The 54,900-nt window shown below is 55.9% G+C and carries 55 protein-coding genes and 1 pseudogene (1 of these 56 running past the window's edge); 27 read left to right on the top strand and 29 right to left on the bottom strand.

What is annotated here, in order from left to right; translation table 11 throughout:
- Window positions 1–585, bottom strand: the 5' portion of a protein-coding gene (azoR, locus tag F3J26_RS07215) for an FMN-dependent NADH-azoreductase (RefSeq protein ID WP_008459208.1). Its footprint begins 21 nt before the window's first position; 585 of the gene's 606 nt are visible here — the first part of the coding sequence; it begins with the start codon at window positions 583–585; its stop codon lies beyond the left edge, outside the window.
- A gap of 213 nt (window positions 586–798) precedes the next feature.
- Here azoR and hrpA point away from each other — a divergent pair, with 213 nt between their 5' ends.
- Window positions 799–4,698 carry an ATP-dependent RNA helicase HrpA gene (gene hrpA / locus F3J26_RS07210; protein ID WP_166992741.1) on the top strand — a complete coding sequence of 1,300 codons (3,900 nt, stop codon included), beginning with the start codon at window positions 799–801 and terminating at the stop codon, window positions 4,696–4,698.
- Window positions 4,699–5,387: 689 nt separating this feature from the next.
- Here the strand turns inward: hrpA and F3J26_RS07205 are convergent.
- Window positions 5,388–7,685: an FdhF/YdeP family oxidoreductase gene (locus tag F3J26_RS07205; RefSeq protein ID WP_166992738.1), complete on the bottom strand. Its 2,298-nt coding sequence runs from the start codon at window positions 7,683–7,685 to the stop codon at window positions 5,388–5,390.
- 186 nt (window positions 7,686–7,871) lie between these two features.
- On the opposite strand from F3J26_RS07205, the gene F3J26_RS07200 reads away from it, so the two are divergent.
- The 9 genes and pseudogenes from F3J26_RS07200 (at window position 7,872) to cybB (ending at window position 15,491) form a co-directional block, all read left to right on the top strand.
- Entirely contained in the window at window positions 7,872–8,414 is a 543-nt protein-coding gene (locus F3J26_RS07200; protein ID WP_008459201.1) for a GNAT family N-acetyltransferase, read from the top strand.
- A gap of 397 nt (window positions 8,415–8,811) precedes the next feature.
- Window positions 8,812–9,063, top strand: a complete 252-nt coding sequence (locus F3J26_RS07195) for an HTH domain-containing protein (protein WP_008459199.1) — start codon at window positions 8,812–8,814, stop codon at window positions 9,061–9,063.
- A gap of 106 nt (window positions 9,064–9,169) precedes the next feature.
- Complete coding sequence (locus tag F3J26_RS07190; protein WP_166992735.1) at window positions 9,170–10,819, top strand: EAL domain-containing protein; 1,650 nt, start codon at window positions 9,170–9,172, stop codon at window positions 10,817–10,819.
- 164 nt (window positions 10,820–10,983) lie between these two features.
- Window positions 10,984–12,678 (top strand): methyl-accepting chemotaxis protein, encoded by a 1,695-nt coding sequence (locus tag F3J26_RS07185; RefSeq protein ID WP_166992732.1) that lies wholly within the window; start codon window positions 10,984–10,986, stop codon window positions 12,676–12,678.
- Between the two features lie 124 nt (window positions 12,679–12,802).
- Window positions 12,803–13,081, top strand: coding sequence for a VF530 family DNA-binding protein (locus F3J26_RS07180; RefSeq protein ID WP_166992729.1), 279 nt, complete (start codon window positions 12,803–12,805; stop codon window positions 13,079–13,081).
- Between the two features lie 2 nt (window positions 13,082–13,083).
- A pseudogene (gene fos / locus F3J26_RS22575) lies at window positions 13,084–13,482 on the top strand (fosfomycin resistance glutathione transferase); the annotation flags it as partial.
- Entirely contained in the window at window positions 13,474–13,929 is a 456-nt protein-coding gene (locus tag F3J26_RS22775) for a GNAT family N-acetyltransferase (protein WP_166992996.1), read from the top strand. The pseudogene fos and the gene F3J26_RS22775, both read left to right, overlap by 9 nt.
- Window positions 13,930–14,015: 86 nt before the next feature.
- On the top strand, window positions 14,016–14,810 hold the full coding sequence (locus tag F3J26_RS07170; protein WP_166992726.1) for an ElyC/SanA/YdcF family protein: 795 nt from the start codon (window positions 14,016–14,018) through the stop codon (window positions 14,808–14,810).
- A 144-nt stretch (window positions 14,811–14,954) separates the two neighbouring features.
- Complete coding sequence (cybB, locus tag F3J26_RS07165) at window positions 14,955–15,491, top strand: cytochrome b561 (protein WP_166992723.1); 537 nt, start codon at window positions 14,955–14,957, stop codon at window positions 15,489–15,491.
- 10 nt (window positions 15,492–15,501) lie between these two features.
- On the opposite strand, the gene F3J26_RS07160 is transcribed toward cybB, so the two are convergent.
- Entirely contained in the window at window positions 15,502–16,398 is an 897-nt protein-coding gene (locus F3J26_RS07160) for an AraC family transcriptional regulator (protein WP_166992720.1), read from the bottom strand.
- 124 nt (window positions 16,399–16,522) lie between these two features.
- Between F3J26_RS07160 and F3J26_RS07155 the strand changes: the two genes are divergently transcribed.
- Entirely contained in the window at window positions 16,523–17,410 is an 888-nt protein-coding gene (locus tag F3J26_RS07155; RefSeq protein WP_166992994.1) for an SDR family oxidoreductase, read from the top strand.
- 41 nt (window positions 17,411–17,451) lie between these two features.
- Here the strand turns inward: F3J26_RS07155 and F3J26_RS07150 are convergent, their stop codons facing one another.
- From F3J26_RS07150 to F3J26_RS07130, 5 genes are all read right to left on the bottom strand, one after another.
- Window positions 17,452–19,719, bottom strand: a complete 2,268-nt coding sequence (locus F3J26_RS07150; protein WP_166992717.1) for a TonB-dependent receptor domain-containing protein — start codon at window positions 19,717–19,719, stop codon at window positions 17,452–17,454.
- A gap of 90 nt (window positions 19,720–19,809) precedes the next feature.
- Window positions 19,810–21,918 (bottom strand): S9 family peptidase, encoded by a 2,109-nt coding sequence (locus F3J26_RS07145; protein WP_166992714.1) that lies wholly within the window; start codon window positions 21,916–21,918, stop codon window positions 19,810–19,812.
- A gap of 81 nt (window positions 21,919–21,999) precedes the next feature.
- On the bottom strand, window positions 22,000–22,788 hold the full coding sequence (tolA, locus tag F3J26_RS07140) for a cell envelope integrity protein TolA (protein WP_166992711.1): 789 nt from the start codon (window positions 22,786–22,788) through the stop codon (window positions 22,000–22,002).
- A 6-nt stretch (window positions 22,789–22,794) separates the two neighbouring features.
- Window positions 22,795–23,667 carry a ChaN family lipoprotein gene (locus F3J26_RS07135; protein ID WP_166992708.1) on the bottom strand — a complete coding sequence of 291 codons (873 nt, stop codon included), beginning with the start codon at window positions 23,665–23,667 and terminating at the stop codon, window positions 22,795–22,797.
- A 209-nt stretch (window positions 23,668–23,876) separates the two neighbouring features.
- Window positions 23,877–24,674, bottom strand: a complete 798-nt coding sequence (locus tag F3J26_RS07130; RefSeq protein WP_166992705.1) for an SDR family NAD(P)-dependent oxidoreductase — start codon at window positions 24,672–24,674, stop codon at window positions 23,877–23,879.
- Window positions 24,675–24,791: 117 nt separating this feature from the next.
- Between F3J26_RS07130 and F3J26_RS07125 the strand changes: the two genes are divergently transcribed.
- Both F3J26_RS07125 and F3J26_RS07120 read left to right on the top strand, forming a co-directional pair.
- Window positions 24,792–25,736: a helix-turn-helix domain-containing protein gene (locus F3J26_RS07125; protein ID WP_166992991.1), complete on the top strand. Its 945-nt coding sequence runs from the start codon at window positions 24,792–24,794 to the stop codon at window positions 25,734–25,736.
- A gap of 71 nt (window positions 25,737–25,807) precedes the next feature.
- On the top strand, window positions 25,808–26,347 hold the full coding sequence (locus tag F3J26_RS07120) for a dihydrofolate reductase family protein (protein ID WP_166992702.1): 540 nt from the start codon (window positions 25,808–25,810) through the stop codon (window positions 26,345–26,347).
- Window positions 26,348–26,446: 99 nt separating this feature from the next.
- Here F3J26_RS07120 and F3J26_RS07115 read toward each other — a convergent pair whose 3' ends face one another.
- From F3J26_RS07115 to F3J26_RS07105, 3 genes are all read right to left on the bottom strand, one after another.
- The gene (locus tag F3J26_RS07115) at window positions 26,447–26,758 is read right to left on the bottom strand and encodes a hypothetical protein (RefSeq protein WP_286180195.1); all 312 of its coding nucleotides are present in this window, start codon (window positions 26,756–26,758) and stop codon (window positions 26,447–26,449) included.
- Between the two features lie 157 nt (window positions 26,759–26,915).
- Window positions 26,916–28,283, bottom strand: coding sequence for a PepSY domain-containing protein (locus tag F3J26_RS07110; RefSeq protein WP_166992699.1), 1,368 nt, complete (start codon window positions 28,281–28,283; stop codon window positions 26,916–26,918).
- A gap of 76 nt (window positions 28,284–28,359) precedes the next feature.
- Window positions 28,360–28,749: a DUF2946 family protein gene (locus F3J26_RS07105; RefSeq protein ID WP_166992696.1), complete on the bottom strand. Its 390-nt coding sequence runs from the start codon at window positions 28,747–28,749 to the stop codon at window positions 28,360–28,362.
- Between the two features lie 260 nt (window positions 28,750–29,009).
- Between F3J26_RS07105 and F3J26_RS07100 the strand changes: the two genes are divergently transcribed.
- Window positions 29,010–29,285 carry a metal/formaldehyde-sensitive transcriptional repressor gene (locus F3J26_RS07100; RefSeq protein ID WP_008459160.1) on the top strand — a complete coding sequence of 92 codons (276 nt, stop codon included), beginning with the start codon at window positions 29,010–29,012 and terminating at the stop codon, window positions 29,283–29,285.
- 28 nt (window positions 29,286–29,313) lie between these two features.
- On the top strand, window positions 29,314–30,432 hold the full coding sequence (locus F3J26_RS07095) for an S-(hydroxymethyl)glutathione dehydrogenase/class III alcohol dehydrogenase (RefSeq protein ID WP_166992693.1): 1,119 nt from the start codon (window positions 29,314–29,316) through the stop codon (window positions 30,430–30,432).
- 74 nt (window positions 30,433–30,506) lie between these two features.
- On the opposite strand, the gene katG is transcribed toward F3J26_RS07095, so the two are convergent.
- The 3 genes from katG to F3J26_RS07080 form a co-directional block, all read right to left on the bottom strand.
- Window positions 30,507–32,681, bottom strand: coding sequence for a catalase/peroxidase HPI (gene katG / locus F3J26_RS07090; RefSeq protein ID WP_166874122.1), 2,175 nt, complete (start codon window positions 32,679–32,681; stop codon window positions 30,507–30,509).
- Window positions 32,682–32,944: 263 nt separating this feature from the next.
- Window positions 32,945–33,502: a spermidine N1-acetyltransferase gene (speG, locus tag F3J26_RS07085; RefSeq protein WP_008459155.1), complete on the bottom strand. Its 558-nt coding sequence runs from the start codon at window positions 33,500–33,502 to the stop codon at window positions 32,945–32,947.
- Window positions 33,503–33,567: 65 nt separating this feature from the next.
- A complete protein-coding gene (locus F3J26_RS07080; RefSeq protein ID WP_008459153.1) occupies window positions 33,568–33,966 on the bottom strand; it encodes a DUF1283 domain-containing protein in 399 nt (132 codons plus the stop codon).
- Between the two features lie 103 nt (window positions 33,967–34,069).
- Here F3J26_RS07080 and F3J26_RS07075 point away from each other — a divergent pair, with 103 nt between their 5' ends.
- The gene (locus F3J26_RS07075; protein WP_008459149.1) at window positions 34,070–34,396 is read left to right on the top strand and encodes a YnfA family protein; all 327 of its coding nucleotides are present in this window, start codon (window positions 34,070–34,072) and stop codon (window positions 34,394–34,396) included.
- Window positions 34,397–34,474: 78 nt separating this feature from the next.
- Here F3J26_RS07075 and ydfG read toward each other — a convergent pair whose 3' ends face one another.
- Entirely contained in the window at window positions 34,475–35,224 is a 750-nt protein-coding gene (gene ydfG / locus F3J26_RS07070) for a bifunctional NADP-dependent 3-hydroxy acid dehydrogenase/3-hydroxypropionate dehydrogenase YdfG (protein WP_008459146.1), read from the bottom strand.
- A 135-nt stretch (window positions 35,225–35,359) separates the two neighbouring features.
- Here ydfG and dcp point away from each other — a divergent pair, with 135 nt between their 5' ends.
- Window positions 35,360–37,408: a peptidyl-dipeptidase Dcp gene (gene dcp / locus F3J26_RS07065; protein WP_166992690.1), complete on the top strand. Its 2,049-nt coding sequence runs from the start codon at window positions 35,360–35,362 to the stop codon at window positions 37,406–37,408.
- Between the two features lie 233 nt (window positions 37,409–37,641).
- Here the strand turns inward: dcp and F3J26_RS07060 are convergent, their stop codons facing one another.
- Both F3J26_RS07060 and F3J26_RS07055 read right to left on the bottom strand, forming a co-directional pair.
- The gene (locus tag F3J26_RS07060) at window positions 37,642–38,298 is read right to left on the bottom strand and encodes a methyltransferase (RefSeq protein WP_166992688.1); all 657 of its coding nucleotides are present in this window, start codon (window positions 38,296–38,298) and stop codon (window positions 37,642–37,644) included.
- A gap of 98 nt (window positions 38,299–38,396) precedes the next feature.
- On the bottom strand, window positions 38,397–39,065 hold the full coding sequence (locus tag F3J26_RS07055; RefSeq protein ID WP_008459139.1) for an epoxyqueuosine reductase QueH: 669 nt from the start codon (window positions 39,063–39,065) through the stop codon (window positions 38,397–38,399).
- Window positions 39,066–39,167: 102 nt separating this feature from the next.
- On the opposite strand from F3J26_RS07055, the gene F3J26_RS07050 reads away from it, so the two are divergent.
- Window positions 39,168–39,719, top strand: coding sequence for an AAA family ATPase (locus F3J26_RS07050; RefSeq protein WP_166992685.1), 552 nt, complete (start codon window positions 39,168–39,170; stop codon window positions 39,717–39,719).
- 32 nt (window positions 39,720–39,751) lie between these two features.
- Here F3J26_RS07050 and F3J26_RS07045 read toward each other — a convergent pair whose 3' ends face one another.
- A complete protein-coding gene (locus F3J26_RS07045) occupies window positions 39,752–40,141 on the bottom strand; it encodes an acyl-CoA thioesterase (protein ID WP_008459134.1) in 390 nt (129 codons plus the stop codon).
- Window positions 40,142–40,258: 117 nt separating this feature from the next.
- Between F3J26_RS07045 and F3J26_RS07040 the strand changes: the two genes are divergently transcribed.
- Entirely contained in the window at window positions 40,259–40,447 is a 189-nt protein-coding gene (locus tag F3J26_RS07040; protein ID WP_008459131.1) for a YdiH family protein, read from the top strand.
- 43 nt (window positions 40,448–40,490) lie between these two features.
- Here the strand turns inward: F3J26_RS07040 and F3J26_RS07035 are convergent, their stop codons facing one another.
- Window positions 40,491–41,114 (bottom strand): LysE family translocator, encoded by a 624-nt coding sequence (locus tag F3J26_RS07035; protein WP_008459129.1) that lies wholly within the window; start codon window positions 41,112–41,114, stop codon window positions 40,491–40,493.
- A 79-nt stretch (window positions 41,115–41,193) separates the two neighbouring features.
- Window positions 41,194–42,057, bottom strand: a complete 864-nt coding sequence (locus F3J26_RS07030) for a LysR substrate-binding domain-containing protein (protein ID WP_166992682.1) — start codon at window positions 42,055–42,057, stop codon at window positions 41,194–41,196.
- An 88-nt stretch (window positions 42,058–42,145) separates the two neighbouring features.
- Between F3J26_RS07030 and F3J26_RS07025 the strand changes: the two genes are divergently transcribed.
- The 3 genes from F3J26_RS07025 to F3J26_RS07015 all read left to right on the top strand — a co-directional run bounded on the left by F3J26_RS07025 (window position 42,146) and on the right by F3J26_RS07015 (window position 45,053).
- Window positions 42,146–42,601 (top strand): multidrug/biocide efflux PACE transporter, encoded by a 456-nt coding sequence (locus tag F3J26_RS07025; RefSeq protein ID WP_166864233.1) that lies wholly within the window; start codon window positions 42,146–42,148, stop codon window positions 42,599–42,601.
- 102 nt (window positions 42,602–42,703) lie between these two features.
- A complete protein-coding gene (locus F3J26_RS07020; RefSeq protein WP_166992679.1) occupies window positions 42,704–44,122 on the top strand; it encodes an aldehyde dehydrogenase family protein in 1,419 nt (472 codons plus the stop codon).
- 1 nt (window position 44,123) lies between these two features.
- The gene (locus F3J26_RS07015) at window positions 44,124–45,053 is read left to right on the top strand and encodes an AraC family transcriptional regulator (RefSeq protein ID WP_166992676.1); all 930 of its coding nucleotides are present in this window, start codon (window positions 44,124–44,126) and stop codon (window positions 45,051–45,053) included.
- Here F3J26_RS07015 and tam read toward each other — a convergent pair.
- Complete coding sequence (gene tam / locus F3J26_RS07010) at window positions 45,050–45,808, bottom strand: trans-aconitate 2-methyltransferase (RefSeq protein ID WP_166992673.1); 759 nt, start codon at window positions 45,806–45,808, stop codon at window positions 45,050–45,052. The two genes, F3J26_RS07015 and tam, sit on opposite strands and share 4 nt — an antisense overlap.
- A gap of 66 nt (window positions 45,809–45,874) precedes the next feature.
- On the opposite strand from tam, the gene F3J26_RS07005 reads away from it, so the two are divergent.
- Window positions 45,875–46,165 (top strand): hypothetical protein, encoded by a 291-nt coding sequence (locus F3J26_RS07005; RefSeq protein ID WP_166992670.1) that lies wholly within the window; start codon window positions 45,875–45,877, stop codon window positions 46,163–46,165.
- Window positions 46,166–46,204: 39 nt separating this feature from the next.
- On the opposite strand, the gene ydfZ is transcribed toward F3J26_RS07005, so the two are convergent.
- Window positions 46,205–46,408 carry a putative selenium delivery protein YdfZ gene (gene ydfZ, locus F3J26_RS07000; protein ID WP_039296773.1) on the bottom strand — a complete coding sequence of 68 codons (204 nt, stop codon included), beginning with the start codon at window positions 46,406–46,408 and terminating at the stop codon, window positions 46,205–46,207.
- 270 nt (window positions 46,409–46,678) lie between these two features.
- On the opposite strand from ydfZ, the gene F3J26_RS06995 reads away from it, so the two are divergent.
- Both F3J26_RS06995 and F3J26_RS06990 read left to right on the top strand, forming a co-directional pair.
- Entirely contained in the window at window positions 46,679–47,581 is a 903-nt protein-coding gene (locus F3J26_RS06995) for an alpha/beta hydrolase (RefSeq protein WP_166992667.1), read from the top strand.
- A gap of 148 nt (window positions 47,582–47,729) precedes the next feature.
- Window positions 47,730–47,987, top strand: a complete 258-nt coding sequence (locus tag F3J26_RS06990) for a MafI family immunity protein (RefSeq protein WP_008459113.1) — start codon at window positions 47,730–47,732, stop codon at window positions 47,985–47,987.
- A gap of 45 nt (window positions 47,988–48,032) precedes the next feature.
- Here F3J26_RS06990 and F3J26_RS06985 read toward each other — a convergent pair whose 3' ends face one another.
- The 3 genes from F3J26_RS06985 to ftrA all read right to left on the bottom strand — a co-directional run bounded on the left by F3J26_RS06985 (window position 48,033) and on the right by ftrA (window position 49,806).
- The gene (locus F3J26_RS06985; RefSeq protein WP_008459111.1) at window positions 48,033–48,392 is read right to left on the bottom strand and encodes an RcnB family protein; all 360 of its coding nucleotides are present in this window, start codon (window positions 48,390–48,392) and stop codon (window positions 48,033–48,035) included.
- A gap of 192 nt (window positions 48,393–48,584) precedes the next feature.
- The gene (mgtS, locus tag F3J26_RS06980; RefSeq protein WP_008459108.1) at window positions 48,585–48,680 is read right to left on the bottom strand and encodes a protein MgtS; all 96 of its coding nucleotides are present in this window, start codon (window positions 48,678–48,680) and stop codon (window positions 48,585–48,587) included.
- A gap of 121 nt (window positions 48,681–48,801) precedes the next feature.
- Window positions 48,802–49,806 carry a transcriptional regulator FtrA gene (ftrA, locus tag F3J26_RS06975; RefSeq protein ID WP_205246361.1) on the bottom strand — a complete coding sequence of 335 codons (1,005 nt, stop codon included), beginning with the start codon at window positions 49,804–49,806 and terminating at the stop codon, window positions 48,802–48,804.
- A gap of 65 nt (window positions 49,807–49,871) precedes the next feature.
- Between ftrA and F3J26_RS06970 the strand changes: the two genes are divergently transcribed.
- Window positions 49,872–50,261, top strand: coding sequence for a rhodanese-like domain-containing protein (locus F3J26_RS06970; RefSeq protein WP_166992661.1), 390 nt, complete (start codon window positions 49,872–49,874; stop codon window positions 50,259–50,261).
- Here F3J26_RS06970 and F3J26_RS06965 read toward each other — a convergent pair.
- A complete protein-coding gene (locus F3J26_RS06965; protein WP_166992658.1) occupies window positions 50,258–51,001 on the bottom strand; it encodes a sulfite exporter TauE/SafE family protein in 744 nt (247 codons plus the stop codon). The genes F3J26_RS06970 and F3J26_RS06965 overlap by 4 nt on opposite strands.
- A complete protein-coding gene (locus F3J26_RS06960) occupies window positions 50,994–51,353 on the bottom strand; it encodes an antibiotic biosynthesis monooxygenase (protein ID WP_166992655.1) in 360 nt (119 codons plus the stop codon). Before F3J26_RS06960 ends, F3J26_RS06965 begins: the two co-directional genes overlap by 8 nt.
- Before the next feature lie 75 nt (window positions 51,354–51,428).
- Here F3J26_RS06960 and F3J26_RS06955 point away from each other — a divergent pair, with 75 nt between their 5' ends.
- Complete coding sequence (locus tag F3J26_RS06955; protein ID WP_008459096.1) at window positions 51,429–52,109, top strand: ArsR/SmtB family transcription factor; 681 nt, start codon at window positions 51,429–51,431, stop codon at window positions 52,107–52,109.
- A 103-nt stretch (window positions 52,110–52,212) separates the two neighbouring features.
- Here the strand turns inward: F3J26_RS06955 and F3J26_RS06950 are convergent, their stop codons facing one another.
- Entirely contained in the window at window positions 52,213–53,130 is a 918-nt protein-coding gene (locus tag F3J26_RS06950; RefSeq protein WP_166992652.1) for a bestrophin family protein, read from the bottom strand.
- A gap of 124 nt (window positions 53,131–53,254) precedes the next feature.
- The gene (locus F3J26_RS06945; RefSeq protein WP_166992650.1) at window positions 53,255–54,793 is read right to left on the bottom strand and encodes a methyl-accepting chemotaxis protein; all 1,539 of its coding nucleotides are present in this window, start codon (window positions 54,791–54,793) and stop codon (window positions 53,255–53,257) included.
- Between the last annotated feature and the right edge of the window lie 107 nt (window positions 54,794–54,900).

Genomic DNA, 54,900 nt, shown 5'->3' with positions numbered 1-54,900 from the left:
GATAGCCGCTTTCGCGTCAGTCTGTGCTTTAGCCGCTACTTCCGGGCCATAGCCAAAGCCTTCAGCAAACACGTAATTCACGTCGGTGATCCCGATGAAGCCCAGGAACACGTTCAGGTAAGGCACCAGCAGATCGGTTGGGGTGTCTTTGTGGATCCCGCCGCGGCTGGTCACAACCAGAGCACGTTTACCGGTTACCAGGCCTTCAGGGCCTTTCTCGGTGTAGCGGAAGGTCACGCCAGCGCGAGCCACCAGGTCGAAATAGTTTTTCAGCTGGGTAGGGATGTTGAAGTTATACATTGGCGCGTTGAAGACAATCACGTCGTGCGCTTTCAGTTCGGCAATCAGTTCATCAGACAGCGCCAGAGCTTCCTGCTGACGTGGGGTCAGCGCGGCATCGGACGGGCGCAGAGCACCGACCAGTTCACCATCCAGCACTGGAATTGGGTTTGCTGCCAGGTCACGAACGGTGATTTCGTCAGCGCTGTGTTTTTCACGCCATTGTTCAACAAAATAGTCGGACAGTTGGTTGGACTGAGAGTAACCTGCCAGGATGCTGGATTTCAGAACTAATACTTTGCTCATGGGGTGATTCCTTAGTGTTTGGTCAGTCGGACAGTGTGCCCGTTCGTTAGGACTTACTGTATTCACAATCCGATGACAGAGATAGCGCAATATATCGAACCCTATATTCGAATTTATTGAACAAGGCGCTCGAAATCGGGGTGTGGTAAAATAGCGGAAATTGACGCCGTGACTTATCCGGTTGTGCCCGGTAGCGAAATAACGATAGATAAAATGGAAATGACAAAACCCTCGCTGTCCTCTTTGTTCGCCCGTCTTGACGGGCTGATGCTCCGCGACAGACAACGCTTTTCTCGCCGCCTGCACGGCGCGAAGAAAATTAAAAATGCTGACGCTCAGCAGGCCTTATTCGACACGCTGGCCGCAGAAATTGACGCCGCAGCGGGCAAAGTACAGCTGCGTGAAGCCGCGCGCCCGGCGATTACCTACCCTGAAAATCTTCCGGTCAGCCAGAAGAAACAGGACATTCTGAACGCCGTGCGCGACCACCAGGTGGTGATCGTGGCGGGTGAAACTGGCTCCGGCAAAACCACTCAGCTGCCAAAAATTTGTATGGAGCTGGGGCGCGGTGTTAAAGGGCTGATCGGCCACACACAGCCTCGCCGTCTGGCGGCGCGTACCGTGGCTAACCGTATTGCGGAAGAGCTACAAACCGAACCCGGCGGCTGCGTAGGTTATAAAGTGCGTTTCTCCGACCACGTCGGCGACAACACGATGGTCAAACTGATGACGGACGGGATCCTGCTGGCGGAAATTCAGCAGGACAGGCTGTTGATGCAGTACGACACCATCATCATCGATGAAGCGCACGAACGCAGCCTGAATATCGACTTTCTGCTGGGTTACCTGCGTGAACTGCTGCCGAAGCGGCCCGATCTTAAAATCATTATTACCTCGGCGACTATCGATCCGGAGCGTTTCTCGCGCCACTTCAATAACGCGCCAATTATCGAAGTGTCAGGCCGCACTTACCCGGTGGAAGTGCGCTATCGCCCGATGGTGGAAGACAATGAGGATGTCGATCGCGATCAGCTGCAGGCGATTTTCGACGCGGTGGATGAGCTGGGCCACGAAAGTTCGGGCGATATCCTGATCTTTATGAGCGGCGAGCGTGAAATTCGCGACACCGCTGATGCGCTATCTAAGCTCAACCTGCCGCATACGGAAATTCTGCCGCTCTATGCGCGTCTGTCCAACAGCGAGCAGAACCGCGTTTTCCAGGCGCACGTCGGGCGGCGCATTGTGCTGGCGACCAACGTCGCGGAAACCTCGCTGACGGTGCCGGGGATTAAATACGTTATCGACCCAGGTACGGCACGTATTAGCCGCTACAGCTACCGCACTAAGGTTCAGCGCCTGCCGATTGAGCCCGTGTCTCAGGCTTCGGCCAACCAGCGTAAAGGCCGCTGTGGCCGCGTATCGGAAGGGATCTGTATTCGTCTTTATTCCGAAGATGATTTCCTGTCGCGCCCGGAATTTACCGACCCGGAAATTCTGCGCACCAACCTGGCGTCGGTCATTCTGCAAATGACGGCGCTGGGCCTGGGGGATATTCAGGCGTTTCCGTTCGTAGAGGCGCCGGACAAGCGCAACATTCAGGACGGCGTGCGCCTGCTTGAAGAGCTGGGCGCCATTACCAGCGATGAAGACCATAGCGTTTACAAACTGACGGCCTCTGGCCGCCAGCTTTCGCAGCTGCCCGTCGATCCGCGCCTTGCCAAAATGGTGCTGGAAGCGCAGAAATTTGGCTGCGTGCGTGAGGTGATGATCATTACCTCCGCGCTGTCGATTCAGGATCCGCGCGAACGGCCGATGGATAAACAGCAGGCATCTGACGAGAAACATCGCCGCTTCCACGACAAAGAGTCTGATTTCCTGGCCTACGTGAATCTGTGGAATTACCTCGGCGAGCAGCAAAAAGCACTCTCTTCGAACCAGTTCCGCCGCCAGTGCAAGCTGGACTTCCTCAACTACCTGCGCGTCCGCGAATGGCAGGATATTTACACCCAGCTGCGCCAGGTGGTGAAAGAGCTTGGCCTGCCGGTGAACAGCGAGCCGGGGGACTTCCGCTCGGTGCACTCGGCGCTGCTGACGGGGCTGTTGTCCCACATCGGGCAAAAGGACACGGAAAAGCAGGAATACACCGGGGCGCGCAACGCCAGATTTTCCATCTTCCCTGGCTCGGGCTTATTTAAAAAGCCGCCGAAGTGGACGATGGTAGCCGAGCTGGTGGAAACCAGCCGCCTGTGGGGGCGCATTGCCGCCCGGATAGACCCGGAGTGGATTGAGCCGCTGGCACAGCATCTGATTAAGCGCTCCTACAGCGAACCGCACTGGGAGAAAGCCCAGGGCGCGGTAATGGCGCAGGAAAAAGTGACTCTGTATGGCCTGCCGATTGTGGCGGCGCGGAAAGTGAATTACAGCGATATCGATCCGGCGCTGTGCCGTGAGCTGTTTATTCGTCATGCGCTGGTTGAAGGCGACTGGCAAACCCGTCACGCGTTCTTCCGCGATAACCTCAAGCTGCGGGCGGAAATCGAAGATCTGGAGCATAAATCCCGCCGCCGCGACATCCTGGTGGATGACGAAACGCTGTTTGAGTTTTATGACCAGCGCATCGCCCATGATGTAATTTCCGCACGCCACTTCGACAGCTGGTGGAAAAAGACCAGCCGCGAAACGCCGGATCTGCTGAACTTTGAAAAAAATATGCTGATCAGGGAAGGCGCGGAGCAGGTCAGCAAGTTGGACTATCCGAACTTCTGGCATCAGGGCAACCTCAAGCTGCGGCTGACCTATCAGTTTGAACCAGGCGCTGACGCCGACGGCGTGACGGTGCATATCCCGCTGCCGCTGCTGAACCAGGTTGAAGAGTCTGGTTTTGAGTGGCAAATCCCTGGCGTGCGCCGCGAGCTGATTATTGCCCTGATCAAATCGCTGCCGAAGCCGGTGCGCCGCAATTTTGTGCCGGCCCCGAACTATGCGGAGGCGTTTTTAGGCCGGGCTACGCCGCTGGAACTGCCGCTGCTGGACAGCCTGGAGCGCGAATTCCGCCGCATGGCGGGCGTCACCATAGACCGGGAAGACTGGCACTGGGATCAGGTACCCGATCACCTAAAAATGACCTTCCGCGTGGTGGACGAGCACAACAAGAAGCTCAAAGAGGGCAAAAACCTCAGCGAGCTGAAAGGCGGCCTGAAGGATAAAGTGCAGCAGACGCTGTCCGCCGTGGCGGATGACGGCATCGAGCAGAGCGGGCTGCACATCTGGAGCTTCGGCTCGCTGCCGGAAAGCTATGAGCAGAAACGCGGCAATTACCGGATGAAAGCCTTCCCGGCGCTGGTGGATGAAAAAGAGAGCGTGGCGATTAAGCTGTTTGATAACCCGCTCGAGCAGCAGCGGGCGATGTGGCGCGGGCTGCGCCGTCTGCTGTTGCTGAACATCCCGTCACCGGTGAAATATCTGCACGAAAAGCTGCCGAACAAAGCCAAGCTGGGTCTTTATTTTAACCCGTACGGCAAGGTGCTTGAGCTTATCGACGACTGCATTTCCTGCGGTATTGATAAGCTGATTGCGCAAAACGGCGGGCCGGTCTGGAGTGAAGAAGGCTTTGCCGCGCTGCACGAGAAAGTGCGCGCCGAGCTGAACGACACGGTGGTTGAGATTGCTAAGCAGGTGGAGCAGATCCTCACGGCGGTGTTTAACATCAACAAACGGCTGAAAGGGCGCGTGGACATGACCATGGCGCTTGGCCTGTCGGATGTTAAGGCGCAGATGAGCGGCCTGGTCTACCGAGGTTTTGTCACCGGCAACGGCTATAAACGCCTGGGCGACACGCTGCGTTACCTGCAGGCAATCGAAAAACGGCTGGAAAAAATGGCTATCGATCCGCACCGCGATCGCGCGCAGATGCTCAAGGTGGAAAGCGTGCAGCAGGCCTGGCAGCAGTGGCTGAACAAGCTGCCGCCGGCCAGCCGCGAAAACGAAGAGGTGCAGGAGGTCCGCTGGATGATCGAGGAGCTGCGCGTCAGTTATTTTGCTCAGCAACTTGGGACCCCGTACCCGATTTCCGATAAGCGTATTTTGCAGGCCATGGAGCAGGTCGCACTTTGAATTTCGTAGTATCCCGTATGTATGTAAGCAACGCGACTTTTCCGTTCACCTTTAGAGCCGTTTTCCTTGCAAGCTAAGCAAACAGTGAACGTGTCAGGGGGCATTACGCCATGCCCCCTGACAACCCCCGGCGCCCGGCGAGCTCATCGCCGCTGAAGCGGTAAACCCACCGGCTATCACCCAAACATTCGGGGTCGTTCGCGATTCGTTCCCGACGATCGCTCTCTTTCGCTGTTCCCGACAGCTCAACCCCGCCTGAGTTGGGTCATAGCCGGGGGCGATGAGAGCCGGGGACAAGGGCGTGGCTGTGAGACTTGCCGCAACGTTAACGTTCCGTGTGGCTGCGGGTATAAAGCGAGGCACGGTTCCGGCTTAAATCGCCTTCGTTTTCTCTCCGACTGGCCAGGGTCCGGGCGTCGGGAACGGCCGGAGGCTGAGAGCGTCGGGAACGCATCTCAGCCGACCCAGGACTGGGAGATAAAACGGAGGTCTGCCGCTTCAGCGGTCGATTTATTTGGCCGGGAGTCCGGGGTCTCGGGGGAATGACGGTGATTCCCCCGAGACGTTCACTGGTGCGGTGGTTACAGATAAAACAGGGCTGAAAGTGAACGGAACTTAAGCTGAGCCATCATGGAGAATATCTGTCAGCAATATCTCCTCCCTTGCGGGAGAGGGAATGGGATATCCGATCAGGCAATACGCTGCGTATGCTCCGCTTCGCTGCGGGTGATTTTCACCGGCACGGATTTTGACGTCGGCGTGCCCGTCCCGTCCCCGACGCTGCCGAGCGGCACCAGCGGGTTGGTTTCCGGGTAATAGGCCGCGAGATTACCACGCGGGATATCATAGGCCACCAGCTTAAAGCCGCTAACTTTACGGGTGATACCGTCATGCCAGATGGTTTCTATATCAACCTTATCGCCATCGTTCAGACCGAGCTCACCCATATCATCAGGATGAATAAACAGGATTTCACGCTGGCCGTACACGCCGCGATAACGATCGTCGAGGCCGTAAATCGTGGTGTTGTACTGGTCGTGAGAGCGCAGCGTTTGCAGCGTGAACGGGGCTTCCACACCTTGCCACAGCGAATCCGGCAGCGGGGCATTGCTGAACTCAGCCTTGCCGCTTGGCGTATTAAAGCGCAGTTCTGCCGCCGCGTTGCCAAGGTAGAATCCCCCTGGCTCTTCGCAGCGCTGATTGAAATCTTTAAAGCCAGGTAATGTGGCGGCGATGTGATCGCGAATCAGGTTGTAGTCGTCGGCCAGCGCCAGCCAGTCCAGTTTGCTTCTGCCCAGAACGGCATCAGCGATGCTGGCCACAATCGCGGTTTCAGAGCGCTGGGTGTCCGCAATCGGCTTGCCGATGCCTTCGGAGGCGTGAACCATGCTAAAGGAGTCTTCGACGGTGACAAACTGGCGGCCAGAAACCTGCATGTCTTCTTCGGTACGGCCAAGCGTCGGCAGGATCAGCGAGGCTTTACCCGGCACCAGATGGCTGCGGTTCAGCTTGGTGCTGATGAACACGGTCAGGCCGCAGCGGCTGATGGCTTCTTCCGTGCGCGGGCTGTCCGGCGCCGCAGCGGCGAGGTTGCCGCCAAGCGCAATCAGCACTTTGATTTCGTCGCGCAGCATCGCAGCCAGGGCTTCAACGGTATTGTGGCCATGTTCGCGCGGAGGCGTAAAATCAAAGTGTTTGGCCAGGTTATCGAGCAGGCTTACCGGCGGCTTTTCATCGATCCCCATCGTGCGGTTACCCTGCACGTTACTGTGGCCGCGCACGGGGCAAAGTCCCGCACCCGGACGGCCTAAATGGCCGCCCAGCAGCTGCAGGTTAACGATTTCCCGCACGGTATTCAGCGAGTGTTTGTGCTGGGTGATGCCCATAGCCCAGGTGAAAATCACCCGCTTTGAATGCTGCCAGATAGCCGCGGCGTCGCGAAGCTGGAGTTCGCTCAGGCCGGACTGCCGGGTAATTTTCTCCCAGCTGGTTTCATCGATGGCGGTAAACCAGGCTTCAACGCCGTAGGTATGGGCATCGATAAACGCCAGGTCGAACACGCCGTCTTCACCATCGGTGATGAGGCGACGATGGGTTTCCAGCAGGGCTTTTGCCATGCCGCGTACCGCCGCCATGTCGCCGCCCAGATTTGGCTGGTAGTAGTTGGTGCTGATGGTGCCCGCCAGCGGGGTGATCACTTCCAGCGGTTTTTGCGGATCGGCGAAGCGTTCCAGGCCGCGCTCGCGCAGCGTATTGAAGGTGACTATTTGCGCCCCGTTTTCTGCCGCATGGCGCAGGCTGTGCAGCATTCGCGGGTGGTTGGTGCCGGGATTCTGACCAAACACAAAAATGGCATCGGCTTTGTCGAAATCATCCAGCCGAATAGTGCCTTTCCCGACGCCGATACTGCGTTTTAGCCCGCTGCCGCTGGCTTCATGGCACATGTTTGAGCAATCCGGGAAATTGTTTGTACCCAGCATGCGGCCAAAAAGTTGATAAAGATAAGAGGCCTCATTGCTGGCGCGGCCGGAGGTGTAAAGTTCAATCTGGTTGGGGTTATCCATCGCCTGAATATGTTGCGCAATCAGGCTAAGCGCGCTGGCCCAACTGATAGGCTCGTAGCGATCGGTTTGTGGATTGTAGCTGAGCGGTTCAGTCAGGCGGCCCTGATATTCAAGGAAGTAGTCGCTTTGCTGATAGAGTTTGCTGACGCTGTGCTGGGCAAAAAAATCGCTGTCGATAAAGCGGCGAGTCGCTTCCCAGGTGACGGCTTTGGCGCCATTTTCGCAGAAGCTAAAGGTGCTTTTGTTATCATCCCCCCAGGCGCAGCCCGGGCAATCAAAGCCTTTGGCTTTGTTCATGCGCATCAGGTTGCGCAGGTTTTTCAGGGCATGTTTGCTGTCGATGACGAAGCGGGTGGTCGCTTCGAGAGAACCCCAGCCGCCCGCTGCGGCCTGGTAAGGCTTAATCGCCGATTTGAATTTCATATGGCAGGTGTCACTTGTTATGGTTGATTGCGCAATAACACAGATGAGTTGCTTACCTTTAGTTTACTCCTGATTAACATTTGTGGAAGCGCTAACGTCAATCGGCCATCAACGAAACGGCCAGGATTCACGGCAGCAGGCTGTTAAAATGCCTGGCATTAATGCCAATCAATGAAGGGAATACTGATGTTGTATGCCAGTGATATTAGGGATATTGAAGAGCTGCAGCGCGTTGAGACAGCCGCTGCGCACCGCTTTCTTGCCGTGCCTGAACTGGCTTTTTTAGCCTCCGCTGGGGTAACGAGCAAGCAGACACACGCCTCTGCCATCGAAAATAAGCTCGCCTGGAAGGTCGTCGGGAGCGACGGCAGGATCCAGGGTTTTTGCTACTGCGAGCGGCACGAGGATTCGCTTTATCTGGCGGAGATATCTACCCACCCGGATTTTCAGCGTCAGGGCGTAGGGGCTATGCTGCTGGCTGAGGTCAAACGCATGGGGCAGGCGCTTGGCGTAAGCCAAATCACGCTGACAACTTACAGAGATGTGAGCTGGAATGGCCCCTGGTATGTACGCCACGGTTTTGTCGTTATAAATGATGCGGAGTTAACGCCGGCGCTTGCTTGCTGCCTTGCGCACCAGCGCGAAGAAGGCCTGATGATTTTACCCCGTTGCGCAATGCGGTATTTACTCGGGGAGGGGAAGCCCCCGGTCGGTAAACCATTTTTGTAGCCGCGTGAGCTGGCGGATGTGGTAGCCGATGGCCAATTCTTCGTACAGCGTCGAGGGAGGCGTCAGCGGCGCGACATCGGGTCTGCCGCTCAGGATGGCCCGTCGTGCCTGACGCCAGGCCCGTTGTTTCATCTCAATTTCATCTGGCCTTGTTACCCGATGTTTACTCACGGTCATAGTCTGCCTACTTATTGTGAGGCGCGATTATACCCTGCAAAGCCGTCAATATGTTGTCCGATCTCCACGTGTGTTAATTTTCGTTCAAAAAAATCTAGTCTTGTCATAATGTTGCGTAATAATTACCCAGCAGACGCGCGATATATTCTGTCAATGGCTGACACGACCTGTCATTTGTTCGCGCTAACATTCCTGACACCGACTTGCAGGAGAAACACCCATGACCCCCCCCGAAAAAAGCACGCAGCTTGCCAACAGAATTGCCGGTATTTTTTGTGAAATGCTGAGCTGTGAGCGCGTGTCCCGCCATCAACTGGCCAGTAAATTTGGCGTAAGCGAACGGACGATATACCGGGATCTCCGGCGGCTAAGCAACTATGTTTATCATGTGGGGGACGATCAGTATGCCCTCAGCCTGGAAGTCACCCAGCAACTGGAAAACTATCTGCAACGAGTGAAGCGGGAAAAATGATCGGCTACAGGCGATAACGGGCTTAAAGCTTCGTGGCTCCGCCGCCGATAATGCGATAAATTATTCTTTTTATTAATAAAATAACCACAATTAACTCAAGGGTAAGATGCGTACTGAAAGCTTAACTGATATCGCCTATCGTCACTTTGTGGAGAGCGTAAAAGATTACGCTATCTACATGCTGAACGTTGATGGCACCGTAGCCACCTGGAACGAGGGGGCGCTGCGAGCGAAGGGATATCTGCGCGAGGAGATTGTGGGGCAGTTTTTTGGCGTTTTCTACAGCGATGCGGAGCAAAAAAACGGGCTGCCCGAGCGTAATCTGAATATCGCACTTAAAAATGGAAAATTTGAAGGGGAAGGCTGGCGCTATCGCAAGGATGGCAGCCGGTTTTGGGCTCATGTGGTGATTGATGCCATCTATGATGAGCATCACACGTTGTTGGGCTATGCCAAAATTACGCGGGATATTAGCGAGCAGAAGGTCGTGATCGACAAAATCTCGTGGCTTGCTCGCTACGATGCGCTGACCGGGCTCCCTAACCGAGTCGAATTCTTCAGTTTTGTGGAGAAACTGTTCGCTGAGTCTGACTATAACCACATTGCTATTTGCACGGTTGATCTCGATAAATTCAAAGAGATCAACGATACCGAAGGGCATCTGGTGGGTGACCAGCTTTTGCAGCGGGTTTCGTCCTCAGTGCTTAAAGCGATGGAAAAAGATGAGATAGTTGCCCGCTTTGGTGGCGACGAATTTGTCGCCGCGAAGCCTTACAACCACGACGACGAACTGCGTAATTTCACCGAGCGCTTGCACAGCTGTTTTGTCGGCAAACAGATTTTTGCCCACAGCGAAATTACCGTTAGCGCCAGTATCGGCGTGGCGGTTTACCCGGATGACGCCACGGACATCAATACGCTTATCAGCAATTCAGATCTGGCGATGTACCGTGCCAAAGCTAATCTGGATAACAAGATCTGCTGGTATGAAAAAGACATGGACGAAAAAACGCGGCTGCGTAACCTGATGGCCGCGGATATTCGCCGTGGGATCAAAGAAGGGCAGTTCTTCATTCATTACCAGGAGAAACGCTCGCTGAAAGATAAGGCGATTACCGGCTATGAAGCGCTGCTTCGCTGGAATCACCCGGAGCAAGGACTGATTCCCCCTGATGAATTTATCCCTATTGCCGAGGAAAGCGGGGCCATTGTTCCGCTGGGCTATTGGGTGATTGAAACGGTATGTAAAGAGTCGCTTGCCAACAAGCTGGACAAAAAAATCTCGATCAATATTTCTCCAGTGCAGCTGCGTAATCTCAGCTTTATCGACAATGTCCGTGACATTCTCATGCGAACGGCGTGGCCAATAACGCTGCTTGAGTTTGAGGTGACGGAGACGGCGTTCATCATTAATAAAAAGCTGACGTTTAATATCCTGCATCAGTTCCAGAAAATGGGGATCAGCATTGCGCTGGATGATTTTGGTACCGGATATTCTTCTTTGAGCACGCTGCGGGAGTTCCATTTTGACGTTATTAAACTGGATCGCAGCTTCCTGACAAACGTTGAAAGTAACTTCCAGGCACGTTCCTTCGTTCGGGCGATCATTTCGCTCGGCAACTCCATCAATACGCCGCTAATCGCCGAAGGAGTGGAAACCAACGAGCAGCTACGTATTCTGGAGGAAGAAGGGTGTACCGAAATTCAGGGCTTCCTGTTTGGACAGCCGGTTGATATCAAAAATATTCATCGCTGAAAGGGCGGGCAGAATAGCGGCTGGCGCAAACCTGTGATCCACTTAACTCTCCGGGACTTCTGTGAGCTTCATTAACGCAAATCTGTGACGTGGCGCGTAATGTTTTTCCGCGCCGGGGCCGATGACCTTTGAAGGGAATTCCCCATACAAAGAGAGTCACGGACATGTCGATAAAAACTCTGACCCCACAAAACGGCGTGCGCTTCTGGCATCACATCCGGCTGGTGCCGCTGTTTTCCTCTATCCTCGGCGGCATTCTGCTGCTGTTTGCGCTATGCATCGGTTTCGCCAGCTATTTTCTCATTCAGAGTGACCGTGCGCTTCAGGACGTCACCGAAGAAATCCAGGTGCGAATGGGGCTGGCGGACAGCGCCAACCACCTGCGTACGGCACGTATCAATCTGATCAACGCCGGAGCCGCAAGCCGCGTGGCGGATATGGATCAGGTTAAGCAGAACGTGGCCAATGCCGAAGGGCTTATCAAACAGGCGCAGGCTGGCTTCAGCGCCTATATGGCCCGCAAGGTAAAAACGCCGGCAGACCAGGCACTGGACAAAGTGCTGCAGGATGATTTTGCGGCCTATCTCGAAAAAGGGATGAAGCCAATGCTGAAGTTCGCCAAAAACGGCATGTTTGAGGCGATCATCACCCATGAAAGCGAAGTGGTGCGCAAGCTGGACGGCGATTACGATGCCAAACTGCAGCAGGCCGTCAATATTCGCACCGACCGCGCAAACGCCCTGAGAGAACAGGCCGACAGCCGCACCCGCACCAGCGTGGCGTTGATGGCCGGGGCCTTTGCGCTGGCGCTGTTTATGACGGTGTTCACCTTCATCATGCTACGTCGCGTGGTGATTGGGCCGCTGCAGCGCGCCGCGAAGCGCATCGAGCACATCTCCGGGGGTGATTTGACCCTGCCAGCAGAGGCGACCGGCAACAGCGAAATTGGCAAACTCAGCCAGCACCTGCAGCATATGCAGCAGCAACTGGTCAGCACAGTCAGCACGGTGCGCGAAGGTGCCGAGGCTATCTATCAGGGCTCGAGTGAAATTTCCGCCGGCAATACCGATCTCTCTTCCCGCACCGAGCAGCAGGCGGCGGCCATTGAACAGACCGCCGCCAGCATGGAGCAGTTGACTGCCACGGTGAAACAAAACGCCGACAACGCCCACCACGCGACAAAGCTTGCGGAAGATGCCTCCCAGAAAGCCAGCGACGGCGGGCGTATTGTATCGGGCGTGGTCAGCACCATGGACAACATTTCAGCCAGTTCGAAGAAAATCTCTGAGATCACCGCGGTGATTAACAGCATCGCTTTCCAGACCAACATTCTGGCGCTGAACGCCGCTGTGGAAGCGGCAAGGGCGGGGGAACAGGGGCGAGGTTTCGCCGTGGTGGCAAGCGAGGTGAGAACGCTCGCACAGCGTAGCGCCCAGGCGGCAAAAGAGATCGAGGAGCTTATCAGCGAATCCGTGTCGCTGATTGACAGCGGCTCCCGCCAGGTGGCGCAGGCTGGCACCACGGTGACCGGAATTGTGGAGGCCGTCCGCCGCGTGACCGATATTATGCTGGAAATTGCCGCCGCTTCGGATGAGCAAAGCCGAGGCATTCAGCAGGTTGGGCAGGCGATACACGAAATGGATAACGTCACGCAGCAAAATGCCTCACTGGTGGAGGAGGCGTCAGCCGCCGCCGTTTCTCTGGAAGAGCAGGCCGCTCGCCTGACGGAGGCGGTCGGTACCTTCCGGCTGACGACAAGCTTCGCCGCTGCGCCGCAAAAACATCCCGTTATTTCTTCTCCAACATCTGCCCCGCCGCGCCCGGCGACGGCGTCTGCCGATAACTGGGAAACTTTCTGATTTACCTCTCGCGGCTCAGCAATGGGCCGCCTCTCACTTCTTTTAGTTTCGCTCCGCACGCTGTTGCGCCATGCCTTTAGAATCAGTAAGGTGTGCGCAAATTGACGAAATAGCCGGAAAAAACATGAGTTCAAAAGATCCGCTGCACGGCGTGACGCTTGAAGCGTTGCTTAACGCTCTGGTCGAACGTTACGGCTGGGCCGAAATGGCGCGGCAGGTAAATATCAACTGCTTTAAAAGCGATCCCACCATTAAGTCCAGCCTGAAGTTCCTGCGCCGTACGCCCTGGGCGCGCAAAGAAGTGGAAGAGATGTACATCGCCTCTCTGGATGAGCCTGAGACCGAAAACGACTTACCTGCGGACAGCCCCTGGGCTAACTGGCAGGCCAAAAATAAGGAATAATCATGCTAACCGGCCTGAATCACCTGACGCTTGCGGTGCGCGATCTGGCGCGGAGTCTGGCGTTTTATCAAAGCCTGCCGGGCATCAGGCTGCATGCGCGCTGGGACGCCGGGGCTTATCTTTCCTGCGGTGACTTATGGCTGTGTCTTACTCTGGACGCAAAGGCCGGTGAGCGGCCCGCGCATTATACCCACTACGCGTTCAGCGTGAGCGCAGAGGCCTTTCCCCGAACGGTTAAGGCGCTGGAACAGCAAGGCGCGCGGGTCTGGAAAGACAACCGCAGCGAAGGGCATTCCTTCTACTTTCTTGACCCGGACAACCACCAGCTTGAGCTGCACGTCGGGGATTTAGCCAGTCGGCTTACGGCCTGCCGGGCAAAACCTTATCAGGGTATGACTTTTCAGGGCGTTGGCCTGACGGTGCGGCATGCCTCGCTGGAGGAGATCCTCGCGCTTTACCACCGCCTGCCCGAATTTGATGATTGTAAAAGCGTGGCGGATCTTCAGACTCGTCTCGCAACGAACCAAACCAGCCAGCTTATCGCCTGTGTCAACGGCGTTCCCGCCGGGTTTAAGCTCGGCTACGCGCTCGGTGAGACGGCGTTTTACAGCTGGCTCGGCGGCGTTTTACCTGAGTTCAGGCGGGACGGCGTCGCTCAGGCTTTACTGGTCGAGCAGGAAAAATGGGCGATGGAACAGGGCTTCTGCACGCTGACCGTGAAAACTCGCAACAAATTTTGCGGCATGCTAATGATGCTGCTTAAAAACGGCTATCAGCTTATTGAGATTGAGCCGAAGGGCGACCCGGACGATTACCGCCTGCTGCTGCGCAAGTCGCTGGCAGCCTGAAACAGCCCTTTCAGTCGCATCTGATTGGCGTATAGCCTTGACCGGGCTAGGCTACACGCTGGTTTTTAACCGGGAGGATCCCGCTCATGATGACATCTCCAACCTTGAGTCAGCCGACAATTCAGGCCGTTAATACGCTCGGCCAGTGGCTGGCGCAAAGCGATTTTACAGGCGCGCCGCAGGCACAGGATGCCGATCTGATTATCCTGGCCGGTAACGCCGTGATCCCAACCCTCGAGGCCGCGTGTGAGTTTGCCGCCAACAGTGAAAAACCGCTGCTCATCGCCGGCGGCATAGGCCATTCCACAACATACCTCTACGCGGAAATTGCTCGCCACCCGCGCTACAACACGATTCCAACCACCGGCCGTGCCGAAGCGGCGATCATCCAGGACATTGCCCACCAGTTCTGGAAAGTCCCGAACGAGAAAATTATTACCGAAGAGAAATCGACCAACTGTGGGGAAAACGCGCGGTTTAGCGTGGAGAAAATGGCCGAACATGGCCTGAGCCCCGAGCGTGTGCTGATTATTCAGGATCCGACCATGCAGCGCCGCACCGTGGCGACTTTTGCTCGGGTTTGGCAGGGCGACGCGCAGGCGCCGGAATGGCTAAGCTGGCCCGGTGTGGCTCCTGAATTAGTCGAGGGAGAACAGGGCACTGTTTTTGCCGGAGAAGCTGAAGGTTTATGGCCGATTGAGCGCTACGTTTCGCTGGCGCTGGGTGAAATCCCTCGCTTACGTGACGACGCAACCGGCTATGGCCCGCAGGGGCGGGACTTTATCGTTCACGTCGATATTCCCCCGCAGGTGATGGCCGCCTGGCATGCGCTCCAGCAGGACATGGCGCTAAGCGCATTGATTCGCCAGCGGGGGCTGTAATCCCTCGATCTTGCCCTGATAAACGTTATGGCTAAAAAATCACACGCTGAAACAAATTAACGCCCATAATATGTTGATGTTAATACTCTTTTAATGTTTCTTCGTTATCCTGGCATTCAACGTAATTTCAGGGCAGGGTCTCTCATGCGGACTAAATATACCTCGGTACAGATTTCGATCCACTGGCTGGTTTTTCTGCTGGTCGTGGGGGCTTATTGCGCCATGGAGCTGCGTGGCTTTGCCCCGCGCAGCTACCGGCCACTGATCAACGCCATTCATTTCACCTGCGGCATTTCCGTGCTGGGGTTGATGGTTGCCCGTCTGCTGGTGCGAATCAAATACCGCGCCCCGGCCATTGTGCCAAAGCCGCATCCGGCGGTGATCGGCATCTCTCATCTGGTCCACACGATTGTCTATCTGATGTTTATTGCGCTGCCGGTGCTGGGCTTCCTGGCAATGTACTATCGCGGCAGTGACTGGGTGGCCTTTGGGTTAAACATGCCGGTGGCGGCGGTGCCGGACGAAGACATGGAGTTTAGTCTCAAATCCTGGCATGAACTCCTCGCCAACACCGGCTATTTCGTGATTGGCATCCACGCCTTCGGCGCGCTGTTTCACCATTACGTCTGGAAAGACAATACGCTGCTGCGGATGATGCCCGGCAAGCGCCAGCGGCCCTGAGCGCCAGCCGCTAGCCTTTGGAATACTGCCGGGGTGAGCAGCCCATCACCCGCTTAAAAGCTTTACCGAACGCGCTTTCAGATTCATACCCCAATGCCACCGCAATACGCGCCAGGGAATCACCCGACTGGCGCAGCCTGTCGCAGGCCAGCATCATGCGCCAGCGCGTCAGGTAATCGATAGCGGATGCGCCCGTCACCGCTTTGAACCGGGCGGCAAACGCCGACCGCGACATTCCCACGCGCTCAGCCAGTTTTTCCAGCGTCCAGTTGAAAGCGGGCTCTTTATGCATGCAGGTCAGGGCCAGACTAAGCTGTTTATCCGCCAGCGCATACAGCCAGCCCACGGCGGGTTGCTGAGCTAAGTGCAGCCTCAAAGCCTGAATCAGCAGCATCCACGCGAGCTGCTGAATAATAAGCGCGCTACCGGGGCGAGGCTGGCGGACTTCATCGGACATTTGATCCAGCGCCCAGCGCATGGCGGCCTTACTTTCAGGTTTCTGAATGCAGACCACCGGCGGCAAAGAACTCAGCAGCAGATCGGCCGCTTCCCCGTTCAGCACAAAATGGCCGCCGACCAGGAAACAGCTTTCCTGCTGGCCGGGGACAACGTCAGGCCCCAGCTTGCCCGCCTGGCGCAGCGTGTAGAAATCTACAGGTGCGGCATCAAGCCCGGTTGCGAGGCAAAAAGGCGGCCCCGGCGGCAGGAGATAACAGTCCCCCGCCTGTAGCAGCAGCGGCTCGTTCATACCCTCAACCGAAAGCCAGCAGCGGCCTGACACCACGGCATAACACTTGATACCGGCATGCTCAGGCCACTGAATGGCCATACCTTCATGCAGCGCCACGCCGCCGGAGGCATAGCTCTGGGGTTTCAGCAGAGAAAGCAGTTCAGACAGCGGATCCATAGCAACTCCAGACGATGAGACCAAAAATGGCGACTTTTGAACATTGTTCGTCTTTCTTCCCCTGTTTACAGTAAATCCCGTCGGACGGCAACTCAGTCCTCAGTGACGGTTTGGGGTAATGACTATGCGTATTTTTGTCACCGGTGCGACCGGTTTTCTTGGCTCGGCCATCGTGCAACGGCTGCTCGCCGCCGGGCATCAGGTACTGGGGTTAACGCGTTCTCAGCGCGGAGCCGAGGCTTTATCAGCCTGGGGCGCAAAAGCACATTATGGCGATCTGGATGACCTCGCCAGCCTGCAGCACGGGGCAGATCTTGCTGACGCCGTGATTCACACTGCGTTTAATCATGATTTCTCTAACTTTGTCGCCAACTGCGAGGCGGACGGGAAAGTGATTACTGCCATGGGGGACGCGCTGGTGGGCTCGGTTCGCCCGATGGTGATCACCTCCTTTGTGGCAATGGGCGCCACTGAACCGGGCCAACCGGCGACGGAAGCGGGGTATAACCTTCAGACGCCAAACCCACGCAAGGCCACGGAAATTGCCGGTGCCAGCCTGCTTGAGCGTGGCGTTATCGCCTCGTTTGTGCGGCTGCCACAGGTGCATGACACCTTCAGGCAGGGGCTAATTACGCCGCTTATTGAGCTGGCTCGCGACAAAGGCGTGGCGGCATATGTTGACGAAGGCAAAAACCGCTGGTCGGCGGTGCATCTGAGCGATGCTGCCCGTCTGTATGTTCAGGCGGTGGAGAGAGGCGTGGCCGGGGAGCGCTACAACGCCGTGGCGGAAGAAGGGATCGCGACTAAAATGATCGCCGAAACGATCGGGCAGGGGCTTGGTGTGCCGGTACGCAGCATTGCCGCCGACAAAGCCAGCGATCATTTTGGCTGGCTGGGAAATTTTGCCGCCCACGACATGTCGGCCTCCAGCGCCATCACGCAGCAGAAAACAGGCTGGCGGCCATCAGGACCCGGTCTGATTGAAGACTTGCAGAAGATGAAATACTGCTAATTACCCATCGCCCGGCCTAAAACCGGGCGATGGGCTGACAATCAGAAGCGAACTTCGCCACCAAAAATCCAGGTTCTGCCGCGGGCGGTATTCGCCCGGCTGGCGTCATCTCCAGGCCCGGGCATCATATTGAGCTTGTTCAGCGCCTCGGAGTAATCCCGGTTCATCAGGTTTTGTACCGTGAGTTTCAGCATCAGATTGCGGTTCACCTCATAAGTGCCGTAGAGGTCGATAATCGTCGGGATCTGCGGTAAATCCTCTTTAACGATGGCCCCGGTACGCTCATCGGTTTTGAAATCAGGCGACAGCCGCCGTGCTTTACCGGTGTACTTCACTATCGTCCCGAGGGTCAGAGCCTTATCGAAGAAGCGCACGCCGGCATCCAGCGTCATGTATTTCCGTGGCAGCTCGGTAATATCCCCCGCGCCAAAGTAGGTGCTGGCGATAGACGTGGGCTGGTCGGTCTGCTGCTGGCTGAAGGAGAGGCGGCTAAAGGCGAAGCCTGCGTCGTAGTCCATCTCCAGCTCCACGCCGTGAGCGGTGACGCTGGTGGCCGAGTTCACGTAAATGTACATATTGTCGCTGTACTCGTCGCTGATGTCCGCCCAGTCATTGCCCAGCACCTCGGTCATATTGCATTTTCTACCGCCGGTGCAAACCTGATAAGACTCGCTGAAGATATAGTTCTGGATCCTGCTGCGGTAGGCCAGCGCCTTAAAGCGCAGCGAGTCCTGCTGAACGAGCAGATCTTTGGTGTCGATATTAAATCCGGCCTGCCAGGTTTCCGCGCGTTCAGGTTTTAAGAACGGGTTCATGGATGCGCCGCCGGAGTTGGAGAAAAACATCTCCTGAATATTTGGCGCACGCATCGATTTACTGTAGCCGACAAATGGCTGAAGCCACGGCGTAGCCTGGGCCGACAGCTGGACCGATGGGTTAAAACCGCTTTCTCGTTGGTCAACGTCGTAACTTCCCTGGGGGACGCAGACAACGCGTTCGTCACAGGGCGGCTTATGCCCGGTAATTCGGTTGCGCGTGTAGTTGAGGTTAAGATCCGCCTGCCAGATACCGCGCGTCACCTGCAGTCCGGTGTATAACGCCGAAATATCCTGCCGCCCGGAAGGTGCGAATGGATTGTTTTCTATAGCCTCCTGGTTGGTTTTCTCATCCCCTGCGGCGGCATTAATAAGCCTGGTGTAACGGGTGCGCATTAGCTTACTGCCCAGCGTAAATGCCAGATCGTTATCGCCCAGGCTAAAACGGCTGGTATTGTTTATATCCAGCGCATCGGAACGGTTTTGCGCGGAGGTGCTGTAAAAAGTAAACAACGAATCATCCCGGTATTTCTGATCGCCGCGGCTGGTGCTGGCCGCGACGTTAAAATCAATTAGCTCAGAGAACGGGGCATAGTGATATTTAATATAATAATCGTCGCTGGTGATGTCCCGGCGGGAGAATCTATTTTTATAGGTTCTCGCCGACAGTTCGACACTATTAAATTCGTTGGGCTTAATATCCATTTTATAAAGCTGGGATTTCGGGTTCTGCTTCATGAATTTATCGTAACCAAACTCTTCACTATTAATGCCTGAGCCGTTCGAGAAATTAGAATAAATAGAACTGCCGCTGATGGCGGCCATTGCGCCCAAGCTCCCGGTGTCGCTAAAGGCGTCTGTTCTTCCGGCCGCCGCAATCATCCCGCTGCGCCCGATCCCGTTGCTGCCCACCGAGAAGCGCGACCGCAACCCGTAATCATTCCCCTTAAAAATCACGTCATCGACGCCGAGGGTGCGCATGTTTGCGCTGCCGGCAAGGGCGTTGATTCCCGCAGAACCACTGCTGTCCCCACGCGTAACGTCCACGCCGACCAGGAAATTCGGGTCGATAAGCACCCCGGCCTGGTTGTTAGTGGAGCCGTGAACGGTAGTGCCGGACGTTGTGGTGCCGTAAAAGCTTTGGGTAATGCCGTCCACCATTGTGTTAACCCGGCCAAAACCGCTCATCCCGCGAATATTCACGCTCACCGTCCCCTGGCCAGGATCGATTTGGGTATAGGTGCCAGGCATACTGCGGAGCGTGGCATCCAGAGATTGCAGGTTTTTATCCGTGGCGCGGGAGCTGGTTGCGCCAGGTTTTTCCAGCGCCTCTTGTTCGCGGGTAATATTTCCGGCGGAAACATTAAGTGGGCTAAATACCGCCGAGCCTTTTTTGTCCCCGTTAGTTATTTCATCACTATTTTTTGCCAATCCGCTGGCGCTGAGCAATAACATGCCCGAGCCGAGAGTTACGGCCAGTTTATTAACGTTCATACGTGTCCTTGAAGTATTGTAATAAAATAAAAGTTATTTTTATTATTATGTTGCCTGAGTAGGCCTTCCCATTAAGGGAAGGCTTCCAGGTTAGTGCTGTTTATCTGCCTCCAGAATAAAACTGTATTCGAGGGCGGTATTCTCCAGGCGTTTTATTCGGCCTGATTTACCGCCGTGCCCGGCCTGCATCTCGGTCATCAGAAGGATTTTGCCGGAGCCCCGCTGGTTTTCACGCAGCTTCGCGACCCACTTTGCTGGTTCCCAGTATTGCACCTGCGAGTCGTTGAGGCCGCTGGTCACCAGCAGATTTGGGTAGTGCGAAGGCTTAACGTTGTCGTAAGGACTCCAGGATTTGAGCCGCAGATAGTCCGTCTTACGGTGTGGGTTGCCCCATTCGTCATATTCTCCCACCGTGAGCGGCAGGGATTCGTCCAGCATGGTTGTCACCACATCCACAAACGGCACCTGCGCCACCACGGCATTAAAGAGTGTGGGCTGCTGGTTAATCACGTTGCCCATCAGCAAGCCGCCAGCGCTTCCGCCCATGGCGTAAAGTCTGCCAGCCTGCCCGAAGCCCAACTTAACCAGGCCGTGGGTCGCATCGAGAAAATCATTAAAGCTGTTGGGCTTGTTTTCCAGCTTCCCTTGCTGATACCAACGCTGGCCAAGCTCACCCCCGCCGCGAACGTGCACAATAGCGAACACAAAACCGCGGTCCAGAAGGCTGAGTCTGTTGGCGCTGAAGGCCGGATCCATGCTCATTCCGTAGGCACCATAGCCGTAAACCAGCAGCGGGCTGTGGGCCGGTTTGAACATTTTTTTGTTATACACCAGCGAGACGGGCACCTTCACGCCGTCGCGGGCGGCGATCCAGATCCGCTCGCTGTGGTAATTCTCCGGCGAGGTGTTATTGACCTCCTGGCGTTTTAGCAGGGTACGTTTGCCGCTGGCCAGATCCCATTCATAAGCGCTGGTGGGCGTGGTCATCGAAGAGTAGCCATAGTGCAGCTTGCCGGCCTGTGGCTCCGGGTTATAGCCGAGCCAGGCCATATAGCTGGCGTCATCAAACTGTAGCGTCTGCTCACTGTGGTTCAGCCAGTTAATCTTGCGTATCTGGCTCAGCCCGTCCCGGCGTTCAGCCACCACCAGCCAGTCTTTAAATAGGGTGAATCCTTCCACCATTTTATTGGGTTGGGGCGCAACCACTGCCTGCCATTTGTCGCCGGGTGCGTGGCTTTTATACAGCCCAAAATTGGCGCTTTCCTGGTTTGCACGCAGGTAGAACTCTCCCTCAAAATGGTCGAGATAATATTCAATCCCCGGCCTGCGGGTGACGAAAAGTACCGGGGGTGTTTCGGGTTTATCCGCATCGATCAGGCGGGCTTCTGATGAGGTGCTGGCACTGAGCGTGATGATTAAATAGCGGTCCGAAGCCGAACGGGAAAGCCCAAGATAATAGCCGCCGTCAGCCTCTTGATAGACCAGCACGTCCTCGGCAACAGGCGTGCCGGGACGATGCCGCCAGACCTGCGAGGGCACCAGGGTTTGTGGATTATTGCGGATATAAAACAGGTAGCGCCCGTCATTAGACCACACCATATTCCCGGAGGTGTTTTCGATCGCATCCGGGAGCCATTTTCCGCTGTTCAAATCGCGCAGCGAAAGGCGATACTGGCGGCGGCCCGTTGTGTCCTCGGCAATCGCCATTATCTGATTGTCCTGACTGACGACCAGGCCATTTAGCTGGTAATAGGCCTGGCCTTTGGCACGCAGGTTGCCGTCCACCAGCGTTTGCCAGTCACCTTCGCCCCCGACGAGCTGCCGCTGGCTGACGGCGTATTCTTGCCCGGCCAGATAAACATCCTGATAGCGATAACCGTTTCGCAGGAAGGGTACAGAGCGGTTTTCCTGGCTCATTCGCGCCACCATTTCCCGATACAGCGTGTCCGTTAACGCTGCGGACGGCTTCAGTACCTCGCGGGCGTAATTATTCTCCTCCTCAAGATGACGCAGCACTTTCGCGTCGCTGCGGCTGTCATCCCTGAGCCAAAAATAGTTATCCACGCGAACATCGCCATGCTCAATAAGCTGGTGGGGAATTTTGGGCGTAGCCGGGGGCTGCGGCGCGTCGGCGATTGCCCAACGGGCAGATAGCGAACAGACGAGGAGCAGCGGGGTGGCTTTCCATAGTTTTTCCATGAGGCGTCCTTAATGTCGGGCGATGGAGCGCCCTGCCGAATATTCAGCATAAAGTTAACGTTCAGGTTGTGGGGCTTAGCGCTAGCTTCGGCTAAGTTCCGTCAGGTCGAAATTGATTGGCATTGTGACGTTATACACGCCTCCCTTTAAGCGCTCGACGGGCGGTTTCGGCAGCGGCTGGGCACGTTCTAAAACGGCCACGGCTTCCCGATCAAGCGAGCGCGTTCCCGATGAACCGGTTAGAGAACTGGCAACAATTTTGCCCGCAGCATCCACGGTAAACGTCACCACTGCGATGCCCGTTCTGGCACGCTGACGGGCGTCGCCAGGGTAGCGTTTGAAGCGGTTGAGATGGCCTTTGACCCGGCTCTCCCAGCTATCCTGCTGGCTGTGTTGTTTCTCGGCATCACTGTGGTAAGGCGCGGCAATACGCGAGGACACCACGCTGGGCTGAGGAGCGGCATTGGTCGAGATGGCCGCCTGGCTGCTGTCGCTGGTTTGCTCCCTGACGTTGCGCGGTGGGCGAGGTTTTTTCTTTTCACCTTCGGCAGCTTTTTTCCGACGAGTGACTTCAATCACCGCATCTTTGGCTATCGGCAAAGGCTGCTGTTGCTTGTCTTCAGCCTGCTGCTTTTCTTCTGCTGCCGCTGACTCCTGCTGGGCAATGCCCACCGGAAGCGGGACTGGTGTCGGCGGGGCTTCGATATCGTCGGCCCATTGCAGCATCACGGCGGGCGCAGGCTCCAGGGCAGAGGGCGTGTCAGACACCTGCCAGATTAGCGCTAAAAAAAGGCCTCCGTGGAGAAGCAGAGACAGCGTAAAACCCGTGCCGCTTCTGCCCGCCAGAGAAGGCGTCAACGTGTCTGTCATCGACGGTTACCGTTTTGCCGGAGCAGGCGCAACAAACCACACATAATCAGCCTGCTCTGCCGTGATATTCATGCCTTTTTCCGCCAGCATCAGCACTACCGGCTTCGAGGCGGGAGACAAGTCCTCCATATGCAGCGGCACGCCGATGCTCCTGGACGCATGATATCCGCCCGCAATCAGTAAAGCGGGCGTTGGGGCGCTCAGCAACTGTTGGGCCATATAGCGATCGCGCTGCTGCTGAATCGCCAGCATTGACGTCAGCTGTTGGCCTTCGATGTTGCCCCCGTGCATGGCAATAATCGTTTCTTTCAGCGCGGCCTGTACGGCGGGCGCGGTTGATTTTTTCCCTTCCGGGAAGCGCGGGTCTTTATAAAGACGCATTATCTCATCGCGGTTGATATTGGCGTTGAGTAAAGGTGAGGGCGCGCGCAGGGCTTCGGTCACGACGCCGCCATACATCTCCCACGGCCAGCCTTTCTGCCAGTGAAGCAGTTCCTGAATGCGGCTGTCCCGCACCTGCGGCTCCTCTTTGAGCCAGGCCTTCACCTGGGTGACGCGCGGCTGTTGGCTGGCGGTTAGCATCTCCAGCAGGACGCTGCCCTGAGGGCGCTCTTTTTGCAGATTCTGCAGCAGCCAAAGCTCAATCTGGTGATGTTCGGCGTTATCGTGCTTTTCGCCGACGATAAGCCGCTGAGCGCTGGCGAGTTTGGCCAGCAGCTGTCGTTCTGTCAGCGTTTCGCCACTTTGTAAATCAATGATTTGCCCATGCGTGACGGCGACATGGCTTGCCGCTTGAGGCGAGGGAGGGGTTTGGCTGCAGGCGCTGAGGCTCAGGCTGGCTAACGCTATCAAAGACGTAAGGATCAATTTTTTATGCATATCTTTTGCCCGGAGGTAGCCTTCACTGGCTGTTAGTCTTGATGTCGATCAATTTACCGCGGGCAGGATGTTAACAAATAAAATATTTAAATGATACTCATTATCATTTAAATATTCTTACAGGCAGGTGATTTGAGCGACAGTTAGCGTTGATAACAGCAAAAATGCCGCCTGAGGGCGGCATCTGTAGAGCAAAATAGCGTGATTGCTTAGCGAGTGTAACGCGGCGCTGGCTGAGAAGCGCTCAGATGCGAGCTAATCACCCGGCGTTCAGCCTCCCAGTTATCCCATTCGTGGCCATCCTGCAACGAAGGAATGGTCACCTTTTCACCGGCGTCAAGGCCGACCAGCGCGGCATCCACCATATCTTCGGTACTCATCACCCAGCTTTGCGGCAGATTTTCGTGCCCGCCCACGCCGGCAATATTCCAGAAATCCGTGGCCGTGGCGCCAGGCAGCACGGCCTGAATGCGCACGCCGGACTCCGCCAGCTCCTGCTGCAAAGAGTGACTCAATGCCAGCACGAACGCTTTACTGGCCCCGTAAACACCGTTCAGCAATTCAGGGGCAATAGCGACGACCGAAGCAATGTTAATAATGGTGCCGTGCCGGCGGGCAGCCATTGCCGGGGCCGCCGCATAGGTCAGGCGAGTTAACGCCGTCACGTTGAGGTCTATCATCGCGGTCATTTCATCCACGCTGGCTTCCAGCACGCTTTCTTTTGAGCCAAAGCCCGCGTTATTCACTAGCAGCGTAATAGACTCGTCGTTTTTTAGCCGCGTTTCGATCTGCAGCAGCTCTGTCGCGTTACCCAGATCGGCGGGAACAACCTCCACCGATTGCCCGCTTTCTTCACGAATGCGCCGGGCGACCTGGTTAAGACGGTCCCTGTTGCGAGCCACCAGAATCAGGTTATAACCGCGTTTAGCCAGGCGGGCCGCGTAGACGGCGCCGATCCCGCCGGATGCCCCGGTGACGAGGGCTGTGCCTGTAGATGTGTTGCTCATTGTGTAGCTCCTGAAAAGGGGGTTAATTGACGAAAGCAACATTAACACTGGCTTTTTGTGTCTCAAATGTCATATAAACGTCTTTTTATGACATCATCAATCACGGCGGTCTGCCACATGCAAAAGGTCGGTTTTGTTGTTACCCCCGGGTATTCCACCATGGGATTCGCCGTCATTACGGCATTTGAAGTGGCTAACCTGATGGCGAGCGAGCCGGTGTATGAGCTGCATTTGCTGTCTGAGCAGGGCGGCGGGGTGCCTACGTCGGCAGGGTTTGAGGTGATGACTGAGCCAATGGCGGATACGCAGTACGATCTCCTGCTGTTCGGCGCCACGATGGAACAGGCTTCCCCCGCGACGATTGATTTTGTTCGCCAGGCGGCGGTCTATGCGCGCCGCGTGGCCGCCGCCTGCCTCGGAACCTTTTTATTGGCCGAAGCCGGGTTGCTTGAGGGGCGGCGAGCCACCACGCACTGGATGTATGCGCGAGATCTGCAGCAGCGTTTTCCGGGCATCAGCGTTGAAGAAGATAAGATTTTTATTTGCGACGGGCCTTACTGGACCTCTGCGGGGATGACGGCGGCCATCGATCTTGCGCTGGCGCTGATTGAAGACGATCTGGGGGCTGATATCGCCCGCACCATCGCCAGGAAGCTGGTGCTCTATCATCGGCGCGCCGGTGGGCAGTCTCAGTTTTCCTCCCTTCTTGAACTGGAGCCTAAATCTGATCGTATTCAAAAAGTGATGACTTACGCCCGCGCACACCTGGAAAACGCCTTGAGCGTGGAAGAGCTGGCGGCGGTGGCGAATTTATCTCCCCGCCAGTTTAGCCGCAGCTTTCAGGCTGAAACCGGCCAGTCGCCCGCTCGCGCGATCGAACATTTGCGCCTGGAGTCCGCCCGTATGCTGCTTGAAACCAGCGCCCGCTCCATCGACGAAGTGGCTCGGCAAACCGGGTTTGGCGAGCGGGACAGAATGCGCCGGGCGTTTCTTCGCGCCTACGGCCAGCCGCCACAGGTAATACGCCGCCAGGCGCGAGGAGATGAAGAACCCCAAGCCTAAAATTGGCAGTGGCGACGTGTGTTTATCTCTGTATTATCAGGCGGATAATTGTCTGACAGGGAGAGAGAAGTATGGCCAATTTAGTCTATTACGTCGCCGCGACGCTGGATGGTTACATTGCCGATCGGCAGCATCAGCTGGACTGGCTAATGAACTTCCCGCTGGGGGATGACGCCACGCCATACGATGAGTTCTATCAGACCGTTGGGGCGGTGATCATGGGGGCGGAAACCTACAGCTGGATTCTGGAAAACTCGCCAGAGGCCTGGCCCTATGCCGATGTCCCGGCATTTATCGTCACGCATCGTTCGCTATCGGTGCCTGAAGGGCAAAACATCACGCGGGTACAGGGCGAAGCCGTCGACATTATCGCGCAAGCCCGCGAAGCCGCCAAAGGCAAAGATGTCTGGCTGGTAGGCGGAGGTAAAACTGCCGCCTGGTTCGCCGAAGCCGGAGAGCTGCAGCGCCTGTTTGTCACCCAGATCCCGGTCGTTATCGGGGCCGGGATCCCGCTGCTGCCGGTGAGCCAGGCGTTGAGTTTTTCTACAGTGAATCAGCGCGTGCTAAAGAGCGGGGCCATCGAGTTTATTGCTGATGTAAGTAAGCTGTAGAAAACTATTCAGGTGATAAATTTATTTTTTGCTGCTTTCGCCATCTTTGCGAACGATGGCGTAAGGCAGCCAATAACTGTAGCAACCCAGGATGGGTTTTTACTTCCGATATAAATTGCCCTGGCCCGACCTCGCTCGCCCCCAGATTTCTTCATCCGTCAGCGTGGTTTCAATTAGCTCGATGGGGGCACCATTGTCGTTAATGACGGCCACGAAAAAGTCATCAATGGGTTCATAAGGCCCCAGGATAACATCCTCTCCTTCGATAGCCTTTGACAGATTATCAACTTTGAACGCCACGTGTGGCACGGTTTTTAGCAGAGGATGCAGCGGTGATTCATCGGTAAATCTGTGCCACTGGACGCGAAATTTACCCGGATTATCGGCGGTGTACATCCCGGGCTTTTTCACTGTAGGTGCCTTCAGTCAGACTATCCTGCAAAGGAATGCCAAAATGATGGAAGGTGTAAGTTACGTCAGGCTTCATGTTGCCTCGCTGATTGGTTTCGTCACTGTTTTCGATACAGCCCAGCCATTGAGCTAGCTGGGCTGAATACGTATTTTGCCATTACTCCGTTTGGCGCGCGGCAGAAAAATCGTTGGCCCGACGCCAGCGAAACACATCGACTCCGATAAACATAAGCAGGCTAATGCCGAGTACCGGCATGGCAACACCGAGCAGAATCGCAATAATCAGAACCGATACTCTTCCTCGGAGGGATAAATCGTACCAGCTCTGTGTCAGCGTCAGGAGCGGATTGTACCTGGCCGGCGTGGGACGACGTATCCACCACAGGCGGTAGCCAATGACAATCATTACACATAAGCCTGTACCGAAAGCAATCAACAGCAATTGATTAGCCAGGCCAAACAGCACGCCCATATGGATGTCTACGCCCCATCGGGTCAGCTTTGCCATCAGGGGAAACGTTTCAAATCTGGTGTGGTCCACGACTCGCATCGTGGCAACATCGATAGCCACAGCGTCGACCTGAGTCGGCCAGCCGCGATCAATTTCTGTCACAGTCCAGGCTTTGTCGTGACTTCTGGCTGGCCTTATCTCGATAGCGTTTGCATCAATCCCGACGCTTTGTGCTAACTGACGCGTTTTATCAAACTGGGAAAGGTCCGGCGACATATCCATGTTCATGGGCATAGCCATACCGGCATGATGCTCTGCATGCGGGTCCTGAGCACCGTTTGTGCCGCTGAGTTGCGTTTTAAGCTGGGGAGTTTCCCAGTTTAATGCCGCTCGCAGCAGATCCACATTGCCGCCTGCCCACTGCGACCAGGTTAAACCGGTGACAGAGAACACCAGCATACCTGCCAGCAGTAACCAACCGAGGGTCACATGCCAGCGGCGGGTACGCTGGACAAGATTATTCATTCGGCGTTTGGGGCGGGTATAAAACCAAAGTGCGATCCCGCCGCAGGCGACAATCCACATCCACGAGGCGGCTAATTCACTGTAAAGCCTGCCTGCGGAGCCTAATAACAGAGAGCGATGCGCATAATCAATCCATTGCCGCAGAGGCAAAATGCCCGAGGTGCCATAGACCGTCATGTCTCCCTTTACGGCCAAAGTGATGGGATCGATGAATATAGCCCTGCTTTCTGACGTTCCCAGGCCCGACGCGTTAAACATTACTCGGGTTGTCACGCCGGGGAGTATTCCCGGACGAACGGCGTAGAGCGGCAAATGCTCGCCCGTGACTTGCCTGGCCACGGCAATCTGTTCAGCAAGCGAGTGAGCTTCACCGCTTGTGTTTGCCGTTAGCGCATCATGATAAATAAACTGCTCCAGTTGAGGCGTGGCAACGTAAAGCGTGCCGGTTAGCGCTGCTACAAAAATAAAAGGCCCTACAAATAAACCAATAGCAAAATGCAATCGACGCAGAAAATTTATCCAGGCCGCGCGCGGGGTGCAGGTGGTCATACTTTTCCTTAATACAAGCAAAACGAAGTTATGGCGTTAAAACGCCCATATTTTATTTTTCAGCAGGTAAAGTCGTTTATGCCGGAGGCGCGCGAGGATGAGGAAAAAGCCAGGCAAAGAAATGCCGTATTTCGAGTAAAGGCGATGAGGGTTGAAAGCCCTGGAGCAAGAAAAGAGTATGAAGTGGAGTAATTAACTCTGGCTGTAAGCCTGGCATGTGCGACATTAGCACACAGTAACCGCAGGCCTCAGCGTGATCGACGGGCATCAAAACCGGTTTATGCCCGGCGTGGTGCTCATGCATTTCCATCATAGGGTGATGCATCATGCCTGGCATCATCGCCATTGGCGATTTCTGCAGAGAAATCGAGACGAGCGGCGCCAAAACGATCAGGGCAAGCGCAAACAGCGCCAGCCCTGTGGCGATAACTCTGCTACGACCACGATAAAATTGATTCTCTGCCATGCTCCCCCCAGAATGCCGGAGGAGTGTAAATGATTTGAAGCGGTGAAGTTAACAAATGTTGTTGGTGCTGGCGCTGGCCTGCCGTTTCTTCAGATCAAAAAGAAGAACCGCCCAGGGTGTATGGCGGGCACATGAACCCCGATAGATTCGCTGAGTTTGTTAAATTTTCTCAACCAACTGATAATTATATAAAATATAAAAATTATCAATAACCTAAAAATTACGTTACTATACCCCCCTACAGTATCAAAGGGGCGGTTATGCCACACTCTCCGGAAGACAAAAAACGTATTTTGACCCGCGTCAGGCGCATTCGCGGCCAGGCCGAGGCGCTTGAGCGCGCGCTGGAAAACGGCGATCCGTGCCTCGCCATTTTGCAGCAGATCGCGGCCGTTCGCGGGGCAGCCAACGGCCTGATGGGCGAAATGATGGAAATTCATCTTAAAGACGAGCTGGTCACCGGCGACACCTCCGAAGAGCAGCGCGCGCTGCGGATGGCGGAAGTCGGGAATTTGCTGCGCTCTTATCTAAAATAAAAACACCCCCACCAAAAGGAACAAAACAATGAAATCACGTGCTGCGGTGGCCTTTGGGCCGGGTAAACCTTTGGAAATTGTGGAAATCGACGTTGCACCCCCGCAAAAAGGTGAGGTGCTGGTGAAAATCACCCACACCGGCGTTTGCCATACCGATGCTTTCACGCTGTCCGGCGACGATCCGGAAGGCGTATTCCCGGCGGTGCTGGGCCACGAAGGCGGCGGCATCGTGGTGGAAGTGGGCGAGGGCGTGACCAGCCTGAAGCCGGGCGACCACGTTATTCCGCTCTACACCGCAGAATGCCGCGAGTGTAAGTTCTGTAAATCCGGCAAAACTAACCTCTGCCAGGCCGTTCGCGCCACGCAGGGCAAAGGCCTGATGCCGGATGGCACCACCCGCTTCTCCTACAACGGTGAGCCAATTTATCACTACATGGGTACCAGCACTTTCAGCGAATACACCGTAGTGGCGGAGATCTCTCTGGCTAAGGTCAACCCTCAGGCGCCACTGGATAAAGTGTGTCTGCTTGGCTGCGGCGTGACCACCGGCATCGGCGCGGTGCACAACACGGCAAAAGTGAAAGAGGGCGATACCGTGGCGGTATTTGGCCTCGGCGGGATCGGCCTGGCGGTGATTCAGGGCGCGGTGCAGGCTAAGGCCGGGCGAATCATTGCCGTTGATACCAATCCGGAGAAATTCACCCTCGCGCGTGAAATGGGCGCCACCGACTGCATTAACCCGAAAGATGACGAGAAGCCGATTCAGGATGTGATCGTTGAGCTGACCGACGGCGGCGTGGATTACAGCTTCGAATGTATCGGCAACGTGAACGTGATGCGTTCCGCGCTGGAATGCTGCCACAAAGGCTGGGGCGAGAGCGTGATTATCGGCGTGGCCGGGGCGGGGCAGGAAATTAAAACCCGCCCATTCCAGCTGGTGACTGGTCGCGTCTGGCGTGGCTCAGCGTTCGGGGGCGTTAAAGGCCGCACTCAACTGCCGGGCATGGTAGAAGATGCAATGGCGGGCAAAATCAATTTGGATCCGTTCATTACTCACCGCATGCCGCTGAACAAGATCAACGAAGCGTTTGACCTGATGCATGAAGGAAAATCGATTCGCACCGTGATCCACTTCGGCGAAGAGTAAGCAGTAAAAAGGGAAGGCGAAATGCCTTCCCATATAGCGTTAAACCAGGGGAGGCCAAAAGCCCCCCTTTCGTTTTACTGCTGTAGGTCGAAACGGTCGAGATTCATTACCTTTGTCCATGCGGCGATAAAGTCTTTGACGAACTTCTCTTTGGCATCCTGGCTGGCATACACTTCCGCCAGGGAGCGCAGCACGGCGTTAGAGCCAAAGACCAGATCGGCGCGGGTGCCGGTGTATTTTACTTCTCTGCTAAGGCGATCGCGGCCCTCAAACACTTCGGAGCCTGCGTCAGCGGCTTTCCACTCGGTACGCATATCCAGCAGATTGACGAAGAAATCATTCGTCAGCTCACCCGGGCGAGAAGTCAGCACGCCGTGCTGGCTTTCATCGTAGTTAACGCCCAGCGCGCGCAAACCGCCGATTAAGACCGTCAGCTCAGGAGCCGTCAGCGTCAGCTGCTGCGCCTTGTCGATCAGCAGCGCTTCGGTTGAGGTGGCATTCGCAATGCGGCGATAGTTTCGGAAGCCGTCAGCGGCCGGTTTCAGCAGCTCGAAGGACTCGATGTCGGTCTGCTCCTGAGTGGCGTCCACGCGCCCCGGCGTGAACGGTACTTTGCTGTGGCTGGCCTTCTCAATGCCTACCACGCCGGCCAGCACGATGATGTCCGCCAGCGACGCTTTGCCGGATGCCTTCTGAATTGCTTCAAGCACAGGCAGAGCACGGGCCGCCACGGCGTTCACTTCCCAGCCGCGCTGCGGAGCAAGTGCCAGCCGCGCCCCGTTGGCACCGCCGCGTTTGTCCCCTCCGCGGAAGGTTGAGGCAGATGCCCATGCCACCGAAACCAGCTCGCTGACGGACAGGCCGGAATCCGCAATCGCTTTTTTCAGCGCGTCGATATCGGCGCTGGACGGCGCGTGGGTAGCTTTCGGCAACGGATCCTGCCAAATCAGATCTTCTTTTGGCACTTCCGGGCCGATGTAGCGCGCTTTTGGCCCCATATCGCGGTGCGTCAGTTTATACCAGGCGCGGGCGAAGGCTTCGTTGAAGGCCTGCGGATCGTTCAGGAAGCGGCGAGAAATTTTCTCGAACTCTGGATCGAAGCGCAGCGTCAGGTCAGTTACCAGCATCGTTGGTTTGCGTTTTTTGGACGGATCAAACGGATCGGGAATGATATCCGGGCCGTTGGTCGCCTCAAACTGAATGGCGCCTGCCGGGCTGCGGGTTTGTACCCAGTCGTAGCCGAACAGGTTTTCGAAGAAGTAGTTGCTCCACTGGGTTGGCGTTTGCGTCCAGACCACTTCGAGGCCGGAGGTTATGGCATCAGCGCCGACGCCGCTATTGTAGCTGTTTGCCCAGCCAAGCCCCTGCGCCTCAAGCGGAGCATCTTCCGGGTCTGCGCCAACGTGGGTGGCGGCTGCAGAGCCGTGGGTTTTACCGAGCGTATGGCCCCCGGCAATCAGGGCGACAATCTCTTCGTCGTCCATCCCCATGTTACCGAAGGTGGCGCGAATAGCAGGCGCTGCGGAAAGCGGGTCGCCGCTGTGCTCAGGGCCTTCCGGGTTGACGTAAATCAGACCCATTTCGGTCGCACCGAGCGGAGCCTGTGCCAGAGATTCCGGGTGGCGGTGTTCAAGCCACTCTTTCTCAGCCCCCCAGTTAACGTCGAGATCGGGTTCCCAGACATCTTCGCGCCCGGCACCAAAGCCGAAGGTGCGGAAGCCCGCATTTTCCAGCGCCACGTTACCGGCGAGAATAATCAGGTCTGCCCAGGAAATTTGCTGACCATATTTTTGTTTAATGGGCCAAAGCAGGCGACGGGATTTATCGAGGCTGACGTTATCCGGCCAGGAGTTAAGAGGCGCAAAACGCTGTTGACCGCGTCCGGAGCCACCGCGACCGTCGCGGGAGCGATAGGTTCCTGCACTGTGCCACGCCATACGGATAAAGAGACCGATATAGCTGCCCCAGTCGGCAGGCCACCAGGATTGAGAATCCGTTAACAGCGCTTTGATGTCGCCTTTCAGGGCGTAATAATCGAGTTTGCTAAATTCTTTGCGGTAGCTGAAGTTTTCATCCAGCGGGTTGGAGCGATTGGAGTGTTGATTCAACAGATCGACGCGCAACTGGTGCGGCCACCAGTCCTGGTTGCTGGTTCCCTCGCCGGCAATGTCCGTGCTCTGGCCGTGGTTAAATGGGCACTTTCCTGCGCTCGCTGAGGAAGCATTGTGTAAGTCAGTAGAATTGCTCATTTTGCTCTCCGTTATATGTATGCCCGATAACGATAATCTGTACGATCAATAATTAATATCTGGATGGGCCTACGAATTTGATAGCCGTTGCCTTTTAAACGCAAAATTTTACAGCCCTATTATTTTAGTTCTGATTGAGTGGTTTGCAGGAAAAACCCGTCTGATTGTCTGGAAAATAGACGAAGCGGCAAGAAGGCTGGCGGGAGAAACAGGGAAGGACAGATGAACGCTCACGCAGGGCGGCATTCATCTGTGAAAAGCGGTTACTGAGCCGTCGGCTTCAGCAGGGTTTTTTCCGGGGTTTTCTGCGCCAGGAACTGCTGCTGGAAGATGCACATCCGAATGGCATCGCGGTACTGACCGTTAATGAAGAACTCGTGGATCAGCTCGCCTTCCACGATAAAGCCCAGTTTTTTATAAATATGTACCGCTTTTTCATTCTCTTTATCGACAATCAGGTAGAGCTTATAGAGATTGAGCACGGTAAAACCGTACTCCATGGCCAGTTTGGCCGCGCGCGAGGCGAGCCCTTTGCCCTGGAACTCCGGCGTGATAATTATCTGAAATTCCGCCCGGCGGTGGATGTGGTCGATTTCGACCAGCTCAACCAGCCCGGCATTCACGCCGTTGCAGTCGATGACAAAGCGGCGCTCGCTCTGATCGTGAATATGTTTGTCATACAGGTCAGACAGCTCCACGAAGGCTTCGTAAGGCTCTTCAAACCAGTAGCGCATGACGCTGGCGTTATTGTCCAGTTGGTGGACGAAGCGGAGATCTTCGCGCTCAAGCGGGCGAAGACGAATAGGCAGTTCGTTACTCATAGCAGATCCTTGCGCTGATGATGGTGAGGCTTCTTAAGCAGAAGCCTCGTTTGAGAGGGGGACTATTATGGATTGATCGCGCGGCCGGTGCGGCGATCCAGGCAGCGCAGGGTGTTCGGCTCCCAGTAGGCGTTCACGTTGGCGCTCTGCTGGCATTTGTCGAAGGTATCCTGGGCGGCATCTTGTTTGGCCCAGTCTTTGTCTCCGCGCGCCGACTCACGGTCGAACACTTTTTCGTTATGGCGGTTGATCTTCTGGCGCAGGGTACGGGTGTCATTCCACTGCTCTTTTTCTTCCGCTGCGCGCTGGCGGGTCAGGGAGTTCTCCTGACCACCGACGCCGTTCGTTCCGCCCGGAACAACGATCACGTTAGTATCGGCCTGGGTTGGCATAGAAACCATGAATGCAGCTCCCAGCAAGGCTAACGGCATCCATGACAAAGACTTACGAAGGATTGAGTTCATTGCGATTTCCTTTTTAGTTTAATAAAACTAATCATATCATTGAGGCTGATTCGCGCCTAATGTCAGAGTTAGTGGGCATCATTATTACTGAAGAAAAGACAATATGATCAAAACAACGTTGCTATTTTTTGCCACCGCTTTGGCGGAGATTATTGGTTGTTTTCTGCCCTGGCTATGGCTTAAACGCAACGGCTCTCCGTTGTTATTGCTGCCAGCGGCGCTGTCGCTGGCGATTTTTGTCTGGCTTTTGACGCTGCATCCCGCGGCCAGCGGGCGCGTCTATGCGGCCTACGGCGGGGTTTATGTGGTGACGGCGTTGCTCTGGCTGCGCGTGGTCGACGGCGTGAAGCTCAGCGTTTACGACTGGACCGGAGCGGCCATTGCTTTCTGTGGGATGCTGATCATCGTTGCTGGCTGGGGCCGGGCCTGATCGCTCCGCGTTTTAGCGTGCCGTAAGATGAAAAAACGGGGCTGCAAAGGCCCCGTTTCAGCATGACTTCCGCCAAAATTACCCTTCGCGGTGAACACTCAGACCGGCAAACGTCTGGCTGACTGGCATCATTTCCAGGGTGTTGATGTTGACGTGTTTCGGTAACGTCGCCACCCACCAGACGGCTTCGGTAACGTCTTCCGGCGTCAGCGCGTTGGCGTTTTCGTAGGTTTTGCCGGCTTTGTCATCGTCGCCCTTAAAGCGCACGTTGGAAAACTCGGTGCCGCCCACCATGCCCGGTTCGATGTCGGTCACGCGAACGGCCGTTTTATGCAGGTCGGTGCGCAGGTTCAGGCTGAACTGGCGCACGAAGGCTTTGGTCGCCCCGTAGACGTTGCCCCCGGCGTAAGGCCAACTGCCCGCGGTTGAACCGATGTTAATAATGTGGCCGCGATTGCGCTCGACCATGCCCGGCAGCACGGCGCGGGTCATATAAACCAGGCCTTTGTTGTTGGTGTCGATCATGTTTTCCCAGTCATCGACGTTGGCTTTATGCGCAGGCTCCATGCCCAGCGCCAGCCCGGCGTTGTTGACCAGGATATCAATCTGTTGCCAGTCGGCCGGCAGGGAAGCCAGCGCTTCTTCTATTGCCGCGCGATTGCGCACATCCAGCTGCAGCGTAAACAGGTTGTCACCCAGCTCTTCTTTAAGCTCGAGCAGGCGTTCCTGACGGCGGCCGGTGGCAATAACCTTATGGCCATTCTTAACGAAACGGCGGGTAATGCTTTCACCAAAGCCCGCGGTAGCACCCGTAACCAGTACAATCATCTCTCTGTTCCTCAACGCTTTTGTCCGGCACTACCTTAGCACGCTAACGGGCCACGGTAATCTTAGTTTTTCTTTTAAGAAACGAAGCTAAATGCGCTATAACTAACCCACATTTCAGGTCACCGGGAGTAGAGGATGTTGCAGAGCAACCCGTTTTTCCAGCCGAGTTTATTGCCTTATCAGGCCCCGCATTTCGACGAGATAACTAACGACCATTACCGACCGGCTTTCGATGAAGGTAAGCGCATCAAGCGTGCAGAAGTCGCCGCCATTGCCGGTGATCCGGCTGAGCCTACGTTTGAAAATACTTACCTGGCGCTGGAGAAAACCGGTGCGATGCTGGGCCGCGTGACTACCGTGTTCTACGCCATGACGTCGGCGCACACCAGCGATTTCCTGCAGCAGCTTGATGAAGAGTTCTCCACCGAACTGGCTGAGCTTGCCGATGAAATTCGCCTGAACGACACCTTATTCGCCCGGCTGAATCGCGTTTATCAGCAGCGCCACGACCTCAATCTGGATGCGGAATCCCTGCGGCTGGTGGAGGTGACCTGGCAGTCGTTCAAGCTGGCGGGCGCCACGTTAAGCCAGCAGGATAAAGCGCAGCTGAAAGCGCTGAACAAAGAGAGCGCCCAGCTCACCAGTCAGTTCAACAATCGTCTTCATGCGGCGGATAAAGCCGGTGGCCTGGTGGTTGACCACGCTGAGGCGCTTAACGGCCTGACCAGCGCGGAAATTGCGGCTGCTGCGCAGGCTGCGGCTGACAAAGGCCTGCCGGGGAAATGGCTGCTTCCGCTGCTGAATTTTACCCAGCAGCCGGCTTTACAAAGCCTGAGCGACCGCGCCACGCGAGAAGCGCTCTTTGAGGCTGGCTGGACGCGTGCCCAGCGCAACGATGCGAACGATACTCGCGCCATCGTCGCTCGCCTGGCTACGCTGCGGGCTGCACAAGCTCAGCTTTTGGGCTTTGAAAACTACGCGGCCTGGAAAATGGCCGACCAGATGGCGAAAACCCCCGATGCGGCGCTGCGCTTTATGCGGAACATCGTCCCTGCGGCCACCGGGCGGGCGCGCCGCGAACTGAAAGACATTCAGGACGTTATTGATGCCCAGAACGGGGGATTCCAGGCGACGGCATGGGACTGGCAGTTTTACGCCGAGCAGGTGCGTAGTGCGAAGTACGATCTCGATGAAGGGCAGATTAAACCGTATTTTGAACTCAACGGCGTGCTGACTAACGGCGTATTCTGGGCCGCCAGCCAGCTCTTCGGGCTGCGTTTCGTGGAACGTTTTGATATCCCGACTTACCACCCGGATGTGCGCACCTGGGAGATTTTTGATAACGATGGGCGCGGCATGGCGCTGTTCTACGGTGATTTCTTCGCCCGAGACAGCAAAGGCGGCGGGGCGTGGATGGGGAGCTTTGTCGAGCAATCCACGCTGTTTGACGCCATGCCGGTGATCTACAACGTATGCAACTACACCAAACCGGCCAGCGGCGAGGCTGCCCTGATTTCATGGGACGATGTCATAACGCTGTTTCACGAGTTCGGCCATACGCTGCACGGCCTGTTTGCTACCCAGCGCTATGCGAGCCTTTCGGGGACCAACACGCCGCGAGATTTTGTGGAGTTCCCTTCGCAAATTAACGAGCACTGGGCGAGCCATCCCGAGGTCTTTGCCAATTATGCCAGGCATCACCAGACCGGCGAGCCAATGCCGGAGTCGCTCCGCAGCAAACTGTTCCGCGCCGCGCAGTTTAACAAAGGCTATGACATGACCGAGCTGCTGGCGGCGGCGCTGCTGGACATGAACTGGCACAGCCTGGCGCCAGACACGGCTATTGACGATGTGGCGCGCTTCGAAGCTGAAGCGCTGGAAAAAGAGCACATCAAGCTGGCCGAGGTGCCGCCTCGCTACCGCAGTAGCTATTTTGCCCATATTTTTGGCGGCGGCTACGCGGCGGGCTACTACGCCTATATCTGGACGCAAATGTTAGCGGACGACGGCTATCAGTGGTTTGTGGAGCAGGGCGGGCTCAGCGCCGGAAACGGTCAGCGCTTCCGGGAAGCGATTCTCTCAAGAGGCAACAGCAGCGATCTGGAAGCGTTGTACCGCGACTGGCGAGGGCACGATCCGCACAGCGAACCGATGCTGAAAAACCGCGGGCTGGCGGAGCAATAATGGCAAAGAAAGCGCTCTCACTAGTGTAGCCGCAGTGAAATCGCACTTAACGCAAACTGCAAAGCCCTGATTTGCGTTAAGTGCCTTAAAAATCAAACAGAATATATCCGTGCAATGTCCAGGGTTGCTGGCTATAAATTTCAAACCTGCTCGGGAAAATGCAGGGTACTTCTGGGTTACTTTGAACGATTACGGGGCCTGATCGATGTCGGCAGGCTCCCGGATTTTCCCTCTTAATCGCGGCGTCCGCTGGCGGTAAATAACGCGACTGTTCCTTCAATTTTTACGTCGACCCGTTCGAATCTCGCGGTCAAAACATCCCTGAGCAGCCCTGCTGAATCCTGCCGATTAGAAAAGATCCCTTTCTTGTTATAAACGTTCATTAGCTTGCGGCCAAAAGCATTGTGCGCCACGCCTTCACCCAGAATCGTCGCGCCAAAGAGCTTGCCTTCTGTTTTAAGCGCACGGGCAATGTTATCTATCGCCAGCGCTTTGTCGTTTAGCGAGCCGGGCAGGCAATGCAGTAAATAGAAAAGTGAGATGGAGTCAAAACGATCGTGCCAGCTCTGCGGCAGGGGCTTAAAAACGTCATGCTGCAGATGGTCTTTGATTCCGTGGCCCGCTTTCGCCGAGGCCGCCTGCAGGCTGCTGGTGTTCAAATCCATCAGGGAAAGTTCAACGGTGGCAGGCAGGTGAGGCAGGTAATAGCCCGTTCCCACGCCGATATCCAGATGATTTTCGCCGGTGTGGGCCTTGAAATGCGGGAGCAAAACGGTGTCTGTCGGGCAACGCCAGGCGTACTGATTTGAGATCTTTAACACCCACCAGTCGTAAAGTTTTAGAGTGATAGGGTTGTAAGCCCTGACGCCAGCGTGAGTATTATTTTGCATAGTTCCCTCTGGTAATAATTTAAAGAGGAAATTAAAACAGCTGCCCTTACTACGGGCAACCGTTAATTAATGCAAAAATGTGTCAACCATTCAGTGGGTTAAGCCTGAGATGACTCGTCGTCCTTGCCGTAGAACAGCTTGCCGATTTTAATCATCGGCCGGTTATTGGCTTTCCGGTGCAGGTTGGTGTCGCGCAGGGAATAGACGCAGCCGCAGTATTCCTGCTGGTAGAACTGTTCGCGCTTGCTGATTTCAATCATGCGAGCGGAGCCACCCTGTTTGCGCCAGTTGTAATCCCAATAGCTCATGCCTTCATAAGGCGCGGCGGCGCGGTGCCCGCAGTCGTTAATCTGCTGCATGTTTTTCCAGCGGGAAATCCCCAGCGAACTGCTGATGACATTAAATCCGTGCTCATGGGCGTAAAGTGCGGTACGCTCGAAACGCATATCAAAGCACATGGTGCATCTCACTCCACGCTCCGGCTCCCACTCCATCCCTTTCGCACGCTCAAACCAATTATCGGTATCGTAATCCGCATCCACAAACGGCACGCCGTGCTGTTCCGCAAAGCGAATGTTTTCATCCTTGCGCAGTAAATACTCTTTCTGCGGGTGAATATTTGGGTTGTAGAAGAACACGGTGTATTCGATACCGGACGCGTGTATGGCCTCCATGACTTCACCCGAGCAGGGGGCGCAGCAGGAGTGCAGCAGCAGTTTCTTCTCGTTGTTAGGCAGGTTCAAAACCGGCCGGATAAATTCTTGCATGCGGGTGCTCCTAAGTCTTATTCACTTTTTTGCCAGAGGGTAGCAGGAACGAGGGCGTGGAATCACCATAAATCAGTAAAGAAAATAATGTTTGGGAGGTTTATGAACAATATTCAGGTGAAACGTGTGGTGCTTACCGGCGGGCCAGGTTCCGGGAAAAGTACCCTCATTAATGAGCTCAGGCGCCGGGGTTTTGATTGTCAGCCGGAGGCCGGGAGGAGCATTATTCAGCACCAGCAGCAAATTGGCGGGCACGCCTTACCCTGGCAGGATCCTGCGGCATTTGCTGAGCAGATGCTTGGGTGGGAAATGCGCTCCTGGTATGGCGCAGACGAAAAACAGACTTATTGTTTTTACGATCGCGGCGTGCCGGACATCCTGGGTTATCTCACCCTGATGCAGTTGCCCATTCCCGATCATCTGTTGGAAGCCGTTAGACGGTTTCCCTACCATTCTGATATTTTCCTGGCACCGCCCTGGAAGGCTATTTATGCCGGGGATGCAGAAAGAAAGCAGAGCTGGGAAGAGGCGGTGCAGACGGCTGCAATCATGGCTGACACTTACGGCAAGCTGGGGTATCGGATAATCGTGTTGCCGGAGGGGAGCGTGGAGTGGAGAACAGATTACATCCTCCAGGCGCTGGAGGAAGGCTAGCGAAGAGCACGGTTGCCCTTCGCTAATCGATCTTAAAGCTGTTCCAGTGCGTTCAGTACGGCTTCCGGCATGGAAGGGCGGCCATTGGCCAGGCAGGTGGCGACAAACGTCGCTTCGGCATAAACCACGCCATCAACTTTGATCTGCTGCGCGAAGTTCACGCGGTTGCGTTTCTCGTTGCGCTCAAGCTGGCAGGTGACCTCAACGTTGTCGCCTTTCTGCAGGCTCTTACGAAAGCGCAGGGAGTATTCCAGTACCATATAGAGTTTGCCCTGGCGGAACTCTTCCTCGATATCAATACCGAGCGCCTCGCGCATGTAGGCGTGGCGCGTCCACTCCATGTAAAAAGGATAGTACAGGCCGTCGACTACGCCCTGAAAATCAATATGGCTTTCATCCACTTCATAATGCTTAGAAAACATGTTTCAGTCCTGATGTTGTTATAAAAGTTAAGCGCCAGAAATCCTGCTCTGGCTGTTTTTTGAACAGCGCGTTGGTGGTACAATACTGTTGATTTCACAACCCAACAGAGGATTACCATGGACACCGAGATAACCCCAACCACCTTAGCGTTTGAATTTCTTCGTCGTGAACAAGAGCAGTTAACCCCCGCGCAATTCCTGATCCGCCTGCAGCAGCTCAAGCTGGAGTTTGCCGATCTGCTGGGTTTAACCCACCTCGAACTGCGTGAAGAGATTTTCCATGCGCACCGGTTGGGGATTCACTGATCCCACTCTGTCTGAGCCACCGCTTGCGGTGGCTTTCTGTTTTTTAGCGTGAGAAGAAAATCAGCTTCAGCCCCAAAATCCCCATCACGCCGCCCGCTAAGCGGTCAATCACAGTTTTAAAACGCAGGTAGGCATTGCGCGGTTTCTCGGAAGAGAGCACCAGCGTGACAATCGAATACCATCCCGCATCAATCACAAAGCACAGCACCGGCAACACGACGTAGTAGAATGCCGGGATCTCGCGCGGCAGCAGCGCGGTAAAAATACTGGCAAACACGACGGCGGTTTTCGGGTTGCTCAACTGGGTGAACAGCCCGTCACGGAAGGTGGCTATCATGCTTTTATCGCTTTTTCCCACGGCGCCCACGTGCAGCGGCTCGCGAGAGTGTTTGATTATCTTATAAGCCAGCCACAGCAGATAAAGCCCGCCGGCTATCTTGATCCCGGTATAGGCCACCGGCACCGCCAGCAGAAAAGCCTGTAAACCCAGCAGCGCCATCAGCGAAAATGCGGCCGCCCCGACGCCGGTTCCCAGCGCGGTCACCAGCCCATGCGCGCGTGAACGCGCTACGGCATTTTGAGCGACATAAACAAAGCTTGGGCCGGGGCTCATGGCGCCCAGCGCGATGGTGGCGGTAATAGCAAAAAGGGGAGTGATAACGCTCATTTACGGGATCCTGTTGGTGGAATAACGTTTTTTAACCTGAAAGCCGTGCGGGTGACAACCGCAAGTGTGTGCCGAGTTATTACCGCCGCTCGCGTAGTCGGTCGATCAACCAGCGGCCAGCTGGGCCGGGCGGCGTTTTGTTCGACCAGGCGACATCCACCTCAAGATTTTGCGGCCAGCCTTCCACCTTCAGCGGCTTAAGCACGCCGTGCCCAAACTGGTTAACCAGCCAGCTCGGCAATATTCCCCAGCCAAAACCCTGTTCCGCCATCTCAAGCAGCAGCAGTAAAGATGGGGACGACCAGATAGGGCCGCGTGCGGCGACCTTACCGGGGCGCACAAAGGTTTTAAGCACCAGTTGCCGCACGGTATGTAGCTCATCCATCCGCACCTCTGTCTGCTTCGCCAGCGGGTGATCGCGATGAATAAAAATGGTCATTTCTGCGCCGACCTGAAGGCGGGCGACGGTGATATCCGGCGGGTAACTCTCCTGAACCCGCAGGACGCCGACGTGGGCGCGGCCAATCTGCAGACTATCAATCACGTCTTCATCCTCAGCAATAATGCATTCAAATTCGATGTCCGGGTAACGCTCGGAAAACTGCTGCAGGATGGATTCGTGGTGGGCGGTTTGCCACATGTCGGAAAGCACAAACGTCAGGCGCGGCTCGACGTTGTCCGCCAGCCTGACGGAAACTTCATCCAGCCGCTCGCTGGCGGCAAAAATAGCCTGTACATAGGGCAAAACGCGCTGCCCGTGCGGGGTAAGCGTGGGCTGCCTGGCGTGGCGATCGAACAGCGTCACGCCAAGGTCAGCTTCCAGGTTGGCAATAGCGCTGCTGATGGTGGACTGGCTCTTTTTCAGCTTGCGTGCGGCGGCGGAAAAAGAACCCGTTTCAACGGCCTGTAAAAAGGCTTCCAGTGATTCCGGGGAGTAACGCATAAACTATCGCTTTTATCGATGGCTGTTAGCTATATTATATCAATAATTGCGATGATAATGGCGACCTTGTGAAAAAGGAGTCATCAAAATGAAATCGCAAAACAACAGAAGCCTGTCTGAGCGCATTGTGCATGCCGTCGGCTTCGAGGCTATCGCCATCGGTATCTGTGCGCCAACCGCCGCCTGGCTAATGAACAAACCGCTTTTCCAGATGGGTGCGCTGGCTATCATGCTGTCCACCGTCGCGATGGTCTGGAACATTATTTACAACGCCGGGTTTGATAAATTTTACCCGCCGTCACTCAAGCGTGGTATGGGCTTGCGCGTTGCGCACGCGCTGGGCTTCGAAGGGGGCTTTATTCTGATTGGCCTGCCGCTTGCCGCCTGGATGCTGAATGTCACGCTGCTGCAGGCGCTGATGGTAGAGATTGGTTTCTTCCTGTTCTTCCTGCCGTACACCGTGGCTTATAACTGGTGCTACGACTGGCTGCGCGCCAAACGCTTTCAGAACGTGGCCAGCAGAGAGATGAAAAAGCAGTCCTGATTTGCAGGATTGTGCAAGCATCAAACAGGATTGCGCTACAGGAAAACGGCCGTGTTCGACGACACTTTAAGTCGTCAGACACAACCCCCTGGAGCGCAATAAATGAAAACCATCTACACCCTCTATATTAACGGTCAGCACGTCACGCCCCACGGCACTGAGGTGCTGACCTTAATTCATCCCGTCAGCGAACAACCTGTCGCTCAGGTTCGCCTGGCAGACGAAGAAGACACCCGCCTCGCCATTGCTGCGGCAAAAGCCGCATTTCCGCAAATGCGCCTTTCCAGCCGCGAACAAAGAATGATTTGGCTGCAGCTGCTGCACGACGCCGTGAAAGCGCGTGAAGACGAGCTGGTGGAAACTATGGTGGATGAATACGGCTGCCCGATAGCTTTTGCCCAAAGCACCGTGGCTCGCTCGTACAACAGCTTCCTCCAGGCAATCGATCTGCTGAAAGACTACTCTTTTGAATCTCAGGCGGGGATGGCGAAAGTGGTCATGGAGCCGCTGGGCGTGGTGGGGCTCATTACCCCCTGGAACGCTAACTACGGCTTTATCGCTGGCAAACTGTCGATGGTGATTGCCTCCGGCAGCACAGCGGTTATCAAGCCCAGCGAGCTCAGCGCCCGTCAAACGGAGATCATCACGGAATGCCTGCATGCCGCCGGGCTGCCCGACGGCGTGATTAATATCGTCACCGGCCTGGGCAATGTGGTTGGTGCGGAAATCACGCGCCACCCGGACGTGGCTAAAATCTCGTTCACTGGCTCAACGGCGGTGGGCAAAACGATTGCCCGTGACGGGGCGGCAACCATGAAGCGCGTCACCCTTGAACTGGGCGGCAAGTCTGCCAACGTGCTGCTGGACGATGCCGATCTCGATACCGCTATTCCGCTGGCGCTGCAGGTCATGAGCTGGAACAGCGGCCAGGCCTGTATCGCAGGGACTCGCCTGCTGGTGCCAGAAAGCAGGCTGGCCGAGGTCAAAGCGCAAATTCTCAAACATCTGGCTATTCTGGTACCAGGCAACCCGCGGGATCCGAAAACCAACATCGGGGCCGCCGTGACCGCCCGGCAGTACCAGCGCGTGCAGGAGTATATTCGTAGCGGGATTGCCGAAGGGGCGGAGCTGCTTTGCGGCGGAGAAGGGCGTCCCGAGGGGCTGGCCAGCGGTTACTTTGTGAAACCGACGGTGTTTGTGAACGTGCGCAACGACATGACCATTGCCCAACAGGAAATTTTTGGCCCGGTGCTGTCGGTGATTACCTACCGCGATGACGCCGAAGCAGTGCAGATCGCCAATGATACGGTTTATGGCCTGCAGGCCTACGTTAGCGGGAAAGATACAGTGCGCACGGCGGCCGTTGCCCGGCAGCTTATCGCGGGGCGTGTGTTCGTCAACGGCGTTTATGACGAACCGCTCGCGCCGTTCGGCGGTTTTAAACAGTCCGGTCTTGGCCGCGAATTTGGCACTTACGGGCTGGAAGCGTATCTTGAACCCAAAGCCATCATGGGGCAGTAATATGCAACCAACCGAGCGGCCTTCGGGCCGCATTATTGACGAACTGCACCAGCGTGTCGCCCGTCGTTACCCGGCGAGCGGCGGCGGGGTGAAGGAGCTGAGCTGCGCGCTGCCGTGGCTCAGCTTTATTCGCATCGAACAGCCGACGCTGCTCAATCGCGGGATGCTTTCTCCGTCCATGTGCATGGTGCTGCAGGGCAGCAAAAAAATGCTTATCGGTGACAACGTCACGGAGTACGGTCCCGGCAGCTATTCGCTGGCAGCCGTGGATATGCCGGTGTCCGGGCAGGTGACCCGCGCCAGCGAAGCCGAGCCTTACTACGGCGTGCGCATCGACCTTGACGGGAAAGAAATTGCCGACCTGATCATGAACATGAACGTGGTGCTGCCGGACGGCAACGGGGAGAAAACCGGGGCCTGGGTCGCCGCCGCGGAAGAAGAGCTCCAGGGCGCTTTTCTGCGCCTGGTCACGCTGCTGGACAGCCCGCAGCATCTGCATGCCCTCGCGCCGCTCATCAAGCAAGAAATTCTCTACCGGCTGGTCATCGCTCCCGCCGGGGCTTCATTCTGGAAACAGGCGCTGGGCTGGGCGCAGGGCAAAGGCGTGGGGGAAGCCATTAACTGGATCAAACAGAATTATGCCGAGCCGCTGGTCATTGATGAGCTGGCGAAGCGCGTCGGCATGAGCGCTTCCAGCCTGCATCACCGCTTCAAAGCTCTGACGATCATGAGCCCACTGCAGTACCAAAAACAGCTTCGCCTGCTGGAGGCCCGCCGGCGTTTATTGAGCTGCGAAGGCGATGTGGCCAGCGTCGCCTGGAAGGTGGGCTATGATTCCCCCTCCCAGTTTAACCGGGAGTATCGCCGGGCATTTGGCGCGTCGCCGCTGCAGGACATTGATGCCCTGCGTCAACAGGGCACTTCATTCTAGGCCGTTTTCCGCGCCACAATAAACAGGCGGGGGAACGGCATCAGCACGTTGCCGTCATGCTGCTTGCGGTAGGCGCGCTGCAGCAACTGGTGATAGCGCTCAAGAAACGCCTCCTGCTGAATGGCGTCCAGCCCGTGCAGGTAAGGGCGCAGGCCGGTCGAGCTTAACCATTCAATGATGGCGCGGGCGGACGGCATAACGTGGAAATACGTCGTGCGCCAGATATCCACCGTGCAGCCGCTTTCGGCCAGCAGATCGTAATATTCCTGAGCCGTTAGCAAGGCTTCGCGGCTCGAGCGCGAGATCCCCAGTTCGTCGGCAACCTGGCGCATTAATGTATGCGTGGGCTCCTGCCAGTTATCGGGCATTTGCACCGCCAGCACGCCGCCGTCTGCCAGCTGTGCCGCCAGGTGTGGGAAGACCTGCTTATGGTTGGCTATCCACTGCAGCGAAGCGTTGGCGAAAATCACATCCTGTTTCACGGCGGGCTGCCAGGTGGCGATATCCGCCTCTTCAAAGCGGCAGTCTGGCAGTGCGGCACCGGCTTTGGCGAGCATCGCGGGAGAGTTATCCAGCCCGGTAATCGAAGCTTCTGGCGCCAGATTACGCAGCAGCGCCGTGGAGTTGCCGGGGCCGCAGCCCAAATCGGTAAAGGTGTTTGCGCCAGGGTGGTTAATTCGGGCAACCAACTCAGCGGCCGGGCGGGTACGTTCAGCTTCAAACTGCAAATAGAGCGTGGGGTTCCAGTCCTGCATCGTTTTATCCTCGTTGCTTTGCTAACATTGCCGACAAATTATTTTATACGCTATTGAAGGTAACGCATGGCTAAACATCCGGTTGGCAAATATTTGAGACTAGAGCTCACCCATAACGACAATGATCTGCTGATTTATGTGGTGAAGGGCAGCCGCATCGAAGACATGCCGCCTGACGAGGATGAGGATTATCCGGGGGAAATGCACATGGCGATGCCGAAAATGAACCGGGAGCTGGACGCCGAGCTGGCGCGTTTGCTGGAGGAAGCATCCGGTGGCGACGTTATCGTGATCATCTGTGCCGCTGACAGCGTGTTTGAGCACGGTTTTTCGCAGGTCAGGGCACTGCGTAAATAGCATCCGTTACCCGGCGGCAGGCCGGGTAACTTTTAGCTATCAGTGTAAGCCCAGGCGGAATAATTCCGTCGGTTCAAATTGCCCTTCACAACCTTCCACTTCCACGCATTTGCTGCGGCGAATTTGCTCGGCATTTTTACCTTCACCGTGAATGGCTTTAATCAGCCCGGTTTTGCCTGTGCCGTTAATCAAAACGCGGCTGCCGGTGGTAATGGCATTCCTGTTGCGGTCCCAGGTCATCATCATGTTGAGCACTCCTCTTAACGAATGAAACAGTTTAACCGGAGCCTATTTAAGGCCGATACGCGGCAGGATTCATTAATCAAAATCAAATTGTATGATGAATTGGTTTTTATTTTGCGATGAGTAAAGTGGACAGAATGATTTCCACCAGGCGGTTTTTCTCCATAATTAACTCAAGCGAAACGGCTGGTTACGTATTGCTGGTTTAGAATATGACTTTAGACACACTCTTTTGGCATAGTGATTAACCTGTATTGTCAGGAGTTTACTATGGATCGTCGCCATTTTATTACCTGTGTTACCGCCGGATTGCTCGCGGCTAAAGCGGGCATCTCGTTTGCTGCATCAGGCGTGAAGCGTTCGGCTATTCCGCTGTGGAAAGGCACGCCACCGGGCGGTGGTGGGCCGACAGGGAGTATTCAGACGTCGGCGCGCGGGGCGCAGAGCAATATTGCGCTCCCGATTCTGACCGTGATTGAACCCGAATCACCTAATGGCCAGGCCGTGCTGGTGGCTGCGGGCGGGGGCTATAAGCGCATTGAAATGGGGTCAGAAGCCTGGCCCGCGGCGGAATGGCTGGTGGCGCGGGGATATACCGCGTATGTGCTGAGCTACCGTTTGCCGTCGGAAGGATGGACTGATGGCAATCTGGTTGCCTTGCAGGACGCGCAGCGCGCGTTAAGAATCGTGCGCGATCGTGAACATAACGTCAGCGTGCTGGGCTTTTCCGCCGGTGGGCATCTGCTTGGCCTGGCCGCCACGCGACCCGATTACCGCTCGTATCCAAAGCAGGATCGTTTAGACGATAAACCCGCCTTTGCCGATCGGGCGGCGTTAATTTATCCGGTCATTACGCTGGAAAAACCTTATGAGCACACCTCTACGCATAAAATTCTGGTCGGCAAAGATGCTTCATCAGCCGAGAACGCCGCCTGGTCCGTGCAGAATTATGTCACCCCGCATTCGCCGCCGTTTTTCCTGGTCCAGGCCGAAGACGACCCAATTTCCGACCCGCAGAATACGTTAATTATGGCCGCGGCCTGTGAGCAGCAGCATGTGCCGGTAGAAATGCACCGCTACAGCAGCGGCGGCCACGGTTTCGGCATGGGCAAACCTGGCACACCGACCGTGAAATGGCCCGATCATTACGCGAAATGGTTGGCGAAAAGTTAGTGTCGGAACGTTATCTGAAATAAGTATTACGCACGCCCCTCAAGAAATTTCCCCGCAATCCGATATCCATAGGGATGTATTTCGGCAGGATGCCGTTTCCCATTCCCAATGATGGCACGCAAATAACAATTAACTTTACGTGGTCAATATGGATATCAACGAAAAAATCAAAACCTTTGGTGAGGCTCTTAAAAATCGGCTCGATTCGTCACTCATTGACTTCGCGCTGGAATATATCGACTTCTCAGAAAATGTACTGGCTTTTGAAACGCTGTGTGGACATATCGCAAATTATCAGGTGCGTATTAGCCCTGATGAGTACAGGCAGGTACTGGATATTGCGGGGTTACTGGAGATCGACAATCAATATACTGAAATCGATCCCCTGAGAAATTTATTAAATTAAACCCTTTCGGTGTTAAGGATATCCAGCCTCAGGGTTGGATTATCCTTAGTGCTGATAAAATATATCGCCAGCCATTGCCTGAAGGATCTTTCCTTCGGCGTCGGTAATTAAGACATAATTGCCGCCCATGTAGGTCCAGTGGCTACCGGCCTGTGGCGCAGGGAGATGGCGAAGCTGCCAGCTTTTGATGTTATAGGGTTCGGTCCGGTAGATGTCGGGCGCAATGTCGCCGATCTTGTACATTTTGAAATCTGAGGAGAATTCTTTCAGTTCATAGGACTGTGCCGACGTGCCCGGTGCCGTCGCCTTTAGCTGCTTATCACCTGAATAGGCAAAGGCCAGAGAGGGCAGCGCGCCCGCGAGCCATACCGCTGTTAATACCGCTACTTTTGTTGACTTGCGCATAAATTCTCCAGAGTGAATCCAGTCTGCTTTTGTTGATTCCGTATAGGAAGACAACAAATTGTGCCGATTTACTCATTACGCGCTGTATTTTTTTGTTAGCAAATCCTCCACCGCAATGGAGCAGAAATGAAAACGCCTCCCGGAAAGTTTATTTCGCGAGAGGCGTCGTAGGTGGGGGAAGGTCACCGTTCATTAGTCATCCCATTTGTGGCTAAACCAGGCAGCAAGAAAACCGGAAAATAAGATGAATCCCAGTACTGCCATAAATACGTTCATGTTCCCTAACATAGTTAATCCTCCAGATTACTGCATTTCTATAGAAATACCTCGCGTGATAAAAAAGGGTTTACTCAGATGAGTGGAGCTATCATACCGTACACAACTTAAACAATCCCTAACCGCAGGTAAATTATTCGTTTTGTGAAGTAAATGCGTTTCTGTATGTGGCGGGAGACGTTCGAAGATGTTTCCGGAAATGATGACGCAGCGTCGCCGCTGAGCCAAATCCCGTCTGTTCGGCAATATGCTCTATCGGCAGCGTGCTGTTTTCCAGCAGCTCCCGGCAGCGTTTAAGGCGGGTTTGCAGCAGCCAGGCGGCGGGCGTGAGGCCCGTCGCGGCTTCGAAGCGGCGTAAAAAAGTTCTCGGGCTCATGCCGACATAGGCGGCCAGGCTTGCCACGGAGTGCCGCTCGCTTAAATGGCGCTGCAGGTGATCAAACAGCGGCGCAAACCGCTCTCCTTCGTACTCTACGGGGACTGCTTGTTCGATAAACTGCGCCTGGCCGCCCTCGCGATGAGGCTGCACGACTAAGCGCCGGGCAACGCTGTTGGCCGCTGCGGCACCAAAATCCCGGCGCACCAGATGCAGGGCGAGGTCGATGCCCGCCGCGCTGCCCGCCGAGGTCAAAACATCCCCGTTATCCAGATAAAGCACGTCCGGGATCACTTCGATCGCCGGGTAACGCGCCTGCAGCGCTTCCGTGTAGCGCCAGTGGGTGGTTGCCCGCTGGCCATCAAGCAGACCAGTTGCCGCCAGCACAAACACGCCGGAGCAAATGGACATCAGGCGTGCACCGCGCGCATGTGCCGCCCGCAATGCCGCAATAAGTGACTCTGGCACGGATTGATCGATCCCGCGCCAGCCAGGAACCACGATCAAACTGGCTTCAGCCAGCAAATCCAGCCCGCCATCCACCACCAGGCGAATACCGCCCATCGCCCGCAGCTCGCCGGGCTCAATGCCGGCGACAGTAAAGCGATACCAATTCTCACCCAGCTCGGGGCGAGGCAGGCCGAAAATTTCCACGGCAACGCCGAATTCGAACGTGCAAAGGCCGTCGTAAGCCAGCGTGACGACAAGAGGGTTTTTAGGCAGGGGGGCTAATTTTGTCATGATATTTACGCTAATCGTCATTCGTGTCAGCTGTCAAGCCTCCGTCGCGGCGTCAGAATCAAAGCTCAAACCAAAAGGAGATAAACATGAGCTACGTGACTGACCACCCTGCGGCAGCCTCAGAAACCGTCGCCGCGCATTACCTGCACAAACTGTCGCTTGAAACCGACTGTGCCGACGTCAACGCGGCGATCCAGAGCGGCGATCCAGATTTTGTGCTGCTGCACGTGGTGGGTTCTGGTGAAACATTTGCCCGACGGCACCTGCCGGGGGCTATTCATTTACCCCATCGGCTGATCACCGAATCCCGCATGGCCGAATGGCCCGAGGACACGCTGTTTGTGGTGTACTGCGCCGGGCCGCACTGCAACGGTGCCGACCGGGCGGCCCTGAAACTGGCGCAGCTCGGCAGGCTAGTGAAGGTGATGCCCGGCGGCATCACCGGCTGGGAAGATGAAGGTTTGCCTTTCGCCTAAATCAGCGCGCGGAGCACCATATCACCGCCAAGCAGAACGAGGCAGATCAGGAAGCCGCGCTTGAAGGCTAATGGGCTGATGCGCCTGCGGATACGCTGGCCTGCAAACAGGCCGATAAGCGCGGCGACAACCGCCATGACGGACGTGCTAATGGCTATTTCCTGCAGCGCGCCGTGCCACCAAAGCCCGGCGGCCAGTGCAAGGGTTGAAAAGGTAAAGGACAGCCCGAGCGCCTGCACCAGTTCATCGCGCTCAAGCCCAAGCGACTGAATATAGGGCACGGCGGGGATCACAAACACGCCCGTGCCACCGGTCAATAAACCGGTGAGGAGGCCGATCAGCGGCGAGAGCCAGCGCTCGTGGCGGGCGGGAACGTGCAGCGGCCTGGCAAACAACGTCCATAAGGCATAGACGATCAGGGCAATGCCCAGCGCCACGGTGGTTGCATGACTACTCCCCGAGGCCAATAAACTGCTGCTGCCAAGGGTACCCAGCACAATGGTTAGCATCATCGGCCACAGGCGTTGGAGCAATGCCGCCAGGTTGCCCCCTTCATAAAGCTGGAAAATATTGGTCAGGAAAGAGGGTAAAAGCAGCATGCCCGCCGCTGCCACCGGGGAAATCAATGACCCCAGAATCCCCATGGCGACGGTAGGTAACCCCATCCCCGTGACGCCCTTGACGGTGCCAGCGAGAACAAAAGTAGCGGCAATGGCAAGGCTCAGGCTGAGATCATTCATTCGTGTTTTCCTTATGTGCGTTGCGGCTATCCTGCGGAGCCTGTTCACGTTCAAACATGCCGTAATCGCGGATCACGTCCGCCACCCTAAGCCGGTAATCGCTAAAGACCGAGTGGCGGCCCTGGCGCTGAACGCTGCGGTGTAATTCCTGATTGCGCCATTGCAGCACGGCGGCCTCATCGCGCCAGAACGAAAGCGACAGGATTTTTCCAGGCTCGCTAAGGCTTTGAAAACGTTCAATGGAAATAAACCCATCAATATCGGCAAGCAGGGGTTTTAGCTCTGCCGCCAGTTCAAGATAGCGGCTATAGTGTCCTTCTGCAGGCAGGACTTCAAAGATTACGGCGATCATCAGGTTGCTCCTTATTGTTATCTCCTGCTAACCCTAATCCATCGTCAGACAGGACGCTTCGCTGAGCATCGAAATATGGAAACAGATTTTCTCGAAACCCGGCTTGCCGCCGTTGCCGCCGCCATTGCGGACAAAACCCGAGCCAGCATGCTGTGCGCGTTAATGGATGGCCGGGCCTGGACGGCAACCGAACTGAGCATCATGGCTAATGTGGCACCGTCCACGGCCAGCAGCCATCTGGCAAAGTTAATGGAGCAATCGCTGATTGCCTGCGTGCAGCAGGGGCGACATCGTTACTACCGGCTTCACAGCAGCCAAATTGCCGGGGCGCTGGAAGGATTAATGGGGCTGGTTGGCCGCGATGACGCGACTATGCGCACCAAAACTCCCGGCAATCTTCGCTACGCCAGAACCTGCTATGACCATATGGCGGGAGAGATCGCCGTGGCACTCCATGACGCATTATTTCGCCTTCGCTGGCTGGAGGGGGAAGAGTATGTGGTCACCGCCAGGGGGGAAGAACAATTGCTGCTTCTGGGCGTAAACGTGGAAAGCGGGGCCTCGCGCCGGCGCTACGCCTGCGGCTGTCTGGACTGGAGTGAAAGACGCGAACATCTGGGAGGACAGCTAGGCAAAGCGTTGCTGCACACCTGCGAACAAAAAGGGTGGATGCGGCGGGATCTGGTCAGTCGTGAGCTGCACGTGTCCGAGAGCGGGAAGCGTAAGCTGGCAGGATTGTTTGGGGTGGCGTTTTGACAGAGTTTTCACCTCTCCCCAAAGGAAAAGGGAGAAAATAGCCGACGGGGAGCATGAGTGATCCCCTCTCCCTTTGAGGGAGAGGGTTAGGCTGAGGGTAAAATCAGCTCAGCCGATAATGCCTGTTCGGCTGCAGCGCCTCTGGCTTCTCCGCCTCATCGTTCATATCCCGTAAATCACGCTCAATCGCCACGCAAATAGCATCCAGCGGCAGGTCGTTGTCCTCGGTACCAAACGGATCTTCCAGCTCTTCGGCCAGCGAGTCGAGGGAAATAAAGGTATACGACACAAACACGGAAACAAACGGCGTCATGTAGTGGAGGTCGGTCACCAGAGCAAACGGCAGCATGATGCAGAAGATATACACCGTGCGGTGCTGAATCAGGCTATAGGCGAAGGGCATCGGCGTAGAAATAATGCGTTCGCAGCCGCCGGACACCGCCGACAGTTCGTTCAGATGATTGTCCAGGCTGCGCCATAGCACGTCGGAAATCACGCCTTGCTCGCGCTGCTGGTTCAGCCAACTGCCCATCAGCATCAAAATACGATTACACGGCGCATGGCTTGCGCTGACCCAGGCCAGATCCTGCGGGCTCAGGTAACGACTAAGCGTTTCCTGCTGCGGCTTTTTGCGCAACGTCATGCGCAGGCTGTTGCAAAAGGCGACCTGTAAATTCACAAACTGCTGCACCGTTTCGGGCTGATCCCCCGCCAGCGTTTTCACCTCGCGTAACAAAGAGCGCGACGTGATGGCCAACTGGCCCCACAGCAGACGCGCTTCGTTGAAGCGTGCGTAGCAGGCGCTGTTGCGGAACCCGAGAAAAATGGCGATAGCCACGCCGAGAATGCTGAATGGCGCGATGGTGAGCTTGATTCCGAGGGTTTCGTACCACGGCAGGAAAAAAATAACGCTAATAGAAAGCAGCAGATTCAGCAGCAGGCGGGAATAAATCTTTTCCAGCACTGAGCCGTGCCAGACGAAGAGGCGAGCCAACCAGTGTTGATGCGGGCGAACGATCATGATGAGTAACAGACTAGTAACAAGAGACTGTATTTAACGGCAGACTGTGACGCAGATCAATCTTTATCGCTACAGAAACTTAACAAAGGCTACCCCAAAGCGCGTTGAGGTAGCCCCAGGGTTATCAGGCGAGTTTAAACACTGAAACCGACTCATTGAGCCGTTGCGACTGATCTTTTAGGGAATGCGCGGCGGCAGAGGCCTGCTCAACCAGCGCGGCATTTTGCTGGGTGACCACGTCCATTTGCAGCACGGCCTGATTAATCTGCTCAATGCCGCGGCTCTGCTCATCGGTAGAGACGGCAATCTCAGCCATCAGCGTGGTGACCTGGGTAATCGAGGTAGCGATGCGTTTCATGCTTTCCCCGGCCCGGTTGACCAGCTCGCTGCCGTTGGTGACCTGCTGGCCGGACAGCTCTATCAGCTCTTTAATTTCTTTTGCCGCCACGGAAGAACGTTGGGCGAGATTGCGTACCTCCGCTGCGACCACCGCGAAACCGCGACCTTGTTCCCCGGCTCGTGCGGCTTCAACCGCCGCGTTAAGGGCAAGAATATTGGTCTGGAAGGCGATGTCTTCGATGATGGAAATAATGCTGTCGATTTTGCCGGAACTGGTTTCAATATTGCGCATAGAGCCGATGACCTGGTCGACGATTTGCTGACCTTCGCTGGCCGCCGCGCGCATACCGTTAGCCAGCGTATTGGCCTGATGCGAGCTTTCTGACGTCCGTTTAACCGTGACGGTCAATTGTTCCATGCTGGCCGCCGTTTCACCCAGCGACGCCGCCTGCTCTTCGGTGCGAGCGGACAGGTCGGTATTGCCCGCCGCAATCTCTTCTGATGCATAGCCGACGGTGGTGCTGGACTCGCGTACCTGGCTGATGATTTCGGTCAGCGACAGGCGCATTTGCTCGAGGCTGTGCATCATCTGGCCGATTTCATCATTGGATTTGATATCAATGGAACGGTGCAGCAGGCCGTTGGCAATTTCAGCGCAGTGGGCCTTCGCGGTGTCCAGCTCTTTGAGGACGCGAACTTTCAGCAAAACAAACGCGGCGGCAAGAATCGCGATAAACAGCGCGGCAAACAGGCCGATGGCGACAAAACTCGACTGAAAACCTGCCTGTGCCTCGGCATTGAGCTGGTGTGCGTGTTGCTCCCGGAATGCCAGCAGCTTATCCAGCGTGATTTCGAACCCCCGATCGAGCGCCGGGATGGTGCCCGTGACCAGTTCCGCGCTGCGGGCTTTGTCATTGGCCTGGGCGGCCTCTAACAGAGGCAGCAGCCCTCCGTCACGATAGGCGAGCCAGGCGGCTTTATAGTCATCGGCGAGCGCTTGTTCCCCGGATTGCTTCGTCGTTTCAAGGTAAGCCTTAAAGCTGGTGTCTGCTTTACCCAGCGCTTCTTTTGCCCCAGCCAGGCTCTGGCTAGCCTGCTCGGCGTTGCCGGATTCCATCTCCTGAATGGCCTGCATGGCGCGTACGCGCATCGTGCGGCTGTGGTTAATGGGGTCAATGACGGATAACACTACGCGTATTTCGCTGTTGACGTCATTGAGGGCATGGTTGCTGCGGGTAAGGGACCAAATATTGGACGCCGTGCTGGCGAGAAAAATAAGCAACAGCGTGCTGAAAACCAAAATCGAAAAACGCCTGACTGACATACTAAATCCTTAAGTCGGTGAAATATTCTTATCCCAGCCGCGCTGAAGAGCATTCAACACTGCTGGCTGTAGGGTTATCGGCAGCTGAAAGGGGATATTTACCGGGC

It is taken from the genome of Enterobacter sp. Ap-867 (assembly GCF_011752855.1).
In the GTDB taxonomy this organism is placed as follows: domain Bacteria; phylum Pseudomonadota; class Gammaproteobacteria; order Enterobacterales; family Enterobacteriaceae; genus Cedecea.
This window is presented reverse-complemented; position numbering and strand designations above follow the sequence as displayed.

What these genes read in the sequence shown, in the direction of transcription:
- F3J26_RS07190 (WP_166992735.1), top strand. Translation starts at nt 9,170, where the DNA reads ATGCGTACTGAAAGCTTAACTGATATCGCCTATCGTCACTTTGTGGAG.
- F3J26_RS06955 (WP_008459096.1), top strand. Translation starts at nt 51,429, where the DNA reads ATGGAAACAGATTTTCTCGAAACCCGGCTTGCCGCCGTTGCCGCCGCC.
- F3J26_RS06970 (WP_166992661.1), top strand. Translation starts at nt 49,872, where the DNA reads ATGAGCTACGTGACTGACCACCCTGCGGCAGCCTCAGAAACCGTCGCC.
- mgtS (WP_008459108.1), bottom strand. Translation starts at nt 48,680, where the DNA reads ATGTTAGGGAACATGAACGTATTTATGGCAGTACTGGGATTCATCTTA.
- hrpA (WP_166992741.1), top strand. Translation starts at nt 799, where the DNA reads ATGGAAATGACAAAACCCTCGCTGTCCTCTTTGTTCGCCCGTCTTGAC.
- ydfG (WP_008459146.1), bottom strand. Translation starts at nt 35,224, where the DNA reads ATGATTGTACTGGTTACGGGTGCTACCGCGGGCTTTGGTGAAAGCATT.
- F3J26_RS06995 (WP_166992667.1), top strand. Translation starts at nt 46,679, where the DNA reads ATGGATCGTCGCCATTTTATTACCTGTGTTACCGCCGGATTGCTCGCG.
- F3J26_RS07170 (WP_166992726.1), top strand. Translation starts at nt 14,016, where the DNA reads ATGATGACATCTCCAACCTTGAGTCAGCCGACAATTCAGGCCGTTAAT.
- F3J26_RS06965 (WP_166992658.1), bottom strand. Translation starts at nt 51,001, where the DNA reads ATGAATGATCTCAGCCTGAGCCTTGCCATTGCCGCTACTTTTGTTCTC.
- ydfZ (WP_039296773.1), bottom strand. Translation starts at nt 46,408, where the DNA reads ATGATGACCTGGGACCGCAACAGGAATGCCATTACCACCGGCAGCCGC.
- tam (WP_166992673.1), bottom strand. Translation starts at nt 45,808, where the DNA reads ATGCAGGACTGGAACCCCACGCTCTATTTGCAGTTTGAAGCTGAACGT.
- F3J26_RS07110 (WP_166992699.1), bottom strand. Translation starts at nt 28,283, where the DNA reads ATGACCACCTGCACCCCGCGCGCGGCCTGGATAAATTTTCTGCGTCGA.
- F3J26_RS07075 (WP_008459149.1), top strand. Translation starts at nt 34,070, where the DNA reads ATGATCAAAACAACGTTGCTATTTTTTGCCACCGCTTTGGCGGAGATT.
- F3J26_RS07020 (WP_166992679.1), top strand. Translation starts at nt 42,704, where the DNA reads ATGAAAACCATCTACACCCTCTATATTAACGGTCAGCACGTCACGCCC.
- F3J26_RS07195 (WP_008459199.1), top strand. Translation starts at nt 8,812, where the DNA reads ATGACCCCCCCCGAAAAAAGCACGCAGCTTGCCAACAGAATTGCCGGT.
- F3J26_RS22775 (WP_166992996.1), top strand. Translation starts at nt 13,474, where the DNA reads ATGACTTTTCAGGGCGTTGGCCTGACGGTGCGGCATGCCTCGCTGGAG.
- F3J26_RS07100 (WP_008459160.1), top strand. Translation starts at nt 29,010, where the DNA reads ATGCCACACTCTCCGGAAGACAAAAAACGTATTTTGACCCGCGTCAGG.
- F3J26_RS07200 (WP_008459201.1), top strand. Translation starts at nt 7,872, where the DNA reads ATGTTGTATGCCAGTGATATTAGGGATATTGAAGAGCTGCAGCGCGTT.
- F3J26_RS07135 (WP_166992708.1), bottom strand. Translation starts at nt 23,667, where the DNA reads ATGCATAAAAAATTGATCCTTACGTCTTTGATAGCGTTAGCCAGCCTG.
- katG (WP_166874122.1), bottom strand. Translation starts at nt 32,681, where the DNA reads ATGAGCAATTCTACTGACTTACACAATGCTTCCTCAGCGAGCGCAGGA.
- cybB (WP_166992723.1), top strand. Translation starts at nt 14,955, where the DNA reads ATGCGGACTAAATATACCTCGGTACAGATTTCGATCCACTGGCTGGTT.
- F3J26_RS07120 (WP_166992702.1), top strand. Translation starts at nt 25,808, where the DNA reads ATGGCCAATTTAGTCTATTACGTCGCCGCGACGCTGGATGGTTACATT.
- F3J26_RS07160 (WP_166992720.1), bottom strand. Translation starts at nt 16,398, where the DNA reads ATGGATCCGCTGTCTGAACTGCTTTCTCTGCTGAAACCCCAGAGCTAT.
- F3J26_RS07205 (WP_166992738.1), bottom strand. Translation starts at nt 7,685, where the DNA reads ATGAAATTCAAATCGGCGATTAAGCCTTACCAGGCCGCAGCGGGCGGC.
- F3J26_RS06960 (WP_166992655.1), bottom strand. Translation starts at nt 51,353, where the DNA reads ATGATCGCCGTAATCTTTGAAGTCCTGCCTGCAGAAGGACACTATAGC.
- dcp (WP_166992690.1), top strand. Translation starts at nt 35,360, where the DNA reads ATGTTGCAGAGCAACCCGTTTTTCCAGCCGAGTTTATTGCCTTATCAG.
- F3J26_RS07130 (WP_166992705.1), bottom strand. Translation starts at nt 24,674, where the DNA reads ATGAGCAACACATCTACAGGCACAGCCCTCGTCACCGGGGCATCCGGC.
- F3J26_RS07035 (WP_008459129.1), bottom strand. Translation starts at nt 41,114, where the DNA reads ATGAGCGTTATCACTCCCCTTTTTGCTATTACCGCCACCATCGCGCTG.
- tolA (WP_166992711.1), bottom strand. Translation starts at nt 22,788, where the DNA reads ATGACAGACACGTTGACGCCTTCTCTGGCGGGCAGAAGCGGCACGGGT.
- F3J26_RS07105 (WP_166992696.1), bottom strand. Translation starts at nt 28,749, where the DNA reads ATGGCAGAGAATCAATTTTATCGTGGTCGTAGCAGAGTTATCGCCACA.
- F3J26_RS07060 (WP_166992688.1), bottom strand. Translation starts at nt 38,298, where the DNA reads ATGCAAAATAATACTCACGCTGGCGTCAGGGCTTACAACCCTATCACT.
- F3J26_RS07045 (WP_008459134.1), bottom strand. Translation starts at nt 40,141, where the DNA reads ATGTTTTCTAAGCATTATGAAGTGGATGAAAGCCATATTGATTTTCAG.
- F3J26_RS06990 (WP_008459113.1), top strand. Translation starts at nt 47,730, where the DNA reads ATGGATATCAACGAAAAAATCAAAACCTTTGGTGAGGCTCTTAAAAAT.
- F3J26_RS07185 (WP_166992732.1), top strand. Translation starts at nt 10,984, where the DNA reads ATGTCGATAAAAACTCTGACCCCACAAAACGGCGTGCGCTTCTGGCAT.
- F3J26_RS07015 (WP_166992676.1), top strand. Translation starts at nt 44,124, where the DNA reads ATGCAACCAACCGAGCGGCCTTCGGGCCGCATTATTGACGAACTGCAC.
- F3J26_RS07005 (WP_166992670.1), top strand. Translation starts at nt 45,875, where the DNA reads ATGGCTAAACATCCGGTTGGCAAATATTTGAGACTAGAGCTCACCCAT.
- F3J26_RS07030 (WP_166992682.1), bottom strand. Translation starts at nt 42,057, where the DNA reads ATGCGTTACTCCCCGGAATCACTGGAAGCCTTTTTACAGGCCGTTGAA.
- speG (WP_008459155.1), bottom strand. Translation starts at nt 33,502, where the DNA reads ATGAGTAACGAACTGCCTATTCGTCTTCGCCCGCTTGAGCGCGAAGAT.
- F3J26_RS07125 (WP_166992991.1), top strand. Translation starts at nt 24,792, where the DNA reads ATGCAAAAGGTCGGTTTTGTTGTTACCCCCGGGTATTCCACCATGGGA.
- F3J26_RS07145 (WP_166992714.1), bottom strand. Translation starts at nt 21,918, where the DNA reads ATGGAAAAACTATGGAAAGCCACCCCGCTGCTCCTCGTCTGTTCGCTA.
- F3J26_RS07055 (WP_008459139.1), bottom strand. Translation starts at nt 39,065, where the DNA reads ATGCAAGAATTTATCCGGCCGGTTTTGAACCTGCCTAACAACGAGAAG.
- F3J26_RS07180 (WP_166992729.1), top strand. Translation starts at nt 12,803, where the DNA reads ATGAGTTCAAAAGATCCGCTGCACGGCGTGACGCTTGAAGCGTTGCTT.
- F3J26_RS07040 (WP_008459131.1), top strand. Translation starts at nt 40,259, where the DNA reads ATGGACACCGAGATAACCCCAACCACCTTAGCGTTTGAATTTCTTCGT.
- F3J26_RS06950 (WP_166992652.1), bottom strand. Translation starts at nt 53,130, where the DNA reads ATGATCGTTCGCCCGCATCAACACTGGTTGGCTCGCCTCTTCGTCTGG.
- F3J26_RS06945 (WP_166992650.1), bottom strand. Translation starts at nt 54,793, where the DNA reads ATGTCAGTCAGGCGTTTTTCGATTTTGGTTTTCAGCACGCTGTTGCTT.
- F3J26_RS07080 (WP_008459153.1), bottom strand. Translation starts at nt 33,966, where the DNA reads ATGAACTCAATCCTTCGTAAGTCTTTGTCATGGATGCCGTTAGCCTTG.
- F3J26_RS07155 (WP_166992994.1), top strand. Translation starts at nt 16,523, where the DNA reads ATGCGTATTTTTGTCACCGGTGCGACCGGTTTTCTTGGCTCGGCCATC.
- F3J26_RS07095 (WP_166992693.1), top strand. Translation starts at nt 29,314, where the DNA reads ATGAAATCACGTGCTGCGGTGGCCTTTGGGCCGGGTAAACCTTTGGAA.
- F3J26_RS06985 (WP_008459111.1), bottom strand. Translation starts at nt 48,392, where the DNA reads ATGCGCAAGTCAACAAAAGTAGCGGTATTAACAGCGGTATGGCTCGCG.
- F3J26_RS07150 (WP_166992717.1), bottom strand. Translation starts at nt 19,719, where the DNA reads ATGAACGTTAATAAACTGGCCGTAACTCTCGGCTCGGGCATGTTATTG.
- F3J26_RS07025 (WP_166864233.1), top strand. Translation starts at nt 42,146, where the DNA reads ATGAAATCGCAAAACAACAGAAGCCTGTCTGAGCGCATTGTGCATGCC.
- ftrA (WP_205246361.1), bottom strand. Translation starts at nt 49,806, where the DNA reads ATGACGATTAGCGTAAATATCATGACAAAATTAGCCCCCCTGCCTAAA.
- F3J26_RS07050 (WP_166992685.1), top strand. Translation starts at nt 39,168, where the DNA reads ATGAACAATATTCAGGTGAAACGTGTGGTGCTTACCGGCGGGCCAGGT.